The organism is Nostoc sp., from assembly GCF_036917975.1.
Taxonomy (GTDB): Bacteria; Cyanobacteriota; Cyanobacteriia; order Cyanobacteriales; family Nostocaceae; genus Nostoc.
Window position 1 is genome coordinate 57,672 of sequence record NZ_JBALEJ010000080.1, and the last position, 57,671, is coordinate 115,342.

The 57,671-nt window shown below is 41.4% G+C and carries 54 protein-coding genes and 1 pseudogene (2 of these 55 cut by a window edge); 24 read left to right on the top strand and 31 right to left on the bottom strand.

Annotated features, from left to right (window positions below; translation table 11 throughout):
* The 3 genes from V7K76_RS27675 to menA form a co-directional block, all read right to left on the bottom strand.
* On the bottom strand, positions 1-209 hold the beginning of the coding sequence (locus V7K76_RS27675; RefSeq protein ID WP_334953189.1) for a 2-succinylbenzoate--CoA ligase. Its footprint begins 1,174 nt before the window's first position; only the first 209 of its 1,383 coding nucleotides appear in the window; it begins with the start codon at positions 207-209; its stop codon lies off the left edge, out of view.
* Positions 194-1,174 carry an o-succinylbenzoate synthase gene (locus V7K76_RS27680; RefSeq protein ID WP_334953191.1) on the bottom strand — a complete coding sequence of 327 codons (981 nt, stop codon included), beginning with the start codon at positions 1,172-1,174 and terminating at the stop codon, positions 194-196. Before V7K76_RS27680 ends, V7K76_RS27675 begins: the two co-directional genes overlap by 16 nt.
* A 154-nt stretch (positions 1,175-1,328) precedes the next feature.
* Positions 1,329-2,225, bottom strand: a complete 897-nt coding sequence (gene menA / locus V7K76_RS27685) for a 2-carboxy-1,4-naphthoquinone phytyltransferase (RefSeq protein ID WP_334953193.1) — start codon at positions 2,223-2,225, stop codon at positions 1,329-1,331.
* Between the two features lie 311 nt (positions 2,226-2,536).
* On the opposite strand from menA, the gene V7K76_RS27690 reads away from it, so the two are divergent.
* Both V7K76_RS27690 and V7K76_RS27695 read left to right on the top strand, forming a co-directional pair.
* Complete coding sequence (locus tag V7K76_RS27690) at positions 2,537-3,952, top strand: isochorismate synthase (RefSeq protein WP_334953195.1); 1,416 nt, start codon at positions 2,537-2,539, stop codon at positions 3,950-3,952.
* A 219-nt stretch (positions 3,953-4,171) separates the two neighbouring features.
* Positions 4,172-4,879, top strand: a complete 708-nt coding sequence (locus V7K76_RS27695; protein ID WP_334780298.1) for a GUN4 domain-containing protein — start codon at positions 4,172-4,174, stop codon at positions 4,877-4,879.
* A 208-nt stretch (positions 4,880-5,087) separates the two neighbouring features.
* Here the strand turns inward: V7K76_RS27695 and V7K76_RS27700 are convergent, their stop codons facing one another.
* The 5 genes from V7K76_RS27700 to V7K76_RS27720 form a co-directional block, all read right to left on the bottom strand.
* Positions 5,088-6,404: a glutamate-5-semialdehyde dehydrogenase gene (locus V7K76_RS27700; protein ID WP_334953197.1), complete on the bottom strand. Its 1,317-nt coding sequence runs from the start codon at positions 6,402-6,404 to the stop codon at positions 5,088-5,090.
* A 335-nt stretch (positions 6,405-6,739) separates the two neighbouring features.
* Positions 6,740-7,405, bottom strand: a complete 666-nt coding sequence (locus tag V7K76_RS27705; RefSeq protein WP_334953199.1) for an O-methyltransferase — start codon at positions 7,403-7,405, stop codon at positions 6,740-6,742.
* 45 nt (positions 7,406-7,450) lie between these two features.
* On the bottom strand, positions 7,451-8,338 hold the full coding sequence (locus V7K76_RS27710; protein WP_334780294.1) for an NAD(P)-dependent oxidoreductase: 888 nt from the start codon (positions 8,336-8,338) through the stop codon (positions 7,451-7,453).
* A 236-nt stretch (positions 8,339-8,574) separates the two neighbouring features.
* A complete protein-coding gene (locus V7K76_RS27715; RefSeq protein ID WP_334953202.1) occupies positions 8,575-9,396 on the bottom strand; it encodes an alpha/beta fold hydrolase in 822 nt (273 codons plus the stop codon).
* A 234-nt stretch (positions 9,397-9,630) separates the two neighbouring features.
* On the bottom strand, positions 9,631-10,023 hold the full coding sequence (locus tag V7K76_RS27720; RefSeq protein ID WP_334953204.1) for a carboxymuconolactone decarboxylase family protein: 393 nt from the start codon (positions 10,021-10,023) through the stop codon (positions 9,631-9,633).
* 321 nt (positions 10,024-10,344) lie between these two features.
* On the opposite strand from V7K76_RS27720, the gene V7K76_RS27725 reads away from it, so the two are divergent.
* A complete protein-coding gene (locus V7K76_RS27725) occupies positions 10,345-11,862 on the top strand; it encodes a galactose oxidase-like domain-containing protein (protein ID WP_334953206.1) in 1,518 nt (505 codons plus the stop codon).
* Between the two features lie 61 nt (positions 11,863-11,923).
* Positions 11,924-12,862 carry a hypothetical protein gene (locus V7K76_RS27730; protein WP_334953208.1) on the top strand — a complete coding sequence of 313 codons (939 nt, stop codon included), beginning with the start codon at positions 11,924-11,926 and terminating at the stop codon, positions 12,860-12,862.
* Between the two features lie 200 nt (positions 12,863-13,062).
* Here V7K76_RS27730 and V7K76_RS27735 read toward each other — a convergent pair whose 3' ends face one another.
* Positions 13,063-14,274, bottom strand: coding sequence for an aspartate aminotransferase (locus tag V7K76_RS27735; RefSeq protein WP_334780288.1), 1,212 nt, complete (start codon positions 14,272-14,274; stop codon positions 13,063-13,065).
* Entirely contained in the window at positions 14,271-15,467 is a 1,197-nt protein-coding gene (locus V7K76_RS27740; protein WP_334953210.1) for an iron-containing alcohol dehydrogenase family protein, read from the bottom strand. The genes V7K76_RS27735 and V7K76_RS27740 overlap by 4 nt, the downstream gene beginning before the upstream one ends.
* A gap of 346 nt (positions 15,468-15,813) precedes the next feature.
* Between V7K76_RS27740 and V7K76_RS27745 the strand changes: the two genes are divergently transcribed.
* On the top strand, positions 15,814-15,945 hold the full coding sequence (locus V7K76_RS27745; RefSeq protein ID WP_334780286.1) for a hypothetical protein: 132 nt from the start codon (positions 15,814-15,816) through the stop codon (positions 15,943-15,945).
* Between the two features lie 202 nt (positions 15,946-16,147).
* On the opposite strand, the gene V7K76_RS27750 is transcribed toward V7K76_RS27745, so the two are convergent.
* Positions 16,148-16,669 (bottom strand): Ycf51 family protein, encoded by a 522-nt coding sequence (locus V7K76_RS27750; RefSeq protein ID WP_334780285.1) that lies wholly within the window; start codon positions 16,667-16,669, stop codon positions 16,148-16,150.
* Between the two features lie 242 nt (positions 16,670-16,911).
* On the opposite strand from V7K76_RS27750, the gene V7K76_RS27755 reads away from it, so the two are divergent.
* Positions 16,912-17,088 carry a DUF6888 family protein gene (locus tag V7K76_RS27755; protein ID WP_334698184.1) on the top strand — a complete coding sequence of 59 codons (177 nt, stop codon included), beginning with the start codon at positions 16,912-16,914 and terminating at the stop codon, positions 17,086-17,088.
* Positions 17,081-17,269, top strand: coding sequence for a DUF6887 family protein (locus V7K76_RS27760; protein ID WP_334698183.1), 189 nt, complete (start codon positions 17,081-17,083; stop codon positions 17,267-17,269). Before V7K76_RS27755 ends, V7K76_RS27760 begins: the two co-directional genes overlap by 8 nt.
* Before the next feature lie 27 nt (positions 17,270-17,296).
* On the opposite strand, the gene V7K76_RS27765 is transcribed toward V7K76_RS27760, so the two are convergent.
* The 3 genes from V7K76_RS27765 to V7K76_RS27775 all read right to left on the bottom strand — a co-directional run bounded on the left by V7K76_RS27765 (position 17,297) and on the right by V7K76_RS27775 (position 20,617).
* Positions 17,297-17,815, bottom strand: coding sequence for a hypothetical protein (locus V7K76_RS27765; protein ID WP_334780284.1), 519 nt, complete (start codon positions 17,813-17,815; stop codon positions 17,297-17,299).
* Between the two features lie 511 nt (positions 17,816-18,326).
* Entirely contained in the window at positions 18,327-19,793 is a 1,467-nt protein-coding gene (locus tag V7K76_RS27770) for an O-antigen ligase family protein (protein WP_334780283.1), read from the bottom strand.
* Positions 19,775-20,617, bottom strand: a complete 843-nt coding sequence (locus V7K76_RS27775; protein WP_334780282.1) for a hypothetical protein — start codon at positions 20,615-20,617, stop codon at positions 19,775-19,777. The genes V7K76_RS27770 and V7K76_RS27775 overlap by 19 nt, the downstream gene beginning before the upstream one ends.
* Positions 20,618-20,761: 144 nt before the next feature.
* Here V7K76_RS27775 and V7K76_RS27780 point away from each other — a divergent pair.
* From V7K76_RS27780 to V7K76_RS27790, 3 genes and pseudogenes are all read left to right on the top strand, one after another.
* Positions 20,762-20,920: pseudogene (locus V7K76_RS27780) on the top strand (FAD-dependent oxidoreductase); the annotation flags it as partial.
* A 101-nt stretch (positions 20,921-21,021) separates the two neighbouring features.
* A complete protein-coding gene (locus V7K76_RS27785) occupies positions 21,022-21,906 on the top strand; it encodes an SIMPL domain-containing protein (RefSeq protein WP_334780281.1) in 885 nt (294 codons plus the stop codon).
* Between the two features lie 701 nt (positions 21,907-22,607).
* A complete protein-coding gene (locus tag V7K76_RS27790; RefSeq protein ID WP_334953252.1) occupies positions 22,608-23,639 on the top strand; it encodes a 1-acyl-sn-glycerol-3-phosphate acyltransferase in 1,032 nt (343 codons plus the stop codon).
* Positions 23,640-23,824: 185 nt separating this feature from the next.
* On the opposite strand, the gene V7K76_RS27795 is transcribed toward V7K76_RS27790, so the two are convergent.
* Positions 23,825-24,457, bottom strand: coding sequence for a Uma2 family endonuclease (locus V7K76_RS27795; RefSeq protein ID WP_334780280.1), 633 nt, complete (start codon positions 24,455-24,457; stop codon positions 23,825-23,827).
* A 114-nt stretch (positions 24,458-24,571) separates the two neighbouring features.
* The gene (gene rppA, locus V7K76_RS27800) at positions 24,572-25,270 is read right to left on the bottom strand and encodes a two-component system response regulator RppA (RefSeq protein WP_334780406.1); all 699 of its coding nucleotides are present in this window, start codon (positions 25,268-25,270) and stop codon (positions 24,572-24,574) included.
* A gap of 76 nt (positions 25,271-25,346) precedes the next feature.
* Here rppA and hisG point away from each other — a divergent pair, with 76 nt between their 5' ends.
* Together hisG and V7K76_RS27810 are read left to right on the top strand one after the other, a co-directional pair.
* Complete coding sequence (gene hisG / locus V7K76_RS27805; RefSeq protein ID WP_179067730.1) at positions 25,347-25,991, top strand: ATP phosphoribosyltransferase; 645 nt, start codon at positions 25,347-25,349, stop codon at positions 25,989-25,991.
* 491 nt (positions 25,992-26,482) lie between these two features.
* Entirely contained in the window at positions 26,483-26,914 is a 432-nt protein-coding gene (locus tag V7K76_RS27810; protein ID WP_334780279.1) for a hypothetical protein, read from the top strand.
* Positions 26,915-27,140: 226 nt separating this feature from the next.
* Here V7K76_RS27810 and V7K76_RS27815 read toward each other — a convergent pair whose 3' ends face one another.
* Positions 27,141-30,671, bottom strand: coding sequence for a hypothetical protein (locus V7K76_RS27815; RefSeq protein WP_334780278.1), 3,531 nt, complete (start codon positions 30,669-30,671; stop codon positions 27,141-27,143).
* Positions 30,672-31,060: 389 nt separating this feature from the next.
* Here V7K76_RS27815 and V7K76_RS27820 point away from each other — a divergent pair, with 389 nt between their 5' ends.
* The 3 genes from V7K76_RS27820 to V7K76_RS27830 all read left to right on the top strand — a co-directional run bounded on the left by V7K76_RS27820 (position 31,061) and on the right by V7K76_RS27830 (position 34,235).
* Positions 31,061-32,515, top strand: a complete 1,455-nt coding sequence (locus tag V7K76_RS27820; RefSeq protein WP_334780277.1) for a sensor histidine kinase — start codon at positions 31,061-31,063, stop codon at positions 32,513-32,515.
* Positions 32,516-32,721: 206 nt separating this feature from the next.
* Positions 32,722-33,210, top strand: coding sequence for a DUF2267 domain-containing protein (locus V7K76_RS27825; protein ID WP_334780276.1), 489 nt, complete (start codon positions 32,722-32,724; stop codon positions 33,208-33,210).
* Positions 33,211-33,515: 305 nt separating this feature from the next.
* Positions 33,516-34,235, top strand: a complete 720-nt coding sequence (locus tag V7K76_RS27830; RefSeq protein ID WP_334780405.1) for a hypothetical protein — start codon at positions 33,516-33,518, stop codon at positions 34,233-34,235.
* Positions 34,236-34,332: 97 nt separating this feature from the next.
* On the opposite strand, the gene V7K76_RS27835 is transcribed toward V7K76_RS27830, so the two are convergent.
* Both V7K76_RS27835 and V7K76_RS27840 read right to left on the bottom strand, forming a co-directional pair.
* The gene (locus tag V7K76_RS27835) at positions 34,333-35,415 is read right to left on the bottom strand and encodes a tetratricopeptide repeat protein (protein WP_334780274.1); all 1,083 of its coding nucleotides are present in this window, start codon (positions 35,413-35,415) and stop codon (positions 34,333-34,335) included.
* A gap of 103 nt (positions 35,416-35,518) precedes the next feature.
* Positions 35,519-36,142, bottom strand: a complete 624-nt coding sequence (locus V7K76_RS27840; RefSeq protein ID WP_179066496.1) for a sigma-70 family RNA polymerase sigma factor — start codon at positions 36,140-36,142, stop codon at positions 35,519-35,521.
* A 197-nt stretch (positions 36,143-36,339) separates the two neighbouring features.
* On the opposite strand from V7K76_RS27840, the gene V7K76_RS27845 reads away from it, so the two are divergent.
* Together V7K76_RS27845 and V7K76_RS27850 are read left to right on the top strand one after the other, a co-directional pair.
* Positions 36,340-36,936: a glyoxalase-like domain protein gene (locus V7K76_RS27845; protein WP_334780273.1), complete on the top strand. Its 597-nt coding sequence runs from the start codon at positions 36,340-36,342 to the stop codon at positions 36,934-36,936.
* A gap of 245 nt (positions 36,937-37,181) precedes the next feature.
* On the top strand, positions 37,182-37,646 hold the full coding sequence (locus V7K76_RS27850; protein ID WP_334780272.1) for a DUF29 domain-containing protein: 465 nt from the start codon (positions 37,182-37,184) through the stop codon (positions 37,644-37,646).
* A gap of 158 nt (positions 37,647-37,804) precedes the next feature.
* Here the strand turns inward: V7K76_RS27850 and V7K76_RS27855 are convergent, their stop codons facing one another.
* Positions 37,805-38,524 carry a helix-turn-helix domain-containing protein gene (locus tag V7K76_RS27855; RefSeq protein WP_334953257.1) on the bottom strand — a complete coding sequence of 240 codons (720 nt, stop codon included), beginning with the start codon at positions 38,522-38,524 and terminating at the stop codon, positions 37,805-37,807.
* Positions 38,525-38,712: 188 nt separating this feature from the next.
* Between V7K76_RS27855 and V7K76_RS27860 the strand changes: the two genes are divergently transcribed.
* On the top strand, positions 38,713-39,279 hold the full coding sequence (locus V7K76_RS27860; protein ID WP_334780270.1) for a Uma2 family endonuclease: 567 nt from the start codon (positions 38,713-38,715) through the stop codon (positions 39,277-39,279).
* A gap of 17 nt (positions 39,280-39,296) precedes the next feature.
* Here V7K76_RS27860 and V7K76_RS27865 read toward each other — a convergent pair whose 3' ends face one another.
* The 5 genes from V7K76_RS27865 to pstS all read right to left on the bottom strand — a co-directional run bounded on the left by V7K76_RS27865 (position 39,297) and on the right by pstS (position 43,745).
* Complete coding sequence (locus tag V7K76_RS27865; protein WP_334780269.1) at positions 39,297-39,578, bottom strand: hypothetical protein; 282 nt, start codon at positions 39,576-39,578, stop codon at positions 39,297-39,299.
* A gap of 123 nt (positions 39,579-39,701) precedes the next feature.
* The gene (gene pstB, locus V7K76_RS27870; RefSeq protein ID WP_334780268.1) at positions 39,702-40,508 is read right to left on the bottom strand and encodes a phosphate ABC transporter ATP-binding protein PstB; all 807 of its coding nucleotides are present in this window, start codon (positions 40,506-40,508) and stop codon (positions 39,702-39,704) included.
* Positions 40,509-40,565: 57 nt separating this feature from the next.
* On the bottom strand, positions 40,566-41,447 hold the full coding sequence (gene pstA / locus V7K76_RS27875; protein WP_334780267.1) for a phosphate ABC transporter permease PstA: 882 nt from the start codon (positions 41,445-41,447) through the stop codon (positions 40,566-40,568).
* A gap of 19 nt (positions 41,448-41,466) precedes the next feature.
* Positions 41,467-42,417 (bottom strand): phosphate ABC transporter permease subunit PstC, encoded by a 951-nt coding sequence (pstC, locus tag V7K76_RS27880; RefSeq protein WP_334780266.1) that lies wholly within the window; start codon positions 42,415-42,417, stop codon positions 41,467-41,469.
* 143 nt (positions 42,418-42,560) lie between these two features.
* Entirely contained in the window at positions 42,561-43,745 is a 1,185-nt protein-coding gene (gene pstS, locus V7K76_RS27885) for a phosphate ABC transporter substrate-binding protein PstS (protein WP_334780265.1), read from the bottom strand.
* A gap of 725 nt (positions 43,746-44,470) precedes the next feature.
* On the opposite strand from pstS, the gene V7K76_RS27890 reads away from it, so the two are divergent.
* Positions 44,471-45,058 carry a biotin transporter BioY gene (locus V7K76_RS27890; protein WP_334780264.1) on the top strand — a complete coding sequence of 196 codons (588 nt, stop codon included), beginning with the start codon at positions 44,471-44,473 and terminating at the stop codon, positions 45,056-45,058.
* Between the two features lie 214 nt (positions 45,059-45,272).
* Complete coding sequence (gene lspA, locus V7K76_RS27895; protein WP_334780263.1) at positions 45,273-45,749, top strand: signal peptidase II; 477 nt, start codon at positions 45,273-45,275, stop codon at positions 45,747-45,749.
* A 207-nt stretch (positions 45,750-45,956) separates the two neighbouring features.
* Here the strand turns inward: lspA and V7K76_RS27900 are convergent, their stop codons facing one another.
* Complete coding sequence (locus tag V7K76_RS27900; protein WP_334780262.1) at positions 45,957-46,562, bottom strand: hypothetical protein; 606 nt, start codon at positions 46,560-46,562, stop codon at positions 45,957-45,959.
* An 874-nt stretch (positions 46,563-47,436) separates the two neighbouring features.
* Between V7K76_RS27900 and V7K76_RS27905 the strand changes: the two genes are divergently transcribed.
* Positions 47,437-48,639, top strand: coding sequence for an argininosuccinate synthase (locus V7K76_RS27905; protein ID WP_334780261.1), 1,203 nt, complete (start codon positions 47,437-47,439; stop codon positions 48,637-48,639).
* Positions 48,640-48,776: 137 nt separating this feature from the next.
* On the opposite strand, the gene V7K76_RS27910 is transcribed toward V7K76_RS27905, so the two are convergent.
* The gene (locus tag V7K76_RS27910) at positions 48,777-49,409 is read right to left on the bottom strand and encodes a DedA family protein (protein ID WP_334780260.1); all 633 of its coding nucleotides are present in this window, start codon (positions 49,407-49,409) and stop codon (positions 48,777-48,779) included.
* 488 nt (positions 49,410-49,897) lie between these two features.
* Between V7K76_RS27910 and V7K76_RS27915 the strand changes: the two genes are divergently transcribed.
* Positions 49,898-50,254 carry an STAS domain-containing protein gene (locus V7K76_RS27915; RefSeq protein WP_334780259.1) on the top strand — a complete coding sequence of 119 codons (357 nt, stop codon included), beginning with the start codon at positions 49,898-49,900 and terminating at the stop codon, positions 50,252-50,254.
* Positions 50,255-51,049: 795 nt separating this feature from the next.
* Here V7K76_RS27915 and V7K76_RS27920 read toward each other — a convergent pair.
* Entirely contained in the window at positions 51,050-51,610 is a 561-nt protein-coding gene (locus V7K76_RS27920) for an Npun_F5560 family protein (protein WP_334780258.1), read from the bottom strand.
* Positions 51,611-51,930: 320 nt separating this feature from the next.
* Entirely contained in the window at positions 51,931-52,287 is a 357-nt protein-coding gene (gene rpsF, locus V7K76_RS27925; protein WP_334780256.1) for a 30S ribosomal protein S6, read from the bottom strand.
* A gap of 375 nt (positions 52,288-52,662) precedes the next feature.
* Between rpsF and V7K76_RS27930 the strand changes: the two genes are divergently transcribed.
* Positions 52,663-53,436 (top strand): fumarylacetoacetate hydrolase family protein, encoded by a 774-nt coding sequence (locus V7K76_RS27930; protein WP_334780255.1) that lies wholly within the window; start codon positions 52,663-52,665, stop codon positions 53,434-53,436.
* Between the two features lie 3 nt (positions 53,437-53,439).
* On the opposite strand, the gene V7K76_RS27935 is transcribed toward V7K76_RS27930, so the two are convergent.
* On the bottom strand, positions 53,440-53,916 hold the full coding sequence (locus V7K76_RS27935; RefSeq protein ID WP_334780254.1) for a Tic20 family protein: 477 nt from the start codon (positions 53,914-53,916) through the stop codon (positions 53,440-53,442).
* Between the two features lie 81 nt (positions 53,917-53,997).
* Positions 53,998-54,195 carry a hypothetical protein gene (locus tag V7K76_RS27940; RefSeq protein WP_334780253.1) on the bottom strand — a complete coding sequence of 66 codons (198 nt, stop codon included), beginning with the start codon at positions 54,193-54,195 and terminating at the stop codon, positions 53,998-54,000.
* Between the two features lie 557 nt (positions 54,196-54,752).
* Here V7K76_RS27940 and V7K76_RS27945 point away from each other — a divergent pair.
* Positions 54,753-57,671 carry the 5' portion of a hypothetical protein gene (locus tag V7K76_RS27945; RefSeq protein ID WP_334780252.1) on the top strand. The gene runs 519 nt beyond the window's last position, so the window shows 2,919 of its 3,438 coding nt (coding positions 1-2,919); the start codon lies at positions 54,753-54,755; its stop codon lies beyond the right edge, outside the window.

Here is a 57,671-nt window from a genome sequence, read left to right on the forward strand (position 1 = left end):
CAATTCGCTGCACAAGCAGCAATAAAACTTGCTAGAAACCGTATTGGTTCGCGTTCGGCTAAGATGATTTTTGGTGGTGTTCTGCACGCTGATAATTGTGTTAGTTCTAAATATAATTCTTGAGCTATTTGATTAAATTGATGGCTGCTGTAACCGATAAGCCAATCATCCTGAGTTAGGTTATCAAGATAGTCTAAAAGTCTTTCCATAAACTTTGAAGCCAGGTTTCTTCTTGTTCAAAAAAATGGTCGATGCCAAAACCAATTGCCCTGTTGTTTCGGGATAATTCGGCTGCTAGCTGGAGTGCTGCAAGTCTAGCGATCGCAGTCTCAAATACTGATGAAAATACAGTATCAATTTGATGCTGGTGGCAAAACGTTCTCAGACGAGATGGTGATCCCACTATCCCAGGCTTGATGACAAAAATCCCTCGCCAACCTTGTTGATGACAGGCGGCGAGTTGTCCAAGTGTGGCGACAGATTCATCTATTGCGATCACAGTTTCATAACTCGTACTCAATTCCAACATCTCCTGAAATTGTTCAACGGGTAGCGGTTGTTCGATAAATTCAATTTCTACGGGTATTTTTCCATTTGCCTTGAGATTATCGCAAGTCCGCAGCCATAAGTTAGCTTCTTCATAGCTGAGTCCACCGTTAGCATCTAATCGCAGTTTGGTAAAGGCTGGTAAGGTGTGTATGAGTGATTCAAAAATTTTTAGTTCATCAGCGATCGCATACACACCAATTTTCCACTTAAACGTGCGATACCCTTGCAGCCATAATGTTTCCCATTGATTTAAAGCCGCTTCCCCTGCTGCTAGCAAGGCACTGTACAAGAGGAGTGAGGAGTTAGGAGTTATAAAATTCTCTCCCCCACTCCCCCACTCTTGCGCTGATTCAAAGCCAAATTGACAAGCAGGTAACTCATCTGGGATCGAGAAAATTATCTCGTCTGTGATTTCTTCTGGGAGTTGGCGACAAAAATCTAAGGCTTGTTCTAGGGTTTCGGAACCAAACCAGCTAATGGGAGCAATTTCTCCCCAACCGAGTTTACCTGATTCATCGGTAAGGCGGAGGATAATACCTTCACGAATATCCCATTTACCATGATTGGTGGTAAGCGATCGCAAAAATCTTCGCTGATATGGACGAAATTTAAATTGATAACGCATCAATTAACGCCGTGTGTAACTTTCTTTCAAACCTAACCCCCAGCCCTTCCCTACTAGCGTTGGGGAGCAAGAATCAAAGCCTCTCTCCCTTTGGGGGAGAGGTTTGGAGAGGGGTTCTAAGAATAAGTTGCACATCGCGTTCAATTAGTAATTGCTAAATCATAAATCCCAAGCCCAACAGCAAGCAAGCCCAGAAATGCACAGCTACGGCGATGAATTTACAGTTACTAACTTTGTCTGGCTGGTTGTGATTCTCTTGGACATGGCGGCATAATTTGACAGCAAAGGGTAAACTTACCCAACTTAATAATGTCCAAGCTGGAGAAATCCCCAACAGTACAAATAGCAAGGTGAGGGGATAAATGCTAGCAGTGAACCAAACTAGGAGTTGGGCACCTTTTTGGGTTCCCAGACGGACAATAGGCGATCGCTTGCCTGCGGCTATGTCATCCTTAACTTGGTGAAAATGTGAGCAGAACAAAATTAAGGTTGTGGCAATGCCGACAATCACTGAAGCTGCTAAAGCTGTCATAGACCAAGTTTGGGTTTGGCTATAGTAGGCTGCCTCCACTGCTAAGGGGCCGAAGGCAAAAAAGCAAATAATCTCACCTAAACCCTGATATCCTAAGCGAAAGGGAGGCCCTTGGTACGTATAGCCTAAACCACAGCATAGTAGAATGATGCCGATCACAGTTAGGTCATGTTGCCAAAAGGCGATCGCTACTATGCCCAACAACCCCAAACCTAAACACAAATTTCCTATCCAAAATATTAATGGCTTATTGCCTGTTAAGTTCACCAGAGAATGGTGCTTATTTTGATCGATACCTGTTTCGGAATCAAAGACATCATTACTGATATTTTCCCAGGCAAGAATTAAGATTGCCGCAGCTACAAAAGTAGAAAATACTACACCATTGAAAATTTTAGTTTCGGCAAATGCCACTGCGGTTCCTACCCAAATGGGCATAATGGCAACGCTGTACATTGGCGGTTTAATCGCTGCCATCCATAACTTAGTGTTGGGATATGAAATTTGCTTGGTAGTCATCAGTCGTGATTAATTAAATTGCCAGAATATTACTCACACTTGAGATTTTATAATTTAAAGAGACGTTAGATATTCATGAGATCAAAATAACTGCCGCTTTTACTGTGGCTTCTTAAACTTGCGTTGTTAACACCCCACCCTCACATTGCAGCCCAAGGCTGGAACTAGCTTGTCAGGGTCTAGGAACACCATGAACAAGGCAAATCCTACGCTGGTGAAATCACAACTTAATATGTTACCTGTAAAAATACGACCACGATTAATTACACTCTAGAAAGTTAACTTAAAAAAAATTTACTATCGTTAAATCCATGACAGTTTCACCATGTCGTAACAACTTCTTTGTAGAACACAAAGATTTATATCAATTTCTGGTAGCGGTGCAAGAAAAGTGCGTCAACAACAATTGTCGGCAAATTGTCAGTATCTCCCAAGAGATCGATTTAGTTGATCCTTTACTTGTATTGGATAAACTTACACAAGCAAATGAAATAAATTTTTACTTTGAGGACAGAGGTAAAGGAGAAGCGATCGCGGCAATTGATGCTGTGGCAAAATTACAGATTGATGGCGCAGGCCGTTTTAGTCAAGCAGAATATTTTATCAAATCTTGTCTAAAAAGTATAATTAATTTTGGTAACGCGAACCAACCTTTTTCTGGGCCTCACTTTTTTTGTTATTTCAGTTTTTTTGATAAAAACGCCCAAGTAGATTATCCATTTCCATCTGCTACCATTTTTCTTCCACGTTGGCAAGTAGCTGTAAAAAATCAGCGCTGCATATTAGTAACAAATATAATTATTAATGCAAATGTAAATATTGAAAGATTGTTAAATAATTTGCAAAATAAAATTGCATTTATCCAATCTTTAGAAGATTACTCTGCTAATATAGATTTTTTCTCAGCAAAATCATACAAGAAATCTGTCACAAATGCGGCTCGATTTAAAAGTTCAGTAGTATCTGTTTTAGAAAAAATTAGTTCTAGTCATTTAAGTAAGATTGTATTAGCAGATATATTAGACGTAAAGTCAAGCAACCACTTTGACTTAGTTAAATCATTAAGTAATCTTAGGCAAATACATCCTAACTGTTATATTTTCTCTACAAGCAATGGTAAGGGACAAAACTTTATTGGTGCCAGTCCAGAAAGATTAATTAGTATTAATAATCAACAGTTAATTACTGACGCTTTAGCTGGTTCTGCACCACGAGGCAAAACCCCTGCTGAAGATGCAGCTAATGCCAATCGCTTACTCAATAGTGAAAAAGAAAAGCATGAACATTCGCTAGTACTTGATTTCATCACTCAACGTCTATTTCAGTTAGGTTTATCACCTCAAATATTAGCCCCCCGCCTACGACAATTATCTAACATCCAACATTTATGGACACCAATCAGCGCGACAGTTCCGATTAATATACACCCATTAAAAATTGTCGGACAACTGCATCCTACACCAGCCGTTGCTGGTGCAGCACGAGATGTTGCTTGTACCGAAATTCGTCGTTATGAAAGCTTTGAGAGAGGTTTATACGCTGCGCCTCTGGGTTGGATAGATTCTCAGGGAAACTGCGAGTTTATTGTGGGAATTCGTTCAGCATTAATTGATGGCGATCGCGCGAGATTGTATGCTGGTGCTGGTATCGTGGCTGGCTCCGATCCTGACAAAGAGTTTGCAGAGGTACAACTTAAACTTCAGGCTTTACTCAAAGCATTAGTTTAAAGTTAATTCTCCAGTAGTTCGACCTAGAAAACGCTATGAGTGACACCGTGCTAGAGCAGGACTATTTTATTCTAAAAAGTTGCTAGAGTGTGTCGAATCGAAAAGAAGATAAATATGGTATTCTAATCAGTATAATCTTATAATAAGATTACACCTAGTTTATAGTGTGTATACCTTTTCAGTTTGTGTAGGATTAATAAAGGTTGTACACTGTTGACAATGGGAAAGAATAATAAGACAGGAATATATCTACTAACCTTGCTAGTAATTGCGGGTTTGTTTAGTGTAGCAGGGGCAATTGTCTGGTATGGCTTCACAAAGCCGGGAACTACACCTACTGCTACGCCATTTCTAGCAACTAACACACTTACAAATCCGAAATCTACAGTAGCAGTAACCCCAGATATCCCATCCACTAATCCTCACTCACTTGATGAAGTACAACTTCGTAGCGATCGCAATGTTGATTACAGTAAATTGCGTGAATATTTGCAACTTAAAGACTGGAGATCGGCCGACCGAGAGACATATCTTCGGATGCTAGATGCAGCAGGACCAAAGGCACAAGCAAGTGGTATGACTCCTCAAGATGAAATGAATACTCTCCCCTGTACTGATTTAAGGACAATAGATCAGCTTTGGAGTGTAGCCAGTAATGGTCAGCAAGGTTTTACCTTGCAAATGAACATTGTCAGGGCGCTGGGTGACTATCGTCGGATGTATGACAAAGTGGGATGGCAAAAATTACCACCATCAAACGAGTGGCTGTTTCAATTGACTTATAATCCCCAAACCAGAAGAATGGAATTTTTACCAGGGAAGGAGCCAAACTACAAAGACCCCCCGCCTGGTCATCTTCCAACAGTGGAAATAGGGTATAACTTCAATGTCGCTTTAAGTGGAGCGTTAGGAAGGTGTCGCTTTTAATTCAAAATGAGTTTTTTGTACCATCACACAGTTAAATAATTCGTAATTCGTAATTCGTAATTCGTAATTAAGTTTTGTGAAAGCGTTGTCGTAGCGAGTCTGCGATAGCGCAGCGTTAGCGAGTACTCGAGCGTCGCGTCCGGGGATTTAGACCCCGACCCAAAACTTGCCGGTTATTGAACCGGGGGACTTAAACCCACGGAGTTAGTTAAAAAGTCATCTCCAAATCCTGATGAGTAAAAGCCTTAGCATTAGCCCCAGTGTAAGTAGCTACAATATGACCATCACCAGTCATTTGATATTTATATGTCACTAATCCTTCTAAACCAACGGGGCCGCGGGGAGGCATTTGTTGTGTACTAACTCCTACTTCTGCACCGAAACCATAGCGGAAACCATCAGAAAATCGGGTAGAACAATTGTGGAATATATTAGCTGAATTTACCAGTCCAAAGAAAGTTTCTACAGATGCTAAATCTTCAGTAATAATCGCATCGGTATGACGAGAACCATATTCGTTAATATGAGCGATCGCATCTTCTATAGAGTCTACAATCTTTATGGACAAAATAAAATCGTTATATTCTGTTTCCCAATCGGTTTTTGTTGCAGTTTTGATATTAGGTAAAATTTCCAAGGTGCGTTGATCACCTCTTAATTCCACATGGCGTTCTTGCAAAGCCTCGGCAACTTTTGGCAAAAATTCTGTAGCAATTGATTGGTGAACTAGCAAAGTTTCAATTGCATTACAAACAGCCGGATATTGTGCTTTAGCATCGACGGTAATCGGAACTGCTTTAGAAAGATCGGCAGCTTTATCTATATAAAGGTGACAAATCCCGTCAGCATGACCTAGTACCGGAATACGCGTATTATCCTGAACAAATCTAACAAATGAATTAGAACCTCTAGGAATAATTAAATCTACATATTTATCTAATTTCAAAAGTTCTAAAGTTTCTTCTCTAGTTGTCAGCAAATGTACCGCATCTGGATTAACAGCAGTTTGAGATAATCCCTGTTTAATTGCTTTAACTATCGCTTCACAAGAATGTACAGCTTCCTTTCCACCTTTGAGGATGACACCATTTCCCGATTTAATCGCTAAGGAAGCAATTTGAATAGCCGCCTCTGGACGTGCTTCAAAAATAATCCCCACAACACCTAAAGGACAAGTGATGCGCTTGAGAATCAAACCGGTGTCAAGTTCGCGGTGAATCTGGACTTTACCGACTGGATCGGCTAGCTTACCAACATCTCGTACCCCAGCGATCGCATCTCTTAATTTATGTTCATCCAACTGCAATCGCTTATAAAGCGGTTGGGGAATCCCTTCGGCGGTAGCAGCTTTACAATCAGCAATATTTGCTTGTAAAATTTCATCTCTAGCTGATTCTAAAGCTTGAGCGATCGCTTCAATCGCTTGATTTTTTGCCTCAGTAGAGAGAATCGCTAGCTTACTTGCAGCTTGGCGGGTTTGCGCTGCGATCGCAATTAGGGGAGAAGCAATGTTAAGAATAGTCATAGTAGAAATCTTTACCTTTTCCTCATCTTATCAATCTCAGGTTATATTCATCATTCGTCTTCCTCCAATCGGGTGAACCATCTGGGTAATAAATAGTTACTCTGATTGGGTGAAGAAGACTGGGTTTAAAACATTTATTCTCTAAATATAGAAACACGCAGACAGAGCTAGGAAGTTGACAACAGCAAAAATATTGTAAGTATTATTACAGATTTATTTGAAAATCTTAAATATGATTTATGCGTTCCCCAGGCTAGATAGACATAGTAATCTATGTTTCTCTAGTCTTTTACTTAAGTAGATATTCGGCAATTTCCTGTTTTCCTATTCCTCAATTAGATGACGATCGCGATCGCAAAACCGTCATATCCTTTGCTGCCCACAGTCTGGATTGCCGTAGCATTGACACGCGGCTCAGAGGCAAGCAGTTCATTGAAGCGGCGCACTCCCTGGACGCTAGGATCGCTGCTGGCAACATCAATCACCGCTCCATTACGCACAACATTATCGGCGATGATGAGGCTGCCACGACGGGAAAGCTTGAGCGCCCACGCGAAATATTCGGGATTGCTTGGCTTGTCAGCGTCAATGAAAATCAAATCAAATGGCCCCTGATTCTCGGCGGCAATCTGTGGCAGCGTAGAAAGTGCCTGTCCGAGCCGGAGGTCAACCAGTTTAGACAAACCAGCGTGGGCAATATTGGCACGGGCGACTTCAGCGTGTTTTGGGTCAGCTTCCAGGGTGATTAGGCGGCCGTCGCTGGGTAACGCCCGCGCCAGCCAGATTGTACTATAGCCGCCCAGCGTACCAATCTCCAGAATGCTTCGCGCCCCTTGGATTTGCGCCAATAGTAGCAGCAGCTTACCTTGGTTCGGTGAAACGTTGTGTGGCGGCAGTCCGGCGGCGGCGCTAGTCTGGAGGGCTGTATCTAGTGCGGGGTCTGGCGGTACAAGCAGATCGGTAAAGTAACGATCTACCGCAGTCCATTGCTCTTGATTCATAGATTATCGCTTTTTACCCCATCTACTCCTTTAAAATACTCAAGATTAGGTGTCAGAGCGTGCTTCATCGGAAAGGATGGTAATGATTTCACTCAACGGGCGATCGCGATTAGACTCCTCTGGTGTTTCTTTGCCCAAGGAGGTTTCTTTTACCAAACGGTAAACGTCGGCTGCTCCGTAAAAAATGCGCTCAGTTAGACCCAACTCTTTAAAGGTTTCTGCAATCTCTTCCATTTCTCCTATCCAACGATGGGCTTTTGGTGTCATCGATGGAATGGAACGGGTTAATATGCTAGCAAGTTCTGGTTGGCTACTAGATACTTCATCCCATAGTTCTTTATCCAAGCCTAAACGATGGGCTGCAATTAGTAATTCTGTGCTGATTGCTGTAAGTCCTTTTGTCAGGGCGGCGTAGGACATTTTCAACCCGGAAGCCTGACCAATTTCATCACCAATCACTCGCACATCTAAGCCATGATCCCGCAGTTGTAGGAGTTGATTTGCTTGTTTTCCGGAAGTGTAAATGCGGGTGCGATTGGGAACTCGCGGTGGTGGGCCAATAATTGATCCATCTACGAATGTTCCCCCAACTGATTCAATGAGTTGGCCGATACTGATAACTTTCTGGGGTGCGATCGCATTACAGTCAACATAGAGAATGGGTTTACCAACATTGCTAATCGCCTCAGCTACTTGCTGCGCTGCTTGGGTAGCTGCTGCGGGTACTAGAACTGACAACACTACATCAGATTCAATTACCAGTTGCGTGAGAGAACCCACATCTTGAATGTTGGCTGCGGCTGCTAGTTGCCGAGTTCGTTTACTGCGATCGTTTAGGGCTGCAATAGTTTTCAATCCATGTTGATTGAGAACAGCTGCGATCGCTTGTCCCATATCACCAGGACTTAAGATACCAATGGTTTGGATAGGCATGGAAAGTTTTATATTTACTTTGTGGCTGACAAGATAATTGATTCGTCAACAAAATACACTAAGTTGACTCAGATGCCGTATTTTAATCAAACCACGGATCAGCTTTACAAGCAAGCCAAGTTTTGTATAGCAGAGGACGTAAGTAATCTACTACTGCGCTTTCTGTAGGACAGGAAGCCCACATTGACCTGACGGTAAAGTGTGGGTAGTTCACGAAGTAATCTAAAATCCAAAATCTAAAATCCAAAATTGCTATACGCTGGCTTCAACTTCCCCAGAAAATCAAGCATAGCTGAAACCACAGCATCCGGCGACTCAATCAAGAAGCCATGACCACCACGTTCGATGATTACAAGTTTAGCATTAGGAATACCTTGAGCAAGTTGCTGGGAAAACTTGAGCGGGGTGAGAATATCTTGTTTACCAACCAAAACTAAGGTAGGACAATGAATTTGTTGGAGACGGTCTGTTGTGTCACTGTTAAGGATGGCTTGGCTGTGATGATAGAGTGAATGAGTTGTCGGTGGGAAAGGATATCTGATGGCAAATTCAATCAGACCTTCAATCATGTCAGGAATTGAGTAGAAAGCATCTGTAAATATCCAGGGCAATATGACTTTTTCATAAAGTTTGAGGTCTACATTACTAGGAAGTTCGCCCCAAGTCTCGATGATGCTGTTGAATAAGGCATCACCCTTTGCCAAAGATGAAAGTAGCATCAGACTTTTTACCTTTTCAGGGTGTGCTAATACTAGTTCTTGGGCTATCTGACTACCCATTGAATGCCCTGCTAGATGCACTTGATTAATCCCGATGCGATCGAGTAAGGCTGCAACATCACCAGCCATCTGCTTCAGACTATAAGGGCTTTCGGGAGCAGAACTTCTCCCCATACCTCGGTTATCCAAGCGAATGACTTGATACTGCGAAACCAGCGATGGCATAATCAGCGACCAATAAGCATGATCGCAAAGAAAGCCAGCTATTAATAGCAAAGGCTCACCTGTTCCCTTAATGTCGTAGAACAAATCAATCCCGTTAATCTGAACCTTGGGCATATTAACAATTCAAAATTCAAAATTCAAAATTCAAAATTAAAGACATTTCAGACGGGGATTTTAGATTGCCTCGTTCCTCGTTCCCAGTCTCCGACTGGGAATGCTCGTCGTTGGGGCTGCCGCCTCTCTTACTGGCAGCAGAACCGCCAGGAGCAGTATTTCCAGCCTCAGGCTGGAAAGGAGATTTGAAAAGGGTTTTAGCTTAAGTTGACACTAATAGACAAGGCTAAACTCCTACGTCTTGAATTTCTCATCCACCGGAATTTGATAGCCATTGGCGAGGCGATTGGTCATATTGGCTGTGGCTGCGATCGCCATTAGTTCCCCGAACATAGTATCATTCATACCCTTGGCACGTGCTGCTGCTGTGTGCGAGGCGATGCAATACTCACAGCCATTGGTTGCACTCACGGCAATATAAATCAGTTCGCGTATCAGTGGATCAATTTCACCAGGACTAACCATCACTTCCTTTAAGGTTTGCCACGTTCGTTGCAGTGTGGGCGGATGGTTAGCTATGGCTTTCCAGAAGTTATTTATGTAGTCATTCTGACGTGTAAGGCGGATGTCGTCATACACTGCACGTACTTCGTCGCTGGCTTCTTCGTATTCGATCAGCTTAGTCATGTTTTGATTCACTCACTCTAGACAATTATGAGGCAGGGGACACTTTTTTAGTATCCTTCTGAGGCAGATTTTGCCTGTGTAGCCGAGATTTTCAATCGCCGAGGCAAGTAATAAATTAGATTTTTCAAACAACCTCTTAGTAGGTCGGGAAGCACTATATTCAAAGCTTAATTACTATTGACACAACGAATTTTACTTTAGCTTGTTATAAAAAACATCATATCTTAACACTCAATGAGCCTAAAGAATAAGTAGATATAAATATGAAGAAATTACTGAAAGAACAAAAACAAAACTTACGTAGTAACTATTGTAAATAAAATGACTCAACCTAATAATCAGACTACCCTTCTAGAGGAAACAGATTCAGGGACTCTCATAGCTCAGGCTGGCACCGCAGGAAACACATGGCAAGTATTGTCGTATGAAGCCCCAATCCTACCCATACATGCCGCCCTCTTTCATACTGGTAAAATATTATTTTTCTGTGGCTCAGGTAACGATCCTAGTCATTTAAATACTCCATACAACAGTGTGTTATGGGATGTAAATGCGGGAACCTTTATCTATCAAGGGCCTCCATTGAATAGTAATAATAAACCTATTGACCTTTTTTGCGCCGGTCACTCCTTCACCCCCAATGGGATGTTAATGGTTGCGGGTGGAACTCTGCAGTACGATCCATTCTATGGTTTACCCAATGCTCTGATGTTTGATCCCATTGCCGAAAAATGGATCAACATGCCATCAATGAATAATGGCCGCTGGTATCCTACTCTGTTAACACTAGGCAGTGGTCGGATATTAGCCGTGTCTGGGCTTGGTATAGATGGCAACCTCAACCAACAACCAGAAATTTATTCTCCGACATTTCCAAATGGTTGGAACGCTTTTCCAAGAGGTAGCGCCTTACCGCAATACGCACAACTATTTCTACTAAGTAATGGGAGCGTCTTTTATTCCGGTGCTCAAATGGGCGCCACTACAGTGGCACCAAGGATATTAACCCTGCCAGGGACATTTACACAATCCATTACAGAACAAGTGGTGCCAGGGTTGCAATTCCCAGATTGTGGTAATCAAGCTACCAGCGTGCTTTTACCACCTGCACAAGACCAAGCAGTAATGATTATAGGTGGGGGTAATACTACTTCTGGTGTTGAGGGTAATACTAGTCCTAATGCGGCAATAAACAGGGTGAATATTGCCTTGCTAAATAAGCCTAACCCAACTTACTACCCATCAAGAAATTTACACTATGCTCGGATGCATCTGAGCGCAGTTTTATTACCCGATCGCACAGTGTTTGTTTGCAATGGTAGCCAAGTGAATGAGGACACAACACAATCAATGCTGCCAGCAGAAATCTACAGTCCAGTCACAAATAGCTGGACAGTAGTAGCTAAACAAAATGTCCCCCGCGTATATCACTCGGTAGCCTTGCTCCTACCAGATGGTAGGGTAGTCACAGCTGGGGGGAACCCTGAACGGACTGTCGATGAACTGCGATTAGAAATCTACAGTCCTGCCTACATGTCGCGATCGCGACCAGTTATTCAGAGTGCCCCTCAAGCATTGAGTTACGGGCTGCAATTTACGATTCAGACACCCCAAGCTGCGAATATTCAATGGGTTAGTCTGATGAAACCAATGGCACCTACCCATTCCTCCGATACAGAACAAAGGTTAGTGGATGTACCCATTAATTTTAGGAATGCCACTTCTCTCAATGTCACACTAACAAACAATCAAAACATCGCACCACCAGGCTGGTACATGCTTTTTATTAGTGACAACAATGGCACACCATCAGTAGCAACCTGGACGCAACTATCTTAGCCTTACCTGTTTATATTCACACTGCTACCTAATAAAAGTCATTAATTCTAGGAGGATAAATATGGGTTACAAGCTCTCACGTCGCCAATTTGGCCAGTTGGTACTTGCTGGAACTGTAGTATCTGGGTTTAGTTATCTAACTAACAAAGTCTTGGCGACAACACCGACTTTAAATATTGTCGGTATAGGTTCTACCTCTATCCCCACTGATCCAACGGCTATTCCAGAAGTAAAAAAAACTGAATTATATCCCACTCACCCAATCAGTGTAACCACAGATATGAAGCCTGTAGGACTAGAACTTGTTTTGCGATACTTAACTACAGGAAGTACTCAAGTAATTGTAGATAACGGTACGCCTTTATTAGAGGCTAATGAAATATTGAATGGCTTTACTTCTTTAAGGGATGGCACACTTGTTGTAGCCATTACTCCTGTTGCGACTAGTAGGAGAAAAGCGACACATACTCGCCTGATATTTTTGAGTGCGTCTTCTGTAAAAACTTTGAGAGTCTCAGGACTTAATGAGAATCAACAGCTTGGGAGCTTGCTAGGCACTAATGATGGACGACTCATCGGTTTAGTAGGTGACAAGAACGGTACACCACCGATCACATTGGTAGATGTTGACCTGCAAACAGGAACGATAAGTCCTCTTAATGAGATTACAATCCCGAAGGATGAGCGGGTTAGGAATCTAGCTGAGTGCCCAGATGGAAATTTCTATACGTCTTTACTTGGACGGCACGGTGAAACAAGTCTGGTGCAACTAGGCTTAAATCAAGAAAAGCCGACTGTACTGGCACAATTGAAAGTTAATGGTCAGGCATGGAATAATGGCTTACAAAACTTAGTTTGCTCTGGAACAGGGCAACTCCTCGCCTTTGGAGCTACGAGGTATAACCCACCTAATGCTGTGTATAACATCGATAAAAAGAGTGGAAATATGACTCGGCTAGAAAACTTTGATGTTACCCAGATTGCGCTTCTTCCTGGTTAAAAAGAATTGAGTCGATAGCTAGCAAAGAAGTGCCAAGCCCTCAAAGTAATATGAGGGCTTTCTATTGCTAAGTAGATAGACAAAAATATTTACACTCATTGCGAGCGAAGCGAAGCAATCTCAGCCCTTGCGATTGCTTCATTCCGCTTCGCTCCATTCGCAATAACATTGTGTAATTAATTCTATCCGACTACTTATCTCTATTGTGAAATCGAGGCTACAGCCTCCGGTTGATAGCGGATGCCAGCTTGCTTAAAGCGATGTAAAACTTCACCCAAGCGATCGCAGTCGGCAATCAAACTGATCCTGACATAACCCTCACCTGCAACCCCAAAGGCATTACCTGGAGTCAAAACAACACCAGTTTGTTGCAACACATTCAGAGCAAAATCTGTGGAACCAACGCCAACGGGACATTTTACCCAAAGATACATTGTCGCCTTGGTTTTGGGGATATCCCAACCCAACTCCCCTAATCCGTGAATCAGGAAATCCCGGCGGGTGCGGTAGCGTTGTTGTACCTCGTGTAAATACACATCTGGCAGTTGTAAAGCTGTTTCGGCTGCTGTTTGTAAGGCGGCAAAAATACCGTAATCCAAGTTAGTTTTCAGTGTCCGCAAACCTTGAATGACATGGCGATTACCCACCACAAACCCAACGCGCCAACCAGCCATATTGTAGGTTTTAGATAAGGTGTGAAATTCCACGCCAATATCTTTCGCACCAGGAATTTCTAACAAGCTGGTGGGTTGATAACCATCAAAAGCTAACTCGGCGTAACACAAATCATGCACCAGCAAAATTTCGTATTTACGGGCAAAGGCGACGATTTCTTCAAAAAATTCGCGGGGGGCAGTGGCGGCGGTGGGATTACTGGGATAGTTGAAATAGAGAATTTTAGCTTGTCTAGCAACCTCGTCAGGAATGGCAGCTAAATCTATTAACCAGTCATTCTCTGGTTTGAGAATCAAACTGTGGATTTTCCCACCAGCGATCGCCGGGCCCCGGAAATGTGCAGGATAAGCGGGGGAAGGAACTAGAACTAAATCACCAGGGTTAACGTAGGCGAGTGCTAAATGAGTTAATCCTTCTTTAGAACCCAGCAGTGGCAAAGCTTCGCTATCGGGATCGAGAACCACACCATAACGGCGATGATACCAGTTGGTGATGGCACGGCGGAAACTAGCTGTGCCTTCAAAAGGCGGATAACCGTGATTGGCGGGATCTTTTAAAGCGGCGATCGCCGCTTCTACAACTGGTGCTGGTGTTGCACCATCAGGGTTTCCCATACCCAAATCAATTAAATCCAAACCTTGTTCCCGTGCTTTAGCTTTGAGTTCATCTAAACGGGCAAATACATAAGGTGGTAGTTTTTGTATGCGTTCTGCTGGGACAATCCAATTTAAACTCATTCTTCAACCTCGTCACTCATTCCCTTGGGCGAAACTCGATTTGTCGTATCTCTACTATCTATAGGTGCAGTGGTAGAAACCATTGCTGCCATCAGCTGTTCCAATGCGACTTTAAACGGTAGTCGATGGATGTCAGAATTAGGAATTAGCGCAATTTCGGCAGATGTTTGCAACTCGCCTAATGTAATATTGCCCAATCCCAAATCACTTAATTTTTGGGGTAGTCCAATTTCTGTGTAGAACTTTAACAACTGTTGTCGTGCTGATGCTGCTAATTGATTGCCTTGGAGCATTTCTTCTAAACGCAGTTGCACCAAAATTCCAAAAGCAACCTTTTCGCCATGAATACTACCATGCCCTGAAATATGAGTTAAACCGTTATGCACGGCATGGGCGGCAACTGTGCGACACTGCGCCCCTCCAAGTCCCCCAACTACCCCGGCGAGTAAAACAGTTGCGTCTACAACTTCTCGCCAAACTTCACTACCTGGTTCTTTTAGGGCGGCGGCTGACTTTTGTAAGAGGATATCTCGTAAAACTCGCGCTTGTTGCACTGCGGCAATAATTAAAGTGTCTTGCAAATGTCCACTGCTAACTGAGGCTTCATACCACTTCGCGATCGCATCACCAATTCCAGCAATTAAAGTATGTTGGGGTGCAGTTTTAATCAAGTCATAATCGAGAATCAGTAAATCGGGACAACGAGATAGCCCGACATCATACAGAAACGCCCCATCTTCCGAATAAACATTCGATAAGGCACTCCAAGCTGCACAAGTAGCCCCGGAAGTCGGAATTGTCACCACTGGCAACTTTAACTGCTGCGCGACTAATTTCGCTGTATCTAAGGCTTTGCCGCCACCAACACCGATAATTACATCAGCTTTATGTTCTTTCGCCCTTTTCTGTAAAGATTTCAGACTAGCTTCGCAGCAATCTGCGCCATAAGAAGCTTGAACAGTATGTAATTGTTGCGCTTCTAAAACGGGTTGTAACTTTTCTTGGCTGATAGCGAGAGTAGACTTACCTGCCACAATTAAGGGACGACTTCCTAAATAGGCAATCTCTACTGCGGCTGCTTGCAACACCCCAGAACCACGGATTACTTTTGCAGGGGAAACTGTCAGCGTCAATAATGATGAACTAGAGGTTTGAGTAGACAAAGAAGGTTGAGTAGAAATTTTATTGGACATATAATCTAGTTTGCCAAAACCTTGATACTTCTTAATCAAATAGACTGGTAATCAGGGATACTTGTTGCCAAGCTGATACTGACTCATCTAGATTTGAGCCAAGTAATGAAATAGACAAAGCCTATTGCCGACGACTGATTGAGTAGTTTGACGACGTTGCTTGAATCTATAAATGTCCATTAACCTGAAATTCCGAACTATCAAAGTTTTGAATAACCGTATAACTAATTAACATTACCATTGTCAGATTCTCAAGAAAAGCAATTGAGAATTGATAATGTGTAAGTGGTCATGCTATTTTATGGAATCCTGAGCTACAGATGCATAATTAGGTGTGTGCGACTATATGCCGCGACAACTGATTGATTTACCGCAAAGACTTGTGAAAATGGCAACAGTGGTAATTAGGACAACAACTAACAAATCACAACTGTCAGTACCCATTACCTGCACGCTGATTAACCTTTTACCACAGTAGAACCACTAAAGTGTGAATATCTTAATCTAAAAATAACCATTAATGTATCAGTAAATACAAAATAAATTTTGTCATCCTGATAACAGGTAAATTAATTTTTTCTCTGGGAATTGGGGATTGGGGATTGGGGATTGGGGACTGGGGATTGGGAATTAGGAAGAATTTCTCCCCCTCTGCTCCCCTGCTCCCTGCCCCCTGCTTCTTAAGCGGTAGGTTTTGGTAATTGGGCGAAATTCTCTGTGTAAATTTTGACTGTTACTGGGGAATTTTGATGAGAAACGAGCGATCGCTTGACCTCTCCCAAGTAAACTGGTACAGAAATCCCTTCTTCTCGGTGGATAATGGTACGGGCGCGAACTGTCAAATTTTCGTCTTCTCGTGTACCAGAACGACCATAAGAAAAGAGATTACTAGCTGCTTGACGTAAAGTTGCTTCTAATTCTGTGGGTGTAATTTGGGGTGATGTGGCAATCACCGCTTTTGTTGACCCATTGTCATAAACTAGAGTGTAGTGTACTGACCCTGGAATCACAGTCCGACTCAAGGGCACTATTGAGAGTGCAAATAAACCACTAGTCAGCACCACCATAAAGCCAGTCGCACCCACCAGCCGAAAGCGAATGCCCCATTTGAGAACAAAAGCCAAAAATGTTAAGGCAGCAAATACTAGGGTAGCTATACCTATCCATTGGGTGTATTGAAGAAAGTTAGCTGTTGTGAGCATAAGATTGGTTATAGATGCGTCTTTTTTTTCGTTACCGACATACCCATTTTACCGAGAGCTTACACCATAAGGGTTATCTATAGTTTTAATGCCAATCAGAATACTGGATGCCAAGACGCATACTTCGAGGTCGAAGCAAGCTACAGGGGGCATCTTCAAGATTTGCGGCTTGTCGGCTTGTCGCCAGACATGGTAGTTATAATAAAGTTTAAACTTGCGTTTAGCCTAAGTTTAATGGTGAAATGGAGCCAACCTCAGAACAATTGAAACAGTTATATAGAGTCTTGACTTGGCTAACGCGAATGTATCTCCCAATTTACCTAGTTACCTTAGATGAGCGAACAGATAACATCGTAGTAATAGCAGGTGAAGAAACAGTTGTAGTAATTAATCTACAAGGAGAGGTTGATTATGAATAAGCCTAACTTTAGAGAAATGACACGCAAGCAATTGCGAGATTATATATTACAAAATCGTGGCGATGCCGAAGCAATTCACGCTTTAGCATTACACGTCCAGTCTAATGGCAAACGTCTAAATTCAGTAGATGAGCTACAACAAGTCATCCAAGAAAAACGTCGCCAAGGCTTAGAGCCATAGCGAAAATTCACATCATTCCTAAGTTATTCAGAACAGTATTGCCTCATCAGAGACAATATGGGAATTTATAGATGTTTGCAACTTAGTTTGAACACTATCAATAATTCCTAGCCAATCAGCATCTCTATTCCACTCAGAGCGAATTCTGGTTTTAGTTTCCGCATCGTAGAGGTTACAAAAAACCACATTCTCTTTTCCAGCAATTGCAGCGATAATCAGGGGCTTGGAAAAGTCCTGGACTTGGGATACGGCTAAAAGGAAAGTTTTAGCAAAATTCGTTTCTATCCCAGTCCTCACAACATAAATTTCATCCGCTCTCACAACGATGTGTAATTTAACGTTGTCCTTTCCCTTAAATTCTGTCGTTTTTAATTTCAGTTCAGATATATAACCAATTAGCCCTGTTTTGTGGACAGGAATAGTTTGATCGTTATTTATATCGTAGTTATACCACAAGTAAGATTCCCCGTTTAATTCTCCACTTTTCACATGCAAATAAATAGGTTCTGGCGGGTTACAAAGACCTAATTTAATTTCAGTAACCATGTTTGACATCCCTTGATGAAAGCTAAAATCTTTTCAGATATTCCGTCAGATTGAATATTTTTTTATAAGAAGAATTCAGAACTCAGGAGTCAGAATTCAGTATGAATTCTGTACGAGTGGGTAATGAATATTGGTTAAAACCGTACTTCTCTACGAGACGCTACCGCGAACGTCCCGCTACGCGCTTTCGCCCCTGGTGGGCGAAAAAAATTAAAATATTCTCGCCTTAAAACTCTATCTCTTTATGAGTAGAGTATTCTGAATTCTGAATTCTGACTCCTGTTTTATTTGTGCTTAACCGAAGAAAAATAATAAATATACAAAAGGGCATCTACAAGAGATGCCCGTCATGCAGGAAAACCCCAAAGGGTTGTCCCTACACCTTCCCAACAATCAGCAACAGTGACTAATTAGGTATTAGTCACACTCACAGTCACAGACGTGAATATAGCAATATTAGTAACTTAAAACGCTAGATGTCCCCAGTGCATACACTGAAAAAAAACCATTGCTAATTTTGATGAGATCCCAGTCTGTCTTTTTGGCTATAGCGATCTATTACTCCACAAATGGCAGCCACAATTAACCATGAAAGCGCATTCAAACGAAAATCGAAGAGGGTGACATCTACTGTATTTAATAAAATCCACCCACTAAAAGCCAGAAGATAACTGAAAAATATCAATCTGTCCCCTGTATTTAGATATTTTGACTTTTGCAGTAATTGGACACCTGTAATCAAAATCCAAGCTAGTAAGCCACAAAATAACAAAGCATTGAGAAAACCAGTTTCAGCAGATAACATCAAAAACAAGTTATGGGGATGACCCAAGGGAATCTGCATCTTTGCGTTGTAAAGTGTACTAAAACTGCGTAATCCCCAGCCAGTCAAAGGATGTTGTTGAGCTAAAGACCAGGCAAACTCCCACTGAGTTTTTCGCATCAAAGCCACTGGTCTATCTGGATACATATCATCATTTAACCTAGCCCAAAAGAATGCAGGCACTACCCAGCGAAAAATGTGAGCGACTGGTGAGGGAGCAAAAGCTGCCAAAAGCACACTAGAAACGATCGCAGCAACGCCACCTACAAGAATGCGCCAACCTTGGTAAAGTGCATAAGCTAAACAGGCAAAAATAGCGATCGCCCATCCATTACGTGAGTTGGTAAAAATCAAGGCAATGAAATCCGCAATTACCGCCACAGTGAGGAAGATAAAGGGGATTGGGGATTGGGGACTGGGGATTGGGGACTGGGGATTGGGGATTGGGAACTGGGGGTTGGGGATTGGGGATTGGGGACTGGGGATTGGGGATTGGGAAAGTAGAGGAAAAGTTGCAGTAAGTCTTTCCCTTCTGCCCCTCCGCCCCTCCGCCCCTCTGCCCCTCTGCCTCTCTGCCCATTGTTCAAGCCACAACCCTAGACCAAGGATGAAAACTATTGTTAGATAAGCTGCGAAGGTGTTAGCGTGCAGGAAAAATGAGGCGATACGACCTGGGGGGTTTCCTCCCGGTCTGACTGTCCAACTCAACACAACCCAAAAAATCTCGAACTTAAAACTCCAGCCTAAAAATAACTGTCCGAAGCCGATAATTACTACTGGCATGGAACCAATTACCAAAGCCCAAGCCATTTGCCGCAATTGGGCAAATGTTTGAATTAGGGCGCTATGGGCAGCGAAAAGTAAAAAGAATGGTAAGAAATTAAATAAGCCGAGGAAAGCTGCTGTCTTATCTTGGGCAAAGCCAGCACTCACGATCAGCAACACACTCAAAAGGGCAAATCCCCAGTTGAGGGGGCGGCGATTAATTTTGCGGGATTGTTTCAACCAAGTGATTAATGAGACAAAACCTACAGTCACAGCCCCTACTAAAGGACTCAATGGGAAGATTAACAGTGCCCATAGAGAGTAGTTCCAAGAAGATTGCCAACGAGATTTGAAATAGTCAAAAACCTTGTTCAAGCTGGCTCCCAACATTCCTCGCGAGTGAGGCGAATTTGAGCTAAGGCAAAGATGGTAGGGATGATTCGACCATAGTTAGTAGCGATCGCTCTCCATCCTAAATCTGCAAAAAACCAAGTCCACATAATCGGCCCAATTACAGCAAACATCGTGCGGGCTGCTCCATAACGAGCTGCACTCACTGTCATACCCCGTTGCGCCATTTGCATTGCTACATAGCTTTGGAATTGCGTTGCAGCTGCTTCTGAGCCTGTAATTGCCGCTTGTTTGGCTACTTCATAAGTAGCAAAGTGGATGGCAAATTGACGGGCAATTTGCTTAAGTACAAATGGCTGGAGAATAGTAGTAACGGCGATCGCACTACCGCCTTTGAAAAGCAACCCCAAGGGGTCAGGCTGTAATAAAAGTGGTAGCGGTTCTTTTAGTTCTGATGTGATCAGGTGACGCTGCACCCGAAGAGTCAATTTCTGTTTTTCCTGTTCAGGTAATTTTTTCCACACCTGTCCTAGTAGATGTAAAAATACTTCTGCTTCTAAATCAATAGTTGCCAGCTGATTAGAATAGCGAATTTTTAGATACTTACATACTTGAACTAACGCTTGTCGGTAAGTTACCTGGCCTGTCCGTCCCCGTAATACCGTTATCCCATCTGCCGCCAAAAACCGGAAACGGCCCTCTAGTGAATCTAACCAAGCTTTGCGGTCTTGGCTTTGAACTTCGATGGGTTCAGGTGTGTGTACATAGTCTAGGGGATTGAACTTGCGACTAAATAGAATTGCCGTTAAGTCTTGCAATTCTTCTTCGGTCGCTAACTCTAGCGCCGCCCTCATTTCATCCAATTTCCTATCCTCCCTTCCGTGCAGCTTTCTGTACCTTATTCTACTATTAGCTTTCAGCAGTCATTAGTAATAATTTTGTCCTTTGATAATAACGAATAACTAATGACCAATAATTAATAACCAATGACTAGGGACTATTGACTCATGACTGATATTGCAGTAATTGGTGCCAGAATCGCCGGTTTAGTCTGCGCCCAGCAGTTAAGTCAAGCTGGATATTCGGTGGTAGTGGTGGAAAAATCGCGTGGTTTGGGGGGAAGACTAGCTACACGCAGCTTGCATGGAACTTGGGCGGATCATGGCTGCTGGACAGCTGATGTTGCAAAAAGCAGCTGAATCTCTGTTTCTTCCTTGCCTGAATACTCCCGAATGGCTTTCAGTATATTCCTCTTGAGGTGTAAACTTTGACAATTACTAAGTTCAAAGGAAATTCCCAGGACATGAGAAAAATAACTGCTTTAATGCTGGTAAGTATGACTGTGACTGTCGGTGTGGGAGCATTAACACCCAAAGTCACCAATGCCCAATTATTTTACCCACCAGCAAGCGATCGCCATTCATTAATGGTAATCGGTCAAGGGGCAGTGAGAGTGCCAGCAGATACGGCGGATATTGAACTGGTATTCAGTAGCGGAGGTAGCAATGATGAGTTACAAACGCAACCATCAGCCTTCCCAGAAACTCGCCGACTATCTTCACTGACTTTACTCTTAAATGAAAAAACACCAGCAGAACCTTTACCAAACAAAAAATCTCTAACTAAAGCAACTCTCCAGCCTGTGGTAGATAGCCTAATTGCCAAAGGGATTAGTGCTGATAAAATTCAAGTGCAAATTAACACGAATCCTACCGAAAATAACGCCAAGATATTGGTTAAACTGGAAAAACCAACGCGCGTTAGCGCAGATCCTCCTTTGGAGGCTCGCATCCAGGAAATTGTTGCTACAGCAAACAAATCCACGAGCAAACTTGAAAATATATCTATTAAGAGTGTAGGTGTAGAGTACGCAGTCAATGACTGTCAGGCTTTGCAGAGTTCAGTTTATCAATCAGCAATGAAAGACGCTCAAAGCCGCGCTCAGGCTTTAGCAACAGCTATGGAAGTTAAACTTGGAACTCCTTCTGTAGCCGAGCCATTTTATACATTATTTTATCCTTCATGTAACTCTAAAACTGGAGTTCCTTTACCATCATTTGCTAGTTTTTTATTATCACCAGCTTATAATCCAGATGCCCCAGCAGAAGTAGAGATGAAAAAGGATATTTTTGTGACATATACAACAAAATAAGTATTGATATTCAGTGTGTAGATGCACAGCGACTTGTCGTCAAACATGGCACTTTAATTTATCGAAACAGAATTCAGGAGTCAGAATTTATTCTGAATTCTGTACGAGTGGCAGTAAAAAAATTGTAGGTTGGGTGGAGGCTTTGCGTAACCCAACATCCTGATATATGGGACTCCGATTTGACTTCTGAAAACTTACTGAGACTGAAAATCCTGTTTTATAAGGGTTTTATCTGAAATCTTGTTCAAAAATCAGATATGAGTCCTATATGTTGGGTTGCGCTCCACTCCACCCAACCTACGTCTAATGCACTATTTTAAGCTTTCATACCCTACGTGTATTTCAACAATCAAATAGGAGTCCTATAGGATTACTATAGAATGAATAAGGATAAGTGCGAACTACACCCAGAGCGACAATTACTCACCCAAGACTTACGCCAAATACCTCTCAAACTCTTATTTCTCCGTGTTCTCTGTGTCTCTGTGGTTCGATTGATTTTCCATTACCTATGCGTAAGTCCTATCACCTTAAAACTTGGCTGACCTAACAGTGCATCTCGTAGAGAAGTTGGGGAATAAAAGGACACGAACTGTTGAAAATTTTAGAGTTAGATGCTTATTAAATGCATTTTCTTTATTACTTTGGCATAATAATTACTGAAAAACCAAAATATTTTTACTTAATCATATTAAACTGTTTTGATTAATCAACACTCCGAAAGTCTCTTAAACAGTCAACTGAAAAATCTACCAAGTGAAGGCTATATATTTAGCTGGTTTGATTGGTTTTGTCTTTGGTATCCTCCAGGCTGGCTAATTTTATTCAACCGCCATTGGCAGCACTATCACACCGATCCAGATGGTTGGAATTGGCTAGAATATGGATTATTTTTAATTCCTGGCGGATTTTATCTGGCGATTTTAATTCGTTGGTTGCGTCTGGGTTTTCGTTCACCCCGAAAAGAAGTTGGTGAATTCGATCCCAAATATCAACAAGCTTTTCGCTCAGAAATTCTCGCCCCCATTGTTAAATACTATTTTCGGGGAGAATTACAACAAGTCGAAAACTTACCGCTAACAGGGCCATTGATTGTGGCCATGAATCACGCCGGGATGTGTTTTCCTTGGGACTTTTTGACCTTGGGTTATTTATTAAGTGAAGCCAAAGGATGGGTATTACAACCCATAGCAAGTACAGCATTATTTGAGCATCCTTGGGTGATTTGGTGGCTACCGCCTAAATGGTCACAGGTTTTAGGTGGTGTGCGAGCCGAATTAGATGATTTTGAGGCGGCAATGGCTGAAGGGAAAATTCTCTTATATGCACCCGAAGGTATACGCGGACTTGTCAAAGGTTGGAAAAGACGCTATCAACTGCAAAAGTTTGATGTCAGCTTTATTCAGTTGAGCGATCGCTATCATATTCCCATTCTCCCAGTCGTTTGCATCGGCAGTGAATTTCTGCATCCTTGGGCTGTTAATTTCACCAAATTACAACGATTAGTCAAATTACCATTTTTGCCTTTCTCGCCTTTGATGTTTGTCTTAGTTCTGTTTCCCTCAATGGGAATTTGGGCAATGAAAACTCGTCTGCGTTACTTTATTCAGCCTTTAGAACCAGCAGGATTAGACACCCAGTCAAATAAAGGACATACAGCAGCTTATCGAGAGGCGCAGCAATTACGAGAAAAACTGCAACTTCAAATTAATCAATTTTTGGGTAAATCTTAATACTACAATCTGAAATATGTTGAGTATAAAAGGTTTCCGATGTGGTTCAATTAATGAAAACTGCTGTAAGTTTGTAGTGAATTTATGGAACCTGTGACGCTGACGGCTGTTGTGAGTGCGATCGCTACTATACTTTTGACTAAGCCACTAGAGAAAATTGGCGAAAACATTGGATTTTACCAAACTTACGCACCTCGTTCAAATTCATCAATGGCTTGAATCTCATCTGAAATCTGAATGCATTGTTCTAATAAATCAATATTTAGTTCTAGCAATAATTCACTTGACGTAATTTGTTCATAGCCGTAAGTCTCTAAAAACTCAGACGGTGTTTCTTCCCGTAAGTGATAAAGTCTGAGTCGATTGAATTGCCAAATCCAAACTTCAGCAACTCCTAAACGACGATAAATTTCTAATTTATCAATGCTTCCACTGGTGATGTTCACCTCAATAGCTAAATCTGGAATATTTTTCTGCTCGTAAAGCGAGTAACATTCATCTGGTTCAACCCCAGCTTGCTTGAGTTGTTTTTTAATTGTGGAACTCCCCATTGGGTTGAATCGAATTCGCTTTAAGTAGAGATAGCGTTCTATCAAAATAGCCAAGCGTTTTTTGATATTTTCATGTCTTATAGACGGCGACACAATTTCTAAGATTTCATCCAAATAGGTGACACGGTAATGAGAATTATCTTCTAGTTTGGCTAGTAAAGCTTCATACATTTGCCAGCTTACCCCACTAGTGATAAATTTTTCCTCTGGATCATCAATATCTGCAAGCTTTGGGTCGTCTAAAAGTTCTTTCAGGCTGATGACCATTATTTTTTCTCTCCTAGTAAAAATCAAATTACCGTAGGGTGGATAATGCCCACAACATAAAAATTAGGGTTTAAGCAAATACTAAGCAGTGCCCAGCATACAAAAATTTCTTCGCTAAATTGACTCTACTAATGAAGCACCAAAACGATAGCCTTTGCCATAAACTGTGTGAATCAGTGTAGTTTCCTTACCCACCTCAATCTTACGCCGCAGCAAGCGAATTAATGCCGCTATCACATTGCTACTGGGTTGTTCTGACTCTTGCCACAAATTTTGCATAATCTGGGCATGAGTTAACAACTGTCCAGTGTGTTCCATAAAGTATTGCAATAACTGGCTTTCTTTTTGCGATAGCTCAATTATTCGTCCCTGACGATAGGCTACTTGATTGTCACAATCGAGTTCTAAATCAGCGACAGTTAGTCGTCTGGTGGTAGTCTCATAAATTTGGGAACCGGAACGACGCAATAAAGCACGGACTCTGGCTAATAACTCCCGCAGTTCAAAAGGTTTAACTAAATAGTCGTCCGCACCAGCATCTAAACCTTCTACACGGTCATCGAGAGTATCTTTCGCTGTGAGAAACAGCACGGGAGTGGTTTTGCTTTGGCGTCGCAATTCCTGACAAATCTCTAACCCGGTTTTTCCTGGCAGCATCCAATCTAAAATCAGTAGGTCATAACTGCCTGCTTGTGCCAGTTCGCTACCAGATGTCCCATCATAAGCGGCATCTACAGCGTAACCCTCACGAGTTAACAAGCGACTCAAGGGTTGAGTTAATTCAATTTCATCATCAACTAATAAAATTCTCATGCTGCTTGTGGTAAGCATATAGAGATATTCTCAATATTATTCAACTGTCGGAACGCCAAGGATACTAAGAAAAAGAATGCTGACTGTTGCATTGCCAAAAGGGGAACTACTTAAAAATAGCATCCGCCTGCTACAAGGTGTGGGATTAGATTTTAGTGCTTTTTTAGATTCAGGAACTCGCCAACTTCAAATTCCTGACACAAAAGGAATTGCGAAAGCTTTACTGGTGCGCGCGCAGGATGTACCTGTCTATGTGGAATATGGTCAGGCACAACTGGGGATTGTCGGTTACGATGTGCTGCGAGAGAAACAGCCGCAAGTTGCCCACTTGGTAGATTTGCAGTTCGGTCATTGTCGGATGTCGGTGGCGGTAAAAGCATCCAGTTCTTATACGTCGCCTTTAGATTTACCACCACATGGTAGAGTTGCTTCAAAATATGTGAATTGCGCTCGTGAGTATTTCCATAGTCTCGATTTGCCTGTAGAAATAGTGCCATTGTATGGTTCAGTAGAACTAGGCCCAATTACTGGTATGTCAGAAGCGATCGTGGATTTGGTTTCTACAGGGCGGACTTTGCGCGAAAATGGTTTAATTGAAATCGCTACTCTGTATGAAAGCACGGCGCGATTGATTGCCCATCCTTTGAGTTATCGCCTGAACACGGGTAATCTAAATGATGTGATTGCCAAGCTACGGGAAGTAGTTTTAGTGGAGGTTTAACACCAATTTGTAATTCGTAATGACGCTTCTACTAGACCTTTGCGATCGCTAACACTACTAGCGTGGCAAGCAAAAAAATTGTGTATTAGACGTAGGTTGGGTGGAGCGGAGCGCAACCCAACATCCTGATATATGTTAGGTTACGCAAAGCCCCCACCCAACCTAAAATTTTTTCTTTAACCCCTCAGTAAATGGAATCAAAGCATCGGTGAATTACCGCAACTCCTCATCATCTCTTTACACAGCTTTGTGATATCAATATAAACCCTGAAACACTCACCGAAGAATAGTTAGAGCAATTGCGTAAGAATACGCACCCAAAAAATGTCCATTCTTAACAAAATGCTCACAGCAAGGGGCATATATTTTTATCTGTAAAAAGAAATTAAAAAAAGATTACGCCTCTACTTTTGCTAGTTGAGGTTGAATCTGCATTCCCAAGCAAAATCTGGGAATGAGCTTAAAGTAAAAAGCATGAGGGTTTATAAAATATGAATAGTTTCTCTAACAAATTATCCACAATACTTAGGGGAAGTATCTGCCTATTTGGCTTAGTGAGTGTAGGAAATTTTTTAGCAGCACCAGTAGATGCACAACAAGCTACTGCTCGTGGTGCTGTTAGTATTATTAGACCTTCCGGTGCATTTCTCAGTGTCAGTGGCGAAGTAACTTTACCTTCTGGCTCTTACTTTGACGGAGGTGTAAAAATTACACCTACATACGGGGGGATAATAGGCGGAAATGACGAAACCATAACTAGTCTAACTATAACTCCAGGAGTAGTGAAAACTACCACAGTCTCTAGCCCAAACTCGTTTATTGATACGACGGCTAATTTATTAAATAATGGTGCTTCAATTGAAGATATGACAGCTATAATCCGAGCCGGCACTGGTAATAATGCTTTGGGTGCTTTAGATTAGACAGGACTTACAAATTAAAAGGCTTAGATTCCCGACTGATTAAAGAAGTCAGTAATATCTTTATTTAATGGTTTAGAGACGTTGGATTGCAACGTCTCTATTTTGGTGCGTTACATTAATAAGCTGTTGGACAAATAACCTTGCATATTACCTGGAATTAAAACTCTTGTGGGGTGGGCATCTTGCCCGCCCTAGTTATGCAAATTAAAAATACATTAGCTTACTATTAAAATCGATAACCACCTTGAAGGTTAAGGTCAAAACCATTTTCGCCTGTACCAATTTGAGTTTCTATAAATACACTATTATCTGGAAAATTGTGCCTCAAAATGATTCCATAGTTGAAGCCAGAAACTCGGCTGTTCAAACCTATATTATTAACACTATAATTTTTTAGATAAACACCAGCAGAAATATTTTTGCTAACTCTTTGTAATCCTTGAAATTCAAAGAAACATTCTTTGCCCATCTCTAGATTTGTCTTTATATTTAAACCATGACTAGTACTAAATTCACCATTAAAAAGACCTAAAAATTCACCATTACTATTATTCTCAATAAAAGCTACACCAGGAGCTAAAGAAAAACCGAAATTTCTTTCTTGATGCTGATATAAATAACTTAAATAAGTAGAGAAAGGATTATTTTTATTAGAGGCACTATTCCAATTAAATCTCAAATATGGTACGTGAGTATTAATAGCTACAGGCTTTTTGGCTGAATTTAACTGTACATCAGTTTTAATATAGTTGAGGAGTATATTAGTATAAATACCAAAAGTTGGTTCTTCTATCCCCAGATTATTATTGGAAACGCCTGGTGCTGAGTTGGCATCTACATTAAACCACGTTCCTAAATTGGCACTATAGTTAAAATTTCCAGAAGAACCTGCTGCTAATAATTCAACTGTCGGTAAAGATAGATAACCGTTAAAGTTATTAAAACTAACACCTATTTTATCAACTCTAGTGAGTTCCATATAATCAAATGCTAAATCAGCTGCTCGCACCTGTAGCGGTACTACTGTTGTATCTGATGAATCAAATTTTTGTACAAATTGTTGCCCTTGGGGGTTTGTCAAAATTACTTCTGCTGCCGATGATTCGTTAATAGGATTAATAGAAGTGTCATTTAAAGGAATTGGGTTACCAATGTAGGATAGAGGCCCAAATGTTTTATTAGAAAGGCTAAGATCGGAAAAAAATGTATCACCTTCATTTAAAATAGTGATATTTTTTTCAAGAAATTGAACTGCTCGTTTGTAGTTTCCCGTTCTTACTTGCAAGATGCTGGAGTTATTAGGAGTGACTTGACTGGGAAGTGTATAAGTTCCAGATACTTGCTCTAGTCCACTGGATGCATTGGCATAAGATAAAGTGCGATTTAGCCTATTATTAATTTGTCTTCTTTGGTCAGTTGTGGCAGGTGTATTTAGAGGAGTAAAACCTTCTCCATTCTTAAATTTCTGTCTAGCTTCTTCTAGACCATGTTGAATATTATCGATTTTAATAGCTTCAAAAACTCCACCTAAGAGTAAGCCTAATGTAGAATTCACTGATTGAATAGCATCAATACTAGTATCGCTGAATTTAGCTGTTAGAGATAATCCTGGAGCAGAAAAAATATTTGTATAAGTAGCTTTAATTGCAACTGGGTCATATTGAATTAAGCTCCGATTATGGGGATGGCTAACATAAATTCTGTGCCAATCAGAAGTTTCTTGAGTTTGAGATAGTGTCTGAAATACAGGTTCTCTTCTTCCTAAAGATAGCCATTGTAAAGAGTTAAGATAATGAAAGTCTTTCTCGGATTGAGAGAGAAAAGGATTGACTGCTACGTTTAACAAATCAACGTTATCAAATTTTCCAAGTTGAGCAACCTTAATACCTGGAAAAGAAGAGACAGGAGCAGTAAAACCAAAACCTTCTCCCGTCAGAATATTTCCCCAGGAGATACCAGCAGCTGCGAGGGCGCTATTAGGAATAACTTCACCTACTTTGAGTTGGACATTTCCATTATCTAGTAAAGGTTGTATATTCGTCGTTGGAAAGCCTTGGAGAATTTTCGGAGCATTGATAGCATCTAAAGCTTGAAATAAAGCTTGCCCACCACTCACACTTAAAGTAGAGGCAATACCAAGATTTGGAGTAGGATTTTTGAGAACCGTGACATTAGGGTTGTTTGTGTCAATCCCACTATTAATAATAACTCTGCCAGCAGGTATACCTTCAGGATTTACTATTTCTCCTGCTATTGAAGTTATAGAAAAATTCTCAGTACCAACATCTCCAGCTAAATTTTGAAAATCTGTAGGTATAGCGAACAGGCTTTGCAATCCCCAAAATGCCTGCTGGGAGGTAACATTTTGGGTGATATAAGTATTGGTTTGTCTTCCTTGAGAGAGAATACCTACTTGGGAACCTTTAGTTTCAACTACTATTCTATTATTATCGAGAACCCAATAAAATTGGTCAGCTTTAGGGAATTTAGCATAAGTAAATTTATTAATAATCTGATTATCTCCAGAAAATCTTACACTTATATCCGTATCTATATAATTTTCATCTTCATTTGGCTTAAATAATTCTGTGGAAAAAGTAAGATTATCTGTTGGGTTAACAATCCAAGGATATTTATTGGCACTAAATGTGAGAGCATCAATAATTATTTGTTTTTGTTTTACTTGTTGTTTTTTTGAACTACGTAGTTTTTCTATTAGTATTTGTTGTGTTGGTGTGTATGGTTTAGTTGTATTTGGTTTAGTTTCTTCTTCACCTTCATCAGATGGTTTAGGAGGCTCTACTTTATATTGTTCAATTGGAATAACATCGGCTATGGTAAATTGGGATAACTGTTTAGTTTTCTCTACGTTAGAGTTAGGAGTTTTTAAAGTTTGTTTCAATGGGGCTTGACTTTGCGAACTATCTAATTTATCCGATTTGAGCAAACTATTATTACTATTAGTTGGATTATTTTCTCCCATTAAATCGATTTTAGTAAGTTTGGATAACTGTTTAGTTTTATCTAAGTTAGAGTTGGGATCTTTTAAAGTTGGTTTTAATAAATCTTGACTTTGCGAACTATCTAATTTATCTGAATTAAGCAAACTCTTATTACTATTAGTTGGATTATTTTCTCCCATTAAATCGATTTCAGTAAGCTTGGATAACTGTTTAGTTTTGTCTAAGTTAGAGTTAGGATCTTTTAAAGTTTGTTTTAATAAGTCTTGACTTTGAAAACTGTCTAATTTGTCGAGGAGAACAGGAGGCAGATAACGCGGTGTTAGCGAGTCCGCGAGGGTCGGGCAGGAGGTAGAGGAACTCGTTAATTCTGCGCTATTTATCTCCTGCTGCGACCAGAGAGGGCAAGGGTTTAAGACCCCCACTGGACTCTCTTTCAGGGCTGCCAAATCATCCGGGGTCGAATCCCCAGATGATTTGCTCCTCATGCCTCCTTCAACCGATTTCAGGAAACTCTTATTAGTAGTAGCTGCATTATTTTCCTTAATTAAATCAATTCTGGTAAATTTGGATAGCTCTTTAGTTTTATATAAGTTGGGATTAGCATTTTTCACAGTCAGACTAATCTTATTTTGACCATCAACCTCTAAAGCGATCGCAGAAAATTGTACTAGGATTATTTTGAACAAAATTGTTGAATACAAAAAGCAAGTTGCAATTAGTCTTAGATTTTTATTTAATCTCTTTAGAGAGATTTTTAGAAGCATTGAGGTTGAAGCTTTACGAGTTACCACCATATAAATATACTGCTTGATAGATCAACAATAAAAATTAGAATGAATTCAAATGAATGAACAGCACCCTAGAGTTTGCTTGGTTACAAAAATAAATTTGTAATTATCAGAAACTAGTAATAATTTAGTTTTTAAGACTTAGACTGTTGTTGATTTGTTTAAATTTATTCAACAATCATTTCGGCTAATTCGCTATAAATAGTCCAAGAAAACCGATTTTTATTCTGTGTGTAAAGAATAAAAGAGGATTAAGCAGATTTACTGCAACAAGAGTGTAATTCTTCAACAAAAATTACACCTCAGCAAAATCACCAGAACGAGAAAAGTGAGCTACTTTTTAGCCGTATAAACACGTAATGTAGATATTCAGTCAAAAATTTAGGTGAAAAAATATGTTTCAGGCTACTCGTCGCCGTCTTGCAATTTGGTACACTGCTGTTACTGCTGTATTACTATTACTATTTGCTAGTGGAGTTTATTTATACGTCCGCAGTACATTGATTGAGCGGATTGATGATACTCTTAATCATGTAGTGGAAATAGTGGAGCGTTGTCTCACAACCAGCCGATGTGCTTCCACGCTGATATTTGAGCCAATTGATACTGATGCAGATAAATTTCGGATTAATGTAGAAGCCAGTCTTCGTGACAATACCGATACTGTAGAAGATGACCACATCGACCTAGAATGGTTTAGTCCGACGGGTAAATTACTTTGGTCAACTTTATCTGAACCCCTAAATATTCCCATTCGTACTAACCGTACTGGTGAAACTGTGCGCGTAGTCAAGGGAGAGAGTGAAAATTCAAAATTTAAAATTTCTAACTCCCCACTCTTATTACGACAAGTCACACAACGGGTGGAAGTGAGACGGCAAGTATTAGGATATCTGCGTGTTAGTCATCCCTGGTTTGAAGTCACTAAACCCAGTCGCCAGTTAATTTTTGATTTGGCGCTAGGTATTGGGTTAATGGTGCTTTCGGTAGGTGCAAGTGGTTGGTTTCTTTCGGGTAAAGCGATGGAACCTGTCGGCGAGTCTTATCAACGCCTCAAACAATTTACTGCTGATGCTTCCCACGAACTTAGAAGTCCTATTACTTTGATTCAAACTAATGTGCAAGTTGCTCTTGCTGACTTGGATTTAGCAGAGACAGAAACGACTACTTCTTTGCTGTATCGGCAACAGTTAAAGGTGGTGGAACGGTTAACGCAGCGTTTGGGTAAGCTAGTCAATGACTTACTCTTCCTTGCACGGCAGGATAGTGGTATTAGCAAAGATACTTTTTCACCTTGTCCTCTGGATGCTTTGCTGATGGAGGTGGTTGAAGAACAACAATTGTTAGTCCCTGAAAAAGAAATCGCCCTTTCTCTAGATTTAGTTGATCCTCCTGCCTCTGAAACTAGCCCAGAATTACTGGAAAATTGGTTTACCCTTGTGGGCAATTGGGATCAATTGGTGCGGCTGTTCACAAATTTAATTGCTAATGCCTTACATTACACTCCAGCAAGTGGACGAGTGAAAGTGGAATTGGCGCGGATAGAGGGAATAAATCGCGTTTCTGGACTACGTAACACTAGTGCCCAGTTGCAAGTTAAGGTGAGTGATACCGGAGTTGGAATTCCAGCCGAAGCACTACCACGCTTGTTTGACCGTTTTTATCGGGTAGATCCGGCACGTACTCATCGGACTGGGAATACAGCTACAGCTAGCGCTACTGGTTCAGGATTGGGATTAGCGATCGCTCAAGCTATTGTCGAACATCACCAGGGTCATATTCAAGTTGAAAGTACCCAAGGCATTGGCACCACTTTTACTGTCACTTTACCAATAACTCTTGAGTCTTAATTTGATCAGAAATTTCTGTTTCCTGTGATAGATGTAGAAAAGTAAATAAATTTACTACTGTACATAACAACAGTTGCAATATTTAGCCATTTATTTAATTGCTACAGTTTGATATTTATACTCCTGTTTATTTGCTGGCGTAGTTATACATCCTGCTATTTTATTTTGGCAAATATGCATCTATGAATAATACTTTGGGGGTTTAAATGGCAACTTCTTCCAGCGATATAAAAGAAAAAGATATACCATTTTTGGAAAAAGTCAAGGCTGAAAGTGGTTTGCCAGATATTTACGATGCTAGGGACATCACCGAAGTAGTATTTCGGGTGATGCGCGATCTGATGACTACAGAAGCAGCTGATCGAGTTGAAGATGAACTGCAAAAACCAGCCGAAATAACCGATGATAAATCGCTGCAAATTGATATTTCAGACCTGTGGCACGATACAAATCCAATTGTCGGATTTTTAAGTCGGGTACGTCCACCTTGGCAAGGCCCTGGGATCTTTAAAATTAATAGCGATCGCTTCTTATTTAGAGTGGCAAATGAAGGGGGAATGCCACCCAATGTAGAACGCGAGCAGGTAGTTAAGGCGGTGTTTTCTGCTACTAAAGACGAATTATCGTCAGAACGAATTCAGGAAATTGCTAGCTGGCTGCCTGATAAAGTTCGCCAGATTTGGGAAGAAGCTTAAAGCTATTAAACTATTATAGCTAAAATTCTTGGGTATGAGTTATGAATTGTTTTAAATTCATAACTCATTATTTTTTTTGATTGCATAATTTCTCACTAATGATTGAGAATTTTCACTCTTATGAATGAAAAACTTATATCGAAGCTTAGATAATTTTCATGTCTACAGTTAGATACAAAAAATAGAACCACTTAGTAGGATTATCTTGAATATGAACACAAAGACAGCTTAAATATAATAATTTAAATATGCTGTTTGAAAAATATTAAAAAAAGATAATTTGGATGTTTTTCTAGGAGTCAATGATGAATATGAAGTCTCAAAATTTTCGCAAGTCTGCTGAGTTATTTGGTGCTATTTGTGGAGGATTACTGATTACCATGCCAGCAATTCCTCAAGTATTAGCACAAGAATCTATTCCCAAAATTAACCCTTGTCCTCGTATTTTTTACGAAGAACCACACAATAATCAGGTTGTAGTACCACAGGGATGTCCTCCCAACGCGCTAACACAAAGACTAGCCGCTCAAGGGCTTCTTCCTGTGCCTGCTACTCCATCACAAGAGCAAACAAGATTGGGTGTCGGCGGTGGGGAAGCTCCAGAACCAGATGTTAGACTACCACGCCTAGCTCCTGGGTATCAAACTCAACAGCCTTCACCAGGGGCGGTTTCCACTGAGCAACCACAACTACAACCACGACAAACCCCCAGTGCGACGATCGCACTAGCGAATGGTATGGTTAATGTCAGGTTGGTAAATGAGACTGCGGCTAATGTAACTTTCCAAGTGATTGGCGATACAGCACCGCGATCGCTACAAGGTAAGTCAGATGTAACACTGCAAAACCTCAAAGCACCAGTAACAGTGACATTTGAACGAGAAGATGGCGGACAGTTAATAGTGACTCCACAAGGCTCTTCTGAACCAGGAAGCTTGGAAGTAACATTTAAGGAAGCCACCAATGCCACACAGGGTAGAAGTGCGATGAGAATCGAACGAAATGGTTCAGTATTTTTGAATTAATAAAAAAATATCCAATTAACTCTTGTGGGGTGGGCATCTTGCCCGCCCTATAGACTGGGCGGGCAAGATGCCCACCCTACAATATTGGATAATTTATCTACTTCCTCTGAAGCATTTCAGTTAGCTGATCCTGCAATTGCACTTCTTGCTTGCTGTCTTCCAATGTCCGCGCCAGTGTAATCGCCCTTTCATAAAAATTACGGGCAGTTAAGTAATTACCTTGTTGCTTATACAACTGAGCATAAGATTCAAAAGATTTTAATTCTTCTTGCAAATTTTGCAATTCTTTAGCGAGTGCTAAACGTTGCTCTAGTAAGTCAAAGGCGCGTTCGTAACGTCCGACAGCAGTGTGAGCCGTAACTAAACCGTCAATTGCTCGTAATTCATTAGTGCGATCGCGGTTAGTTTTAGCTATCTGCATTGCTTCACCATAAGTAGCAATAGTATCTTGATAATTTCCCGATGCTAAATATGCATCACCTAAATTATTCAGGGTATTTGCTTCACCGATGGCATCACCAGTCTGACGGCGGAAAGTTAAAGCATTTTCGTACAGTTTAATCGCCTTGTTGTAATCTCCCAACCTGGCAGTTACCAAACCCAAATTACTCAAAGATAGTCCTTCACCTTCAATATTTTTCACACCATGAGCAATTGCGAGCGCCTCTTCAACTGTTTTACCAGCAGTAGCAGATTCGCCTTGTTGCAGCAGAAATGTACCGATATTATTCAGCGCAAAAATTTGAGCTTGGAAGTCTTTAGTATCACGAGCGATCGCTAATTCTCTTCTTAAAGCATCTTCTGCCTCTTTTGAACTACCAAGCTGGATATAAGCCTTAGCAAGCAAATTGTACGCCAGACCTTGTGCTTTCAGGTCGCCAATTGAGTGATATAGTTCTAGTGCCCGCAAGCAAGACGCAACTGTTTTGTCGGCATATCCTGAAGTGTATTGTTGTTCACCGATACGCAGCAAACTATCTGCTTCATCTCTTGATTGTCGCCCAACGGAACTATTTAAAGGTCGATGGAGTTGTTGGGTAATATCAACCACACTCGCAGCTACAGGACTCAGCAAAAAAGTAACCAGTAAAAAGCTGTGTAAAAGTACCTGGGGACGAGAAATTGTACCTACACAAATTAAGCCTACCTTTTGCCAGGAAAATACAAGCTGTTGTTTCATAAAAATTGCCCGTAAATTTCGGGTTTAAGTAGAAGGTCTAAGAAGAAGTTTTAAGTTTTTAAATTGAAGACATTCAGTATACGCATTTATACTTAAGCTATGATTAAGCGAAATCTTCCCCAAAGTAGATAGCGCGGATATCTGCGGGTAATTTGTCCTCTAGCATACGATAGCCTTCCTGAAGAAAATTGGCTACAACACTCGGAGCGATCGCTTCTCCTTCGGCTTGGAGATAGGCAGCGATTCTAGTTTCACTCCAGTGGAAAGTTTGAGACATTAACACGATTAATCGTAAAATTGGTGGTAGTTGGTCTAATGCCTGTTCTACATAGCACCATAGCGGTGGCGAAGTCGCTTGCAGAGAATAATGAATTGCTTCTGTAGGTGGTAGTTTAATCTCGTTAATACAGAAAGCTGTCATATTAATTAACCAATTTTGCATGGTTAAGGCTTCCTCGCCGGATTCAGAATCAGTTAATTTGAGTCCACCGAGTTCGTAATAGATATGTCGCCAAGTAAGGGCAAACAGATAATCTGCTTGCACAGGCGATCGCGCCGAATGCCGAATTAAGGTATAGACTATGGGACTATAGCGGCAAAAAATTACCGTAAAGTACTTTCCGGCATCTGGATAGCGCTGAAACAGAGTCAGTAGTTCATGGTCACTGTGATGGAATAGCGACTTCACTAGCGGGTGATTAGCTTCCGTAAAATGAGGAATTTGCATAAGCCTTGCGATTGATAATTGTTAAAATAGTTTTGGGAATTGCACTCCCCTAGTTAATCGCATAATATCTTGGTGTTGTTCAGTTTGTAGATGAAGACTCAGACTACTTGAGTATTGATAAACTAGAAACAAGGACTTAATTTTAGTCTTAATCGACAGTCATAAAATCAACTACCTTATAGAATCCTTATTTGTTCATGGTTATAGCAGCTAGTGTGATATCGTTCCTGGTCAGTCCCCTTACTTTCGGCTCCTTTCTGCCTTCCCTGCCCTTGGATAGCCTATTTTCCACCCAAGGCATTATGGTAATGCTGCTAGCAGCTTACGCTGGTGCCATGTGGATGTTTCTCACCAGTGCGCCAAAAGTACATACTGTAATGGTGTCAGATTTGGAAATTGCCCGACAGTTGTATGAAGGGCTGCTAGATTTGCCGGCAGCTGAAGTGCCATTGCACTACTACTACAACTACGAACAAACTATAGGCGCAACTGGCATTGATCCGCTATATATGTCTACTGGGCCGAGCTTGTCTGGTAAAATGATGAATAATGCCAATGATGGGCTGTGGTATCAATTGAAGAAAAACACCCAGCTACACATTATTACTGGCGCGAGCTTAGGTAGCAAAAACCAGCAACGCCACGTTTGTTTTGACCACGACTGCCTGGAAATGATTTTAATGCGAGTCGAAACGCGCGGTTTGAAGTTGAAGATTCGTAACCAGAAACCCCTGAACTTTTTAGTCAAGGACTATGAAGGGCGAGTGATTGAGGTGGCTGAGGTAGCGAATTAGTCGTTACTTATTAGACATCTCCGAAAAAGAATTGTTTTGACGTAGCACTGCTACGTCTCTACAAGGGTTCTGGGTAACGCATCTTTAATTTCTGGAGATGTCTATTAGATTATTTTAGGTTGGGTGGGGCGTAGCTTGCCGCCGTATGCATCGCTCCACCCAATATTTATTTTTAGATTTGGGATTTTCGTGCAAGTGTTACCGCAGGGGTTGGTAAGTAGATAGGTGTAAATAAAGTGGAAAAAATGTACACATCTCACCTATATAAAACAGATTTCTATGATTGGACGCAAAAGCAGGTTAGCTTGCTCAAAACTCAACAGTGGGAACAATTAGATACAGTTAACCTGATTGAAGAAATTGAAACTTTGGGCAGAAGAGAACGGCAGGAATTGCGAAATCGGCTGGGAGTATTGCTAGGACATCTACTGAAATGGCAATTTCAACCTGAAAAACGTAGCAATAGCTGGTTGGGTACAATTCGAGAGCAACGTGTTCAAATTAAGCTGCTTCTGCAAGATAGCCCTAGTTTTAAACCCTATCTCGATGAAGTTTTCTTCAGTGTTTATGAACTAGGTTTGGCTTTAGCGATTCGAGAAACTGAGTTGGGTGAAAATGTTTTTCCAGAAATTTGTCCCTACACTTTAGACCAAACTTTGAATCCTAAATTCTTACCAAATTTTAATCAGGTTGATGAACAGGGCGAGTAATCGTCCCAATACTACTATTTTCTCACCGTAAACCGTGACAAATAAAAGCAGCCCAGTAATGAGGCTCTGAAAAAGGAAATTGCTGAGTAGAGTTTTCTATTTTTTTAATTTTTTTGTCCTGTACCAAATCCTTTTACCATATTGATTTAGTCAAGTTACTAGTAATGCTTACCCAGAACTTCTGATAAATTCTCTAGCAATTCTTCAGCTAAATCCAACAACTCAATTTCATCAACTTCATCACTACTTCCACGATTACTTTCTCCACACGCCACATTAGCAGCCAAAACATTTTTGACAGCAAAAATCCTATCTTCTTCAGATAGACTCAAACATTTTTCCAACTCTACAGCAACTTCTTGGATTGTCCTTGAACCTAAACGCGCTCTTACTTTCACCACTACCAAATCGTCACTTTCAAGTAGTTTTACCAAAGCTGTTTTCAGTCCATCATTCTCGCCAGAAAACTTCTCAACACCGACGCGCACATATTCCCGGACGCTCATGTTTGCCGCCAATGCTTTTTGGAAAACTACATCTGGTACATCTACCAACAACACACCTTCGTTATCACTAGCTTGATATAAGTCATCTCCTTGTTTGACGGCTACCAGCAAATCTGCACCCAAGGTATGTAAATAGTGCAACACTGATTCCAACTCATGTTCCTTTAATGCCGACTCCAATTTGGACACAGCCGCCTGCTTTACTCCTAGTTTTTGGGCTAATTGTGCCTGAGTCAATCCTGCTTTATTACGTATTTCCCGCATCGCATCAGTAAGATATAGACGCAGATACTCTAACTTTCCCGCCAAAATCACTTCTGGCTCGTCACTTACCTTCTGCTGCAACCAAGCTTGAAAATTAGGTTTTTTCATCAATTTTCCCTCTGCTGCAATTCACGTAATCTTACTCTTGCAGGCTCTTTGTCTCTATCTTTAATAGCGTTAAGGAATGTCAATATATTATTCTTTATAAGGAATATCGCATAGATTATGGGAATGCAACTAAAATTTTCCATTTTCACTCAGGCTAAAATAGGTAAATCCCTCAACAAAGATAATTTATGAACCAGCCAATATCTGAGAGAGTGCGCTGGACTACCGCCGACTTAGAGTTGTTTCCAGATAACGGGAATCGCTATGAAATTATTGACGGAGAATTATTTGTGACTAAAGCGCCCCACTGGAAGCATCAAAAAACTTGTGTCAGAATTAGCACTTCCTTGGATAACTGGTCACAAATTACTGGTCTAGGAGAAGTTGTGACAGCTCCAGGAATAATTTTTGGCGACAATGATAATGTTATTCCCGATGTTGTCTGGGCTAGCAACGAGAGATTACCCCTACTTTTAGACGAGGCTGGGCATTTGACTGGTGCGCCAGAACTAGTTGTAGAGGTGCTATCTGCTGGTAGTGAAAACGAAAAGCGGGACAGAGAACTAAAACTTAAGCTCTACTCATCACGAGGTGTCAGAGAATATTGGATTGTAGATTGGCGCAAGCAACAGGTGGAAGTATATCGACGCGAACAAGCGAGTTTAAAGTTAGCTGCTACGTTATTCAATGGTGATGAATTGAGTTCACCCATATTACCTGATTTTACTTGTGCGATCGCACAACTATTTACTTAACAAAAATTACGAATTAGTTAATTGTGCTGTAAAAACTCAATTTTGGGTAATAATGGGTCAGTTACAATACCCACACCGCTAAAATCCCAACGTTTAAGCAAGTTTCCCAACTGTGTACGCGCAATAGATTCTACAGTAAAGCGATTTGCCACTTCTGCTGCATGGGTGTTGAGATAGCTAAGGGCGTCAAAGTTTTCCTGAAACAGCAATAAATAACCCGACGTTTCGGCATCAGGACGAGCGATGAGATAATTACCGTCAGTTTTTGAGCGCACCAAATAATAGACTTCGGACTGCATGGAGATGAGGTTCGTTTAGGAAGAAAAAAATCCTTCAAATAAAAAAACATAGAGGAATATCGAACATCTTTAATTTCCGAGTATCCCTCATTGCTTTAATATCAACTAATGTAAAATAAATATTTATCCAAATTTGCCACTGACGTAATCTCTGGTTTCTTCTTGCTTAGGATTGTTGAAAATTAATTCTGTTGCGTCATACTCTACCATATAGCCGCTACGGGTTCCTTTCTCTGAAGTCCGAACATTAAAAAAGGCTGTCTTATCAGAAACACGCGCTGCTTGCTGCATGTTATGGGTGACAATGACGATCGTATATTGCTCTTTAAGTTCGTGAATCAGTTCTTCAACACGCAAGGTGGAAATGGGGTCAAGAGCGGAGCAAGGCTCATCCATTAGTATAATTTCAGGTTGGACTGCGATCGCACGAGCAATACATAACCGTTGTTGTTGTCCACCAGATAAAGACGAGCCACTTTGACGTAGTTTATCTTTGACTTCATCCCACAAAGCTGCTTTTCTGAGACTGCTTTCTACCAATTCATCGAAATCACCTTTGTAGCCGTTGATTTTAGCTCCAAAAGTAATATTGTCATGAATTGATTTGGGAAATGGATTTGGTCTTTGAAACACCATCCCAATTCTGCGACGCACTTCTACAGGGTCGATATCGGGTGCATACAAATTTTTATCGTAAAAAAGTATCTTACCTTCTGCCCGAAATGACTCAATCAAGTCATTGAGGCGGTTATAGCATCGCAATAATGTACTTTTACCACAACCAGAAGGGCCGATAAAAGCTGTCACCTGATTTTTTGGTATATCTAGCCAAATATTCTGTAAGGCTAAAAACTTGCCGTAGTAAATATTGAGATTTTCAGCCCGTAAAACGGTTTCAGTGTCATTCACTGTCCTAGTGTTGGTAGCCATAAATTAAATTTAGTGTTGGTTTTAGCGATGGGGATTTGCACTGTGGATGGTTGTTTACTAAGCTTTTTTGCGAGTTGCCCAGCGAGCGATGATACTTGTGATTAGAACCATCAATACCAAAATCAAAGATGCTGCCCAAGCTAAAGATTGCCAATTTTTAAACGGAGAAATGGCATATTTGTAAACCAAGACAGCCAGAGAAGCTGTTGGTTGAAATAAACCATCTGGCCAAAAGTTAGAAAATAAAGCAGTAAATAGCAATGGTGCGGTTTCTCCAGATGCTCTGGCGATCGCTAGCGTTGCCCCAGTTACAATAGCTGGTAAGGCTGCTGGTAAAACTACCTGACTTACCGTTTGAAAGTTAGTCGCTCCTAACCCTACAGAAGCTTGTCGCAAATCTTGCGATACTAACTGTAACGCTTCATCAGTTGTTCTTAGAATAATGGGCAACATCAAAATTGCCAGTGCAAACCCTCCACCAAGAGCTGAATACGATCCTAAGTTCAATTTTACCAGTGTTAAAACTACAATCCCATAAGCAAATACCCCAGCAATAATTGAGGGGACTCCACTCAGCACGTTAGCTGCAAAACGTACCCATCTAGCAACTTTCGCTGAACTAAATTCTGTGATGTAAATCGCCCCCAAAACTCCAAAGGGGATGCTAATCAAGGCAGCAATTCCTACCATTAGTAGTGTGCCTAAAATTGCATTACCAAAGCCTCCTCCCTTTTGTAGAGCTTTGGGTGGCAGTTCCACAAACACAGCCAGATTCAGACTGCTAAAGCCTTTAATAATCACATAAGAAAGTACTGCTAGCAAAGGAACAAGTGCCAATGCTCCGCAGGTAAAAGCGATTACGGTCATCACTGTATTAAACAGTGTTCTTTGAGACGTGGCGGAGCGAGTTAAACTGCGCTCTGGAAAATTAGAAGTCATAATTTAACCAAAAACTAAGCTATATTCGCTTGACTCTCATAACGATCAACTCTGCCAGAATATTGACTACCAGTGTCAAGAAAAATAGAACTAAAGCCGCGTACATTAAAGCCGCAACTTGCAAACCACTAGCTTCTGAGAATTGATTTGCCAGTAGAGAAGAAATCGTATTGGCTGGTGCTAAAAGAGAGAGACTGATGTTGTTGGAGTTGCCAATTAACATCGTGACAGCCATTGTTTCTCCCATTGCCCGGCCGAGTCCCAGCATCACAGCACTAACTATGCCCGAAAAGGCTGCTGGGATCAGAACTTGCAAAATTGTTTCCCAGCGAGTTGCTCCCAGCCCTATAGAGGCTTGGCGCAAACTAGGAGGTACAGAAATCAAGGCATCGCGGGATAAAGCTGTGATAATAGGCAAAGTCATAATCGCTAAGATGACTCCCGCCGGTAACATTCCTGGACCTGTAGGAGAAGTGCTAAAAAATGGTAGCCAGCTAAAGTAACCATTAAGCCATTTTCCCAAGCTGGTTAAGATTGGCACCAAAACAAAAATCCCCCACACGCCATAAACAACGCTAGGAATAGCTGCGAGCAATTCTACTGCGAAAACCAGTACCAGCTTCACTTTTGCAGGTAAAAAATCTTCACTCAGGACAATCGCAGTACCAACCCCAATTGGTACTGCAATCAGCAGACCAATAAAAGAACTCACGAGAGTTCCATAGACTTGAGGTAGTACCCCATAGCTATCATTAACCGGGTTCCAAGTAGTGTTAACTAAAAAGCCAGCACCAAATTTTTGAATAGCAGGCCAAGAGCCAATTGCAACTTGCGACCCGATCCATAATAAAATACCTGCAACCCCAAAGGCAAAAATTTTAGTTAGCCAAATAAAACCCTGATCTAGGGACTTTTCTGCGCCAGAGCGATTTTTCATCGCCGATGACAGATTTTGAGAATTTGTAGTCATGAATACCGACTTTCACAATTAAATCAGAGGAAAATGTGGGAGGCAACCAGATTGAGTAAAATTGTCGCCTCATCATCTATTTAAACTAAATACAATAGTAACTCCGTATTCAAAGTTACTATTTAATATCTGTGTGTGATTGTTTACTTGCTAGCGCTACTACCACCGGTAACAGAAATTTTATACTCTGGACTAATTTGGTCAGCCGCCGCAGCTACCTTTGTGATGACGTTTGCAGGTAGAGGAACATACCCTAGCGCACTAGCCTGTTTCTGACCATCAGTTAAAGCGTATTCGATCGCAGCTTCGATCGCCTTAGCTTTTGCGGCATTAGGATATTTCTTGTAAACTAAAAGCCATGTGTAAGTAACGATAGGATAGGAATCAGCCCCTTCGGGATCGGAAATGAAGAGGCGGAGGTTTGCCGGTAGAGCTACTGATTCCAGAGTTTTAGAGGCTGACTCCTCACTAGCTACAACAAATTTACCGGCTTTATTTTCCAAATCAGCAAACTTGAGACTATTTTGTTTGGCATAGCCGTACTCGACATAACCAATAGAACCTTGAGTTTGTTGAATTTGAGCGGTAACACCCTCATTACCCTTAGCACCGACTCCCGCAGGCCAGTTGACAGTTTTGCCCTCACCGACTTTACTCTTCCACTCCGGGCTGATGGCGCTGAGGTGTTTGGTGAACACACCCGTGGTTCCGCTACCATCGGAACGATAAACAACTGTGATTGGCTGTTTAGGAAGTTTTGCACCTGGATTAGCCTTGGCAATTTGGGCATCATCCCAAGATTTGATTTTGCCTAGTAAAATATCGGCGTAAACGGCTCGTGGCAGCTTTAGTTCTGGAACATCAGGCAAGTTGTAAGCCAACACGATGCTACCAGCAGTCACAGGCAGTAAAATAACACCCCTATCTGCTGGTACTTTCTGGATTTCTTCATCCTTCATTGCCACATCGCTAGCACCAAAGTCTACAGTGCCTTTGATAAATTGCTCAACTCCAGAACCGCTACCAACTGAGGCATAGTCAACTTGCAGATTTGGATATTTTTTGTTTAAATCTGTAAACCAGGTATCGTACAGTGGTGCCGGAAAAGACGCACCAGCCCCGCTTAACTTTACGGTTCCACCAAGGTCTAATTTAGCTGGGCTAGAGGCAGTAGTATCTGTAGCAGTGCCAGAAGGCGTATCCTTGGTGGCTGTACTATCTGGTGTTTGTTGTCCGCCACCACAACCTGCTAGGCTGATTGTCAGTGCTAACACTGAAATTAAACCTGTGAGGCGATGAGTTTTTGTTGCACTAAGACGTAAGAGCATCGCTATCAATTTTTTAGTAAGTTTTCAGGTAAGCGTCTCTAAGATACTCCTAAAGCACAACAATAAAGATTAACGAGAGGTTAACATAACAAAAAATACTTGTTTTTTTTTGATGAAGAACAAACGCTTATTTCCAATTTTGCTTGATAAATTTTATACTCTTGCTTGAGATTTAACTTACAGATAGCACTATATTAAGTTGATTACAGGTATTTACAAAACTTTATCATTAGAGTAAGTTTGTTGGTCAAGTCATGAAAAAAGTTTATCGAACAGAATTCAGGAGTCAGGAGCGGAGCCGGAGACGCTCCGCCTCCGGTCAGAATTCAGAATGAATTGTGTGCGACTGGCGGATAGCGCTTTTAGATAATACTTGAAGACAAGAGTATAAACACTAGAAAGAAAAAATAATATTTATTTTACTCTCTCCTAAGTAAGATGCCAGATTTAGAACACACCTCAGCCACAATTCGCAGAACTGAAAAATTACATACATACTGAAAAGGCAAAAGAAAATATGCTAGTTCTTAAGATGTCAGCACAAATTTCATTTCAATATTAATGAACATACTAGTACAACACGGCGTAAATAAACCACCCATTTAAAATAGCCAGAAAGCTTACAAAATAAGCATTCTTTCTTTTTTCTTTTGCCTTTTTACTTTTACCTTCTTGTACTAGTTGCTGCTGGTTTTCCTTTTTGCTTTTCCTTAATTGCCTGATAAATGTTTGCTGCTTCCAATCAATTACTGTGGTCTATGATTGGCTTACTCCTGACAATGGGTGGTACTTTCCTAGAAGTTTATGGGATTACCTTACCTTGGACATGGAGTCAGCACGGAATTCAGACTTTTTCTTTAGGTGTCACTTTTCAAATTGGCGCAGTGTTGTTGGTGGGTTGTTTAGGGGGCAAAAATGCCGGTGCGCTCTCACAAATCGCCTATTTAGTTATGGGGTTAACCTTACTACCAGTATTTGCCGATGGCGGTGGTATTGGTTATGTCAAGCTATCTCAGTTTGGCTATCTACTAGGCTTTATTCCTGGAGCTTGGATTTGTGGCTTATTCGCCTTTAAAGCTAGACCTCGACTAGAGACTCTTGCCTTTAGCTGCATCTGTGGCTTGTTAACTCTCCACATCTGCGGTATTACTTATTTGATTATTAGCTATCTTTTTCAGTGGAAAGGCACAGAAAATCTATCCTTAATACAAGCAATCCTCAGATACTCCTGGTTTGCGCTACCAGGTCAACTAACTGTGGTCTGTGCAGTTAGTGTAATAGCATATATATTGCGTCACTTAATGTTCTATTAGTTCATGTTATTTGTCCTTTGTCATTTGTCAAAAGCTGATGACCAACGACCAATGACTAATGACCAATGACCAATGACCCTTACGGGTTCGCCAGTCACTCATGGGGGAAACCCCCATGCGTTCAAGCAAAGCGTCTCCCCTTCTCCCAAAGGGAGAGGCTAGCGCCAAGGGAGAAGACCGTGCTGGCTCACCAATGACCAATGACTAATTCACCATGCATTTAAAAAATCGTCTTTTCTGGATCGCTGCCTTCATCGTTTTTTTCTTAGACCAAATAACAAAGTACTGGATAGTACAAAGCTTTAGTTTGGGGCAGACACTACCACTCTTACCTGGGATATTTCACTTTACCTATGTCACTAACACTGGTGCTGCATTTAGTCTGTTAAGTGGGAAAGTAGAGTGGTTGCGCTGGTTATCTTTAGGAGTGAGTTTAGTATTGATAGCGTTGGCGCTGGTTGGCCCAACGTTAAATTTGTGGGATCAGTTAGGCTATGGCTTGATTTTAGGTGGAGCGATGGGCAACGGTATCGATCGTTTTGTTTTAGGCTATGTCGTTGATTTTCTTGATTTTCGCCTGATTAACTTTGCTGTATTTAATGTGGCAGATTCATTTATTAGTATCGGTATTGTTTGCCTGTTAATTGCTTCCTTGCAAAAAACACCTACTTCAACTGGCAGATCGCATTAAACTATTAAGCCTGGGATTAATCATCCCAGGCTATTGGTTAGTGAAACCCTTGCTAAGTCTTATATGCGAAGACTTTATTTATAAGGTTTCAGCGATTTTTATTTTTTACCTGACACCAGTTTGCATAACTGGTGCAAGAGATTAAAAAAGATGCACCTGCGATCGCTGATGGCAAACTAGTATTCAGATTATACCCCAGCTTTTAATTTAATTACCTGTACCAGGAGTTTTTGGCGAACTAGAGCCTGGAGTACTGGGAGAGTTACCTGGTACGGTAGGGCTGCCAGGAGCGCCAGGTTGTTGAGGTGTGGTAGAGTTTACTGGTGCTGGAGTTGAGTTGCTAGGAGCGCCAGATTCAGGTGTAGTTGAGCTACCTGGTGCTGGAGTGCTTTCGGGAGCGCCAGGTGGAGGTGGAGTAATGCTACCTGGTGCTGGAGTTAATGTGCTAGGAGCGCCTGGTGCTGGAGTGCTTTCGGGAGCGCCAGGTTGAGGTGGGGCAATGTTACCTGGTGCAGTTGTGTTATCAGGTATTTTAGTTTCTGTTGGCGTTGTGGTTTCGGCTGGTACTGTAGTGCTACTAGGAGCGCTGGGTGTAGCTGCTGTACCATTATTGGGACAGCGGGAGTTGAGCGGAAAATACTCGCACAGAATTTTCATGCCTTCTGGCGATATCTTGATTTCCGCTGGTGCGCTAGTAGAGTCGCTACCACTAGACTGAGCTATGGGGGATTTACTGGATTCGGCTACAGCAATATTAGTGGTAAGTGCCAAAGATAAAGCTGCACCAATCAGGCTCAGAGATTTTCCCATCATTCTGAAATTAACCTCAACGGAACACTCGGCCTATTAAAACAGATAATAAGATTTAGAAAATCTTCCTAAATGAAGATGTTTAAGTTTGTTTCAGAGTATGTGGATATGTCAACTGCCCCACCCATGAGGGGATGCTCGATGATGGGCGAACTACTACTCAACAGTTGTAGTTGTAAGCAAGGATACTTATGTACGACTTCATGATAAGAAAACAGCCGAGGATGATTCGGTTGGAAGTAGTAATGTCAATTACCCAAATTACTGAGGAGCCGGATGAGGTGAAAGTGTCACGTCCGGTTTTGTAGGCGAGGCAGGGAGGCGACTCTCTGACCTTAGCTAGCGGGTTTTACGCACGATCAATATAAAAAAGTTTTATCTAGAAGCGATCGCAATCCTATTTAATTTATGAAAATTGTAAGGCTCGAATTCCCGACTTTTTAGAGAAGTCGGGATTTTTATTATTCAGTTGCATGATTGAAGAAGAATTCAGAAGTCAGAATTCAGGAGTCAGAATCAAGACGCGACGCTCGAATACTCGCTATCGCGGACTCGCTCTAAGCGAAGCCATGCCGTTCGCGTAGCGTCTCGTAGAGAAGGCTTTACGCTGCGCTATCAGTCGGGGATTCAGACCGCGCAGGAATTGAAGACCACCAAATTTCCAATTTGGTGGGGGTGCAAAAACGCCGATTATTCAGACGCTCGTTCGCGCAGCGTGCCGTAGGCAAGACTCGCTAACGCTGCGCTATCCGCCAGTCGCACAAAAAACATTGCTGAATTCTGGCTCCTGACTCCTGAATTCTGTTCGATAAAATATACATGGATTAGTTTAGATATAATAATGACTCATTGTTTGTTGTCCTAACTGGAGAAATTAATGGGTCGCGCCAAAAAGGTTGTCCTGGCATATTCTGGTGGAGTGGATACTTCAGTTTGCATCCCCTACCTCAAACAGGAGTGGGGTGTGGAAGAGGTGATTACCCTAGCAGCAGATTTAGGTCAGGGAGATGAATTAGAGCCAGTTCGAGAAAAAGCTCTGAAATCCGGTGCAAGTGAATCCCTCGTGGCGGATGTCAAAGACAGCTTCGTTAAAGATTACGCCTTTGGAGCGATTCAAGCTAACGCCCTTTATGAAAATCGTTATCCTCTAGGAACTGCCCTTGCCCGTCCACTGATTGCTAAGGTATTAGTAGAAACAGCCGAAAAATATGGTGCTGATGCGATCGCTCACGGCTGCACTGGCAAAGGTAACGATCAGGTTCGCTTTGATGTCTCTGTAACCGCCCTGAACCCCAACCTGAAGATTCTCGCACCAGCCAGAGAATGGGGAATGAGCCGTGAGCAAACCATCGCCTATGGGGAAAAGTTTGGTATCCCCTCACCAGTCAAAAAATCCTCTCCCTACAGCATTGATAAGAATTTGCTCGGTCGTAGTATTGAAGCTGGTTTACTCGAAGATCCGTCATTTGAGCCACCAGAAGAAATCTATGAAATGACCAAAGCGATCGCTGACACTCCCAATGAGCCAGAGTATATCGAAATTGGTTTCCAAGGTGGCATTCCGACAAGCATCAACGGTATAGCTAAAAAGCCAGTTCAACTAATTGAAGAACTCAATCAGCTTGTAGGAAATCACGGCATCGGCCGGATTGATATGATTGAAAACCGTCTTGTAGGCATCAAATCGCGGGAAATCTACGAATCACCCGCGATCTTGGTGCTAATTCAGGCACATAGAGATTTAGAAAGCTTGACTTTAACGGCAGATGTCACCCATTACAAGCGTGGCATTGAAGAAACTTACAGCCAAATCGTTTACAACGGTTTATGGTACAGTCCCCTGAAAGTTGCACTCGATGCTTTTATTCAAAAGACACAAGAGCGAGTCTCTGGAAGTGTGCGAGTGAAGTTGTTCAAGGGCAACTCTACGATTGTTGGGCGTTCGAGCGATAATTCTCTCTATACTCCCGATTTGGCAACCTACGGAGCCGAAGACCAATTTGATCACAAAGCTGCTGAAGGCTTTATCTACGTTTGGGGACTACCAACTCGCATTTGGTCGCGGCACGCTAAAAGTTAGGAGTTAGGAGTTAGGAGTTAAGAGTTAGGAGTTAGAAGTTTGCAGTTTGCAGTTTGCAGTTAAAAATGCAAAATACAAAAGTTAAAGTTAAAAAAATAACTTTTTACTTTACTCCTCACTCCTCAGTCCTCACTTTATTACTCTTCACTCCTCACTTCCTTAACTTGGCGAGACTCTAGCCACAGGGGCACAATAATTAAGGCAGCGAGGATTAGTAAAGCTGCGATCGCAAATTGACCCACCCAAGCAACCAATTGTTCTAAAGAGACAACTTTGCCAGCAAAAAAAGCTAACGTCACCATCAAACTAGCCCAAGCAACTGCTCCTAAAAAGTTGTATAAAAAGAATTTTCCAAAGGGCATTTCAGCTATACCAGCTAGTGGTGCAGCAAAAACTCGTAACAATGCCAAAAAACGTCCAAAAAATACCCCTTTAGCAGCATTTTGACTAAATTGCTCTTTAATGTTCAGTAGCCGCACTTCCGAAATCCGAAAGATGCTAGCAACTTTTACCAGAAAAGCCCAACCGCTAACTCTACCAATCCAGTAGCCACAAGTGCCACCAATGACAGCACCCAGAATTGCGTCACCGAGAACCAGCCAGAAATTTAGTTCATCGCTGCCAGCTAGAAACCCGCCTACTAAGGTCACGGTTTCACCAGGAAGGGGAATGCCTAAATTTTCTAGCAAAATTCCCAAAAAAATTGCCCAATACCCGTAAGTGTGGGCGACTTTCTGGATATTTTCTAGTGAAATCAGCTCTAAAGACATCCCGCACCGCCGTCTTTACAAATTTTTACTTTTACTACATCTTTGCTTGTTTTTGAGTGGGGTGTCAATCAAACCACTAGATTCATTCATTAAGTCATTAGTTTAATTCTGCCCTATCCATAACTTATAGTCTATGGTAACTATTAATTTTCGACTATTAGCGATGTGATTCTTGAAATCTGATACCACGAATTAATTTTTATTAAAAACAAAATAAAAAATTTATAGAAATTTCATAAACTTCGAGTTGAATTATAAAAATTTTGTAAAAGATACGCTTGATACCGAAATTATTAGACCCTTATGCCTATATTGATGAAAGTTATTATAAATTATACGGCATGAATACTGAAATAATTTCTTTCAACTGTACGGCTGCAATTGCCCAAATATCTGGGTAAAACAGTCATTTTGTCGTTGAAAGAAAAGAAGTATTGATGTCTTTTTTCAGCTTTTTTGTCAAGTATTCCAATTACCCTGTTAAATTCATGGCTCTCACACAACAAGAATTTCAAGTGATTTTCTTTAAACCCGAAGGAAGCATAGATTTGGAAGGCGGTAAGGCCTTAAGTGAACAGATGGCTGGAGTTGTGCCTCAAGCTCATCAACTCTGGATTATCGATCTCACAGAGGTTAATTTCATGGACAGTTCTGGATTAGTCCCTTTAGTAAAAGGGTTAAAAGCTGCACGTCAGAGTGGTTGCCGCTTGGTTTTATGCAACGTACAGGCTCCTGTACGGTTAATTTTGGAACTTACCCAACTCGATACAGTGTTTGAAATTTTCGATACTTACCAAGACATTTTTACTACCGTCAAAGATAACACTCTGGTGCTAGCAGGCTAGTTAATAAATCTACCTATAGAAGGATGGTAAAGTCAAGCAATATTTGCATTTTTTCACATTCTCCAAGATAACAGTCTGGTGCTAGCAGGCTTATGTTCTTTTTTTCTAGAGAAAAATGTTGAGGAAAACTCATGGTTTTGAGCTAGGTGGTATGAATAGCAAGATGAATGAATCTGCTTGCTGCAAGCTATCTACCAAAGAGGATGTTTGAAAAGTACTATTGCTAACATGGCAATCTTAGAAACCTAACCCCTAGCCCTCTGAATGGCAGGATGGTTTCAGAAAAATTAAAACCGGGTTGCAAAGCTTCTCTCCACCTCGGAGGGAGCTTTGGAGATGGGTAAAAATTTATGGCTCTAAACGATAAATAAAAGCTTCTATCTTTTTATTTTTTCAGATGAAACCACCCTGCCTTCCCGATCGGGGAATGGGGGTTTCAAAGCATTTCTTTGCTTGCCTACCGACAGGCTGACCGTACAAGGCAAAAGTAAAAAGTAAAAAGGCACTCATAAAGAAAAAGAAAAATGGTCACAAGCCCCTAAATTTATCTTAGAGTACTCCAAGTAAAAAAATGCCCAGTTGTCATTGCGAGCGAAGCGAAGCAATCCCAACCCCTGCGATTGCTTCGCTTCGTTCGCAATGACACTCCCCAATCTTTTAAAGACAGGGATTTTCAAATTACAAATTACTCTGAGCTAATTTTTCTAAGTAGAGCGGCATAAATAATTAAATAGTCTCCAAAATCCTTTGCCGCAACAATTTCTTACTTCTTAAGGTTCCACCATAATGGTAATATTAGGCATTCTGGGGAGTCGAAATGTTAGTTTGTTCGGATGCTGGATGGGGAAAATTTGGCAAATCAATACCGCTATGACTAGCATTGCGAGTTTTGAGTGCTAAACGGTAACTCACGCTTTGCAGTTCTGCTTGTAGTTGGCGATTTTCGCGTTGTAGCATTGCTACTTTTTCTCTGACTGGCGTCATCCGCTCCTCAAACTTCCGTCGGTAAATTTGAGGCAACTCTTGTACTACTTGCTCCAACATCCGAGTGCGATCGGTGAGTTCTTGAACTGACTGTCGCAATTGATAAATCTCGGAGTCACGAGTTGTAATTTGCTCTTGGTAGAACCCCACCTGCTGCTCTACAGCCTGGAGTTGTTCTTGCAAAGCGTGTAACTGGCTTAAATCGCCTTCAATATCCGGCTGTGGGGGCATAAAATTAGTATTACCCTTTACCAGCCGGAAAAGTTCTTGAGATAGTTGTTGTACTAATTGATCGCGAAGTTGCAACTCTTGGCGTAGCTGCGATACTTCGGTAGAGAGAACTTGAATATTCGGTGTATCAGATTGGATCACAGTAGCTTAAAGCTCCCATTCAGAATCTTGTCCACTCTTAGGTATAACTGCGGGAGTACTACCTTTGGCAAGTATTTGTTAATTTAGCATTCCCAAACAAGTCACGTCGCTTCGCTCCGAATTAAAAATTAAAAATTAAAAATTAAAAATTAATGATCCCCATAAATAAATTTAGTTGCTCTGTATCCTTTTGGTTTTCGGTCATGAGAAAAGAAAAAGACAAAATTTTATTGAATGGGATTTGGGCATTGGGCATTAGGGATTAGGGATTAATTATTTTTTTCTCATCTCCCTACTCCCTACTCCCTACTCCCCATTCATTACACTGTTGCAGTTGCAGTTACTTTAGTGGGTCTTTCTTTTTCCTCTTTAGGGGGTTTTTCTTCGGCAATTTCTTGCTTAACTGTCAGATAGCGAATTACTTCTTCACTCAAGCGCATGGCACGTTCAAAGGGTGCGATCGCAGTTGCCGGGGCACCGTAGTTTAATTGAATGTAGATGCCATCGCGATGTTTTTTGATTTCGTAAGCCAGACGACGCTTACCACGATTTTGAATTTGGATATCCTCAGCGCCTTGATCGCGAAGCAAATTCTGATATTTAGTAACTGCTTGCTCTACCTGTTCCTCTCCGAGGTCAGGACGGAGAATGTACATTGTTTCGTAACTTGTAGTCATATTTTCCAATTTCCTCATGGACAAAAGTGGCTGCTGATGCTAATTTATACTTTTTTTATATTAAAAATGCCAGTATAGATCAACATCTGAAGCAACAAGGAACTATAATCTTACCAGTTTTCAATTTGAATCATTAGCCAAATCGCCAAAATTTGGATTTTTTGGATGCCCATAATGAAAACTAGGTCGGGAAGCCCCGATATTTCTTTAGCAAGATTGATCGAGCTATCAGCTTTGCCAAAGGTTATCTTTTTCTAAAGGTATCTGGCGATCGCTTTTTTGCTCAAGGCTCAATTGGTTCGTCAAACAGCTAACTGAACGATTGCCACCTGCTTACAGCTTCTAATCGCATATAAAAGGATATTCATCAAGGTTATGGCGCAGCGCTACGTGCGAATTCAAAATCCAGAAGGACAGATTTACTATGGGCTACTACATCTCTCCCTGAATGTGCAGGTGCTAGATGCTCCGCCCTGGTTACATGGACAACCCACTGATTTAACTTTGACACCAGGAAATTACCAAATTCTGGCTCCCTGCGCTCCTTCAAAAATTGTGGCGGTGGGTAAGAATTATGCAGATCATGCAGCCGAAATGGGAACTCCCGTTCCTTCTGAGCCATTAATCTTTCTCAAGCCACCCACGTCGATCATTCCATCTGAGAGGGAAATTAAATATCCTCCCCAATCGCAAAGAGTTGACTACGAAGGAGAGTTAGCATTAGTGATTGGCGATTACGCCTTTGAATGCACACCAGAGGTAGCCCAAACCAAAATTTGGGGCTACACCATCGCTAATGATGTCACAGCGCGGGATTTACAAAAAAAGGATGGTCAATGGACGCGGGCCAAAGGTTTTGATACTTTCTGTCCTTTGGGCCCTTGGATTGTACGAGAATTAAATCCTGGAGCGAGATTACAGACTTTTGTAAATGACGACGTTAATCCAGTCCAATCTGCTTGTATCGATCAGATGGTGTTTTCCCCCGATGTTTTAGTTTCCTATATCAGTCAGGTGATGACGTTATTACCCGGTGATTTGGTGCTTACAGGTACACCAGAGGGTGTCAATCCATTGCATCCAGGCGATCGCGTCCGCGTTGAAATTGAAGGTATTGGCCGCCTGGAAAACACCATAGTGGCTCGTTAACTTCTAACGCACCTGCATATACACGGCATCGGAAATCGCCGGAATTTCGGCATAACGCCCGATTGCAGATTGAATGACTGAATATGCTGCTGCTCCCACTATGCCGATAAAAATAGTTGTGGATAGGGTTTGGATTGCAAAACCACCAGCGGGAATTAGCCCCACAACATCAGTCAGGATGCCAAACAAAAAGATAATGATGTCCAAAAGGATTGCTTGCATGGTGTTGAAACGAATAAAGTGACTAATTTTCTCGTTTCTCACTACCAGCAAAAATAAAGCAAAGAAAATAATCATTCCTGCATAACGTACACCATAGTAAATATTTAACAATGGCAAAAGCGGCAGAAACAGCAGTTGTAGTGCTGGAAACTCTGAGAACAAATATCTACCAAATACAAAAACTTCAACTAGAGGCAGCAAATAAGGCAAGGAAGCAAAAATCCGATCTGAAACTGTTGTAGACCCGCGCCAAGACATTATCCGTTCTCCTGTGGTTAAATTTTGATAGTCACTTGAGCTTAGGATAACGCAGTTGCTTGGTCTTGCTGACAAATTCAACTATTCTATATGGGCAACGCGAAAGCCCATCATGCACTCATACTGATCCGGCTGCTGTTGAGTAAGTTTGCGAATAGCTTGACCACAGCGCAGTTGACCACCACGCCAACGCGGTTGACCGCTCCTGTCAGCGAGTAAACAAGACTGACAAACTTGCTCAGGGGCAAGGATTTGATCGTCCATTAAAATGACTAACATCGAATCCCTCCTGTAAATCCTCATTGTCAAACAATTTTGGATTTTAGATTTTGGATTTTGGATTGACCCTATAGATATATCTAGGGTTAAGTGTGGTGATTGGCGATCGCAGCGCAGATGACACTTAAGAGCCACATCTTACCTCTTTGTAGCAAAAATGTGAGCAATTAGGATTCAATAAAAATTGTCAAGTGAATCTGGATTTATTGTACGTTGTGTACATTGCAAATTGGATATTGTAGTAAAAAATAATACAAAAATCTTGGCAATAAGTTGGGCAGAGACAGCCAAGGGTATCCACTGAACCCTGTTAATTTAGCACTTTAGAGTGTCAAACTTAATATTCATAAAATAACAAAAGCTTTATGCACAAGCAACATGGCGAATCTTTGAAATTTCCTTGACGTGACTGGTGAAAGTGTGATAATTCAAGTCAGTAAAACTGAGTTAACTTGATAGCCATTTAAGTGATGCATTTCTAAAATACTGAGGTAAACTTGCAAGCAAGTTAATACACAATATTATTCAGCGGCTCGTCGGTCTGGGCATCACTTACAATGGAACACTGGCAATTTCTGATACAGAAACAAGGCGCTCGCTCGTGGCATATCCTAGAATCGCCAAATTTGGAAATTTCGGAAGGGCAGTATAGAATTTTGGCTCGTTCTAACCTTCTGAATACAGATGTGGAAGTACGGGTAACTCACTCTTCAACCCACGAAGTTCAACCAACGCGGCGAATTTTCAAGCGATCGCGTCGCACTAACTCAGAAGGCTTAATGGCGGTAATTCCTTTTACCTACTTCCAGGCGGGAGTTTGGGAGTTGCGCTGTTCTGGCGATTTGATGTCGGATCTGATGGGTAAATATTGGCAATACAAAGTCCAAGTACAAGTTTTGTCTCAAGAAGAAGAGGAGGCGAAGCAGAGGGAGAAGGCAGAATCAAATTTACTCGTTCAGCAAAATACTATTTCTGAAAATCTAGAATGCACTGCCCTGGCAAAACCAGATGCGATCGCTGTTACCGCAGAAGTGGTAATTAGAGAACTGGAATCTACTATCCCAGCAGAACCCGCAATTAATTTAGATAATGCGATCGCTATTCCCGCAGAAATAACAATTAGTGGAGAATTGGAATCGACTGTCCCAGCAGAACTCGCAATTACTTTAGATAATGCGATCGCTGTTACCGCAGAACTGGAATCTACTGTCCCAGCAGAACCCGCAATTACCTTAGATAATGCGATCGCTATTCCCGCAGAAATAGCAATTAGTGGAGAACTGGAATCTACTGTCCCAGCAGAACCCGCAATTAATTTAGATAATGCGATCGCTGTTACCGCAGAATCGGCAATTACTGGAGAACTAGAATCTACTGTCCCAGCAGAAACCGCAATTACCTTAGATAATGCGATCGCTGTTACCGCAGAAATAGCAATTAGTGGAGAACTGGAATCTACTGTCCCAGCAGAAACCGCAATTAATTTAGATAATGCGATCGCTGTTACCGCAGAATTGGCAATTACTGGAGAACTGGAATCTACTGTCCCAGCAGAAACCGCAATTAATTTAGATAATGCGATCGCTGTTACCGCAGAATTGGCAATTACTGGAGAACTAGAATCTACTGTCCCAACAGAACCCGCAATTAATTTAGATAATGCGATCGCTGTTTCCGCAGAATCGGCGATTGTTCTATACAGCAACCCTATTACTATTGTTCTGCCAGATGAAGGGAACTTAGAAGACACTGCCCCAGCAGAACCTTTAATTGGGCTAGATCAAGCGATCGCTGTTCCCGCAGAATTGGCTACTACAGACAACAAAACTGTTACAACTGTTTTGCCTGATGAAACGGAAGAAAATATAGCGAGCGAAGAGCCTGTAAGTACTATGTGGCTCAAAGGTGAGACAGTAGAACAGATTTTACAAAATTTAATAGATTTAGCTTTACCCGCCTCTGAACTGCTGCCCAACGATGAAAATGTTACAGATTTTTTAGCGACACAACTACCGCCACCATTACTATTAACTTTAGACCAGGATAATTATATTGCTCCTTGGGGACAAGCTCTTGCAATCAATGGGTACATAGAACCCAAAGAAAATACAAATCTAGATCAAGCTGAAACATTATCTCCAAAAAGACTACGGGCACTTGAACTAGGAATTGAACTGCGATCGCCCAATAACTCGAAAATCTTGACCAAGGTACGGCAAATTTTACCAGATCAAGAGTTACCCTTCAGTATAAATACCTCAATTAATATTCCAGCTGACTGTGAATCTAAGTTAATTTTGGCAGATATCAGTTTGTATGGTAAATTCGCCGATGCTGGTGAAGTCATCCGGTTAGCTAGCCAGTCCTTCACCATTACAGCAGATATCACAGAATTACTGGCAATCACAGCCGCAGCAAAACCTAGTACAGATGCAATACCATCGGACTCATCTGCTGCTTTCATAGAACCAGAGACACCTGTTAGGCTAGATTTGAAACTATTAAATCTGGTCAAAATGGCAAAAACAGACCAGTCTCAGATAGTTAATCCATCCCCAAATACACCCTTACCACCGCAAATTAACCTGCAAGCTCTGCGAGAAGCTACTCTACGGACATCTAAACTAAAGAATTCAGGCAATTCACCTCAATTACCGAAACTGCCCCCGATTCAAAGCGATGCTAACATTCCCGCAGATATTGTTGCAGAACAACCCATACAGGAGGAACTTCTAGAAAAGGATGCTAATATAGCCGCCATCAACTTGGAGCAATTGGTTATCAAGCAACGTCGAATGCCAATATTTGAAACTACTTTGCCATACTTGAGACGCCTACAAACTTTGCCAGGTGATACAGAAGAAGTTAAAAAAAATGTCCTCCCAGATGCCTTGAAAGTTCAAGGGGCTGAAGACTTACCGCAGTTAGATGCAATTGTACCTGAAGATGAAAATACACCTGAATTAGTAGTAGCTGATGTACCATCTCAAGAAGAATTTGTTGCTGAAGTAGAAGCCCCGCAAAATGAACCATCTCAAGAAGAATCTGTTGCGGAAGTAGAACCCCAGACAAATGCACAATTTATTACAACAGGCAACCTTTACTCATCTCCTTTACTCAGAAAGTGGATGCAGAGCCAAGGATACTCTTTGCCTGAATCGATCAATGATCTGCAACGTCAAGACTACGATAACTATGAGCCAGCGCAGCAGACGCCCCTTTCTCTGAGTGCAAAAACAGCGAATGTTGATGTTAACTTGCCATTAAACCTAGATACCAACACTGAGACATGGCGCGAACAGGGGACATGGGAAGAAGTCCAAGATTTGGCTGACGAACTGAGTAACTTTGGGGAAGATATAGACATAGCCCAAGAAGCGGATCTGGGGATAAGAGAAAATACAGAACTAGAAAAAGCAATACTCTCATCGGCTTTGTCAACACAAATACCGCCGCCACCTCCTCCGATAAAAACA

Bases quoted from the DNA above. Each gene is read 5' to 3' on its own strand.
- V7K76_RS27680 (WP_334953191.1), bottom strand. From the start codon at position 1,174: ATGCGTTATCAATTTAAATTTCGTCCATATCAGCGAAGATTTTTGCGA.
- menA (WP_334953193.1), bottom strand. From the start codon at position 2,225: ATGACTACCAAGCAAATTTCATATCCCAACACTAAGTTATGGATGGCA.
- V7K76_RS27690 (WP_334953195.1), top strand. From the start codon at position 2,537: ATGACAGTTTCACCATGTCGTAACAACTTCTTTGTAGAACACAAAGAT.
- V7K76_RS27695 (WP_334780298.1), top strand. From the start codon at position 4,172: ATGGGAAAGAATAATAAGACAGGAATATATCTACTAACCTTGCTAGTA.
- V7K76_RS27700 (WP_334953197.1), bottom strand. From the start codon at position 6,404: ATGACTATTCTTAACATTGCTTCTCCCCTAATTGCGATCGCAGCGCAA.
- V7K76_RS27705 (WP_334953199.1), bottom strand. From the start codon at position 7,405: ATGAATCAAGAGCAATGGACTGCGGTAGATCGTTACTTTACCGATCTG.
- V7K76_RS27710 (WP_334780294.1), bottom strand. From the start codon at position 8,338: ATGCCTATCCAAACCATTGGTATCTTAAGTCCTGGTGATATGGGACAA.
- V7K76_RS27715 (WP_334953202.1), bottom strand. From the start codon at position 9,396: ATGCCCAAGGTTCAGATTAACGGGATTGATTTGTTCTACGACATTAAG.
- V7K76_RS27720 (WP_334953204.1), bottom strand. From the start codon at position 10,023: ATGACTAAGCTGATCGAATACGAAGAAGCCAGCGACGAAGTACGTGCA.
- V7K76_RS27725 (WP_334953206.1), top strand. From the start codon at position 10,345: ATGACTCAACCTAATAATCAGACTACCCTTCTAGAGGAAACAGATTCA.
- V7K76_RS27730 (WP_334953208.1), top strand. From the start codon at position 11,924: ATGGGTTACAAGCTCTCACGTCGCCAATTTGGCCAGTTGGTACTTGCT.
- V7K76_RS27735 (WP_334780288.1), bottom strand. From the start codon at position 14,274: ATGAGTTTAAATTGGATTGTCCCAGCAGAACGCATACAAAAACTACCA.
- V7K76_RS27740 (WP_334953210.1), bottom strand. From the start codon at position 15,467: ATGTCCAATAAAATTTCTACTCAACCTTCTTTGTCTACTCAAACCTCT.
- V7K76_RS27745 (WP_334780286.1), top strand. From the start codon at position 15,814: ATGCCGCGACAACTGATTGATTTACCGCAAAGACTTGTGAAAATGGCA.
- V7K76_RS27750 (WP_334780285.1), bottom strand. From the start codon at position 16,669: ATGCTCACAACAGCTAACTTTCTTCAATACACCCAATGGATAGGTATA.
- V7K76_RS27755 (WP_334698184.1), top strand. From the start codon at position 16,912: ATGGAGCCAACCTCAGAACAATTGAAACAGTTATATAGAGTCTTGACT.
- V7K76_RS27760 (WP_334698183.1), top strand. From the start codon at position 17,081: ATGAATAAGCCTAACTTTAGAGAAATGACACGCAAGCAATTGCGAGAT.
- V7K76_RS27765 (WP_334780284.1), bottom strand. From the start codon at position 17,815: ATGGTTACTGAAATTAAATTAGGTCTTTGTAACCCGCCAGAACCTATT.
- V7K76_RS27770 (WP_334780283.1), bottom strand. From the start codon at position 19,793: ATGTTGGGAGCCAGCTTGAACAAGGTTTTTGACTATTTCAAATCTCGT.
- V7K76_RS27795 (WP_334780280.1), bottom strand. From the start codon at position 24,457: ATGGTCATCAGCCTGAAAGAACTTTTAGACGACCCAAAGCTTGCAGAT.
- rppA (WP_334780406.1), bottom strand. From the start codon at position 25,270: ATGAGAATTTTATTAGTTGATGATGAAATTGAATTAACTCAACCCTTG.
- hisG (WP_179067730.1), top strand. From the start codon at position 25,347: ATGCTGACTGTTGCATTGCCAAAAGGGGAACTACTTAAAAATAGCATC.
- V7K76_RS27810 (WP_334780279.1), top strand. From the start codon at position 26,483: ATGAATAGTTTCTCTAACAAATTATCCACAATACTTAGGGGAAGTATC.
- V7K76_RS27815 (WP_334780278.1), bottom strand. From the start codon at position 30,671: ATGGTGGTAACTCGTAAAGCTTCAACCTCAATGCTTCTAAAAATCTCT.
- V7K76_RS27820 (WP_334780277.1), top strand. From the start codon at position 31,061: ATGTTTCAGGCTACTCGTCGCCGTCTTGCAATTTGGTACACTGCTGTT.
- V7K76_RS27825 (WP_334780276.1), top strand. From the start codon at position 32,722: ATGGCAACTTCTTCCAGCGATATAAAAGAAAAAGATATACCATTTTTG.
- V7K76_RS27830 (WP_334780405.1), top strand. From the start codon at position 33,516: ATGAATATGAAGTCTCAAAATTTTCGCAAGTCTGCTGAGTTATTTGGT.
- V7K76_RS27835 (WP_334780274.1), bottom strand. From the start codon at position 35,415: ATGAAACAACAGCTTGTATTTTCCTGGCAAAAGGTAGGCTTAATTTGT.
- V7K76_RS27840 (WP_179066496.1), bottom strand. From the start codon at position 36,142: ATGCAAATTCCTCATTTTACGGAAGCTAATCACCCGCTAGTGAAGTCG.
- V7K76_RS27845 (WP_334780273.1), top strand. From the start codon at position 36,340: ATGGTTATAGCAGCTAGTGTGATATCGTTCCTGGTCAGTCCCCTTACT.
- V7K76_RS27850 (WP_334780272.1), top strand. From the start codon at position 37,182: ATGTACACATCTCACCTATATAAAACAGATTTCTATGATTGGACGCAA.
- V7K76_RS27855 (WP_334953257.1), bottom strand. From the start codon at position 38,524: ATGAAAAAACCTAATTTTCAAGCTTGGTTGCAGCAGAAGGTAAGTGAC.
- V7K76_RS27860 (WP_334780270.1), top strand. From the start codon at position 38,713: ATGAACCAGCCAATATCTGAGAGAGTGCGCTGGACTACCGCCGACTTA.
- V7K76_RS27865 (WP_334780269.1), bottom strand. From the start codon at position 39,578: ATGCAGTCCGAAGTCTATTATTTGGTGCGCTCAAAAACTGACGGTAAT.
- pstB (WP_334780268.1), bottom strand. From the start codon at position 40,508: ATGGCTACCAACACTAGGACAGTGAATGACACTGAAACCGTTTTACGG.
- pstA (WP_334780267.1), bottom strand. From the start codon at position 41,447: ATGACTTCTAATTTTCCAGAGCGCAGTTTAACTCGCTCCGCCACGTCT.
- pstC (WP_334780266.1), bottom strand. From the start codon at position 42,417: ATGACTACAAATTCTCAAAATCTGTCATCGGCGATGAAAAATCGCTCT.
- pstS (WP_334780265.1), bottom strand. From the start codon at position 43,745: ATGCTCTTACGTCTTAGTGCAACAAAAACTCATCGCCTCACAGGTTTA.
- V7K76_RS27890 (WP_334780264.1), top strand. From the start codon at position 44,471: ATGTTTGCTGCTTCCAATCAATTACTGTGGTCTATGATTGGCTTACTC.
- lspA (WP_334780263.1), top strand. From the start codon at position 45,273: ATGCATTTAAAAAATCGTCTTTTCTGGATCGCTGCCTTCATCGTTTTT.
- V7K76_RS27900 (WP_334780262.1), bottom strand. From the start codon at position 46,562: ATGATGGGAAAATCTCTGAGCCTGATTGGTGCAGCTTTATCTTTGGCA.
- V7K76_RS27905 (WP_334780261.1), top strand. From the start codon at position 47,437: ATGGGTCGCGCCAAAAAGGTTGTCCTGGCATATTCTGGTGGAGTGGAT.
- V7K76_RS27910 (WP_334780260.1), bottom strand. From the start codon at position 49,409: ATGTCTTTAGAGCTGATTTCACTAGAAAATATCCAGAAAGTCGCCCAC.
- V7K76_RS27915 (WP_334780259.1), top strand. From the start codon at position 49,898: ATGGCTCTCACACAACAAGAATTTCAAGTGATTTTCTTTAAACCCGAA.
- rpsF (WP_334780256.1), bottom strand. From the start codon at position 52,287: ATGACTACAAGTTACGAAACAATGTACATTCTCCGTCCTGACCTCGGA.
- V7K76_RS27930 (WP_334780255.1), top strand. From the start codon at position 52,663: ATGGCGCAGCGCTACGTGCGAATTCAAAATCCAGAAGGACAGATTTAC.
- V7K76_RS27935 (WP_334780254.1), bottom strand. From the start codon at position 53,916: ATGTCTTGGCGCGGGTCTACAACAGTTTCAGATCGGATTTTTGCTTCC.
- V7K76_RS27940 (WP_334780253.1), bottom strand. From the start codon at position 54,195: ATGTTAGTCATTTTAATGGACGATCAAATCCTTGCCCCTGAGCAAGTT.